At 66.4% G+C, this 57,002-nt stretch carries 52 protein-coding genes; 29 read left to right on the top strand and 23 right to left on the bottom strand.

Features of this window, described 5'->3' with window-relative positions; all coding sequences use genetic code 11:
• The first annotated feature begins 98 nt into the window (after positions 1–98).
• From RSO01_RS23625 to RSO01_RS23595, 7 genes are all read left to right on the top strand, one after another.
• Positions 99–1,328 carry a metal-dependent hydrolase family protein gene (locus RSO01_RS23625; protein WP_147151984.1) on the top strand — a complete coding sequence of 410 codons (1,230 nt, stop codon included), beginning with the start codon at positions 99–101 and terminating at the stop codon, positions 1,326–1,328.
• Between the two features lie 97 nt (positions 1,329–1,425).
• Positions 1,426–2,244, top strand: coding sequence for an ABC transporter permease (locus RSO01_RS23620; protein WP_170303303.1), 819 nt, complete (start codon positions 1,426–1,428; stop codon positions 2,242–2,244).
• Positions 2,244–3,308, top strand: coding sequence for an ABC transporter ATP-binding protein (locus RSO01_RS23615; protein WP_147151983.1), 1,065 nt, complete (start codon positions 2,244–2,246; stop codon positions 3,306–3,308). Before RSO01_RS23620 ends, RSO01_RS23615 begins: the two co-directional genes overlap by 1 nt.
• A 36-nt stretch (positions 3,309–3,344) precedes the next feature.
• Entirely contained in the window at positions 3,345–4,385 is a 1,041-nt protein-coding gene (locus tag RSO01_RS23610) for an extracellular solute-binding protein (RefSeq protein WP_147151981.1), read from the top strand.
• A gap of 12 nt (positions 4,386–4,397) precedes the next feature.
• The gene (locus RSO01_RS23605) at positions 4,398–5,291 is read left to right on the top strand and encodes an ABC transporter permease (RefSeq protein ID WP_147151979.1); all 894 of its coding nucleotides are present in this window, start codon (positions 4,398–4,400) and stop codon (positions 5,289–5,291) included.
• Between the two features lie 93 nt (positions 5,292–5,384).
• A complete protein-coding gene (locus RSO01_RS23600) occupies positions 5,385–6,416 on the top strand; it encodes a fatty acid desaturase (RefSeq protein WP_147151977.1) in 1,032 nt (343 codons plus the stop codon).
• Positions 6,417–6,437: 21 nt separating this feature from the next.
• Positions 6,438–7,106, top strand: coding sequence for an aspartate/glutamate racemase family protein (locus tag RSO01_RS23595; RefSeq protein ID WP_147151975.1), 669 nt, complete (start codon positions 6,438–6,440; stop codon positions 7,104–7,106).
• 132 nt (positions 7,107–7,238) lie between these two features.
• Here RSO01_RS23595 and RSO01_RS23590 read toward each other — a convergent pair whose 3' ends face one another.
• From RSO01_RS23590 to RSO01_RS23565, 6 genes are all read right to left on the bottom strand, one after another.
• A complete protein-coding gene (locus tag RSO01_RS23590; protein ID WP_147151973.1) occupies positions 7,239–9,194 on the bottom strand; it encodes an adenylate/guanylate cyclase domain-containing protein in 1,956 nt (651 codons plus the stop codon).
• Positions 9,195–9,209: 15 nt separating this feature from the next.
• A complete protein-coding gene (locus RSO01_RS23585) occupies positions 9,210–10,313 on the bottom strand; it encodes a 5-methyltetrahydropteroyltriglutamate--homocysteine S-methyltransferase (RefSeq protein ID WP_147151971.1) in 1,104 nt (367 codons plus the stop codon).
• Positions 10,314–10,320: 7 nt separating this feature from the next.
• The gene (locus tag RSO01_RS23580) at positions 10,321–10,944 is read right to left on the bottom strand and encodes an MSMEG_1061 family FMN-dependent PPOX-type flavoprotein (RefSeq protein WP_147151969.1); all 624 of its coding nucleotides are present in this window, start codon (positions 10,942–10,944) and stop codon (positions 10,321–10,323) included.
• Between the two features lie 99 nt (positions 10,945–11,043).
• Positions 11,044–11,478, bottom strand: coding sequence for a MarR family winged helix-turn-helix transcriptional regulator (locus RSO01_RS23575; protein WP_147151967.1), 435 nt, complete (start codon positions 11,476–11,478; stop codon positions 11,044–11,046).
• A 16-nt stretch (positions 11,479–11,494) separates the two neighbouring features.
• A complete protein-coding gene (locus RSO01_RS23570) occupies positions 11,495–12,577 on the bottom strand; it encodes an LLM class flavin-dependent oxidoreductase (protein WP_147151965.1) in 1,083 nt (360 codons plus the stop codon).
• 218 nt (positions 12,578–12,795) lie between these two features.
• Positions 12,796–13,716, bottom strand: coding sequence for a transcriptional regulator GcvA (locus tag RSO01_RS23565; RefSeq protein WP_147151963.1), 921 nt, complete (start codon positions 13,714–13,716; stop codon positions 12,796–12,798).
• Between the two features lie 120 nt (positions 13,717–13,836).
• On the opposite strand from RSO01_RS23565, the gene RSO01_RS23560 reads away from it, so the two are divergent.
• The 3 genes from RSO01_RS23560 to RSO01_RS23550 all read left to right on the top strand — a co-directional run bounded on the left by RSO01_RS23560 (position 13,837) and on the right by RSO01_RS23550 (position 15,616).
• Positions 13,837–14,040 (top strand): DUF1127 domain-containing protein, encoded by a 204-nt coding sequence (locus RSO01_RS23560; RefSeq protein WP_147151961.1) that lies wholly within the window; start codon positions 13,837–13,839, stop codon positions 14,038–14,040.
• Between the two features lie 175 nt (positions 14,041–14,215).
• Positions 14,216–14,374, top strand: coding sequence for a DUF1127 domain-containing protein (locus tag RSO01_RS23555; RefSeq protein ID WP_147151959.1), 159 nt, complete (start codon positions 14,216–14,218; stop codon positions 14,372–14,374).
• A gap of 24 nt (positions 14,375–14,398) precedes the next feature.
• Positions 14,399–15,616 carry a tetratricopeptide repeat protein gene (locus tag RSO01_RS23550; protein WP_147151957.1) on the top strand — a complete coding sequence of 406 codons (1,218 nt, stop codon included), beginning with the start codon at positions 14,399–14,401 and terminating at the stop codon, positions 15,614–15,616.
• Here RSO01_RS23550 and RSO01_RS23545 read toward each other — a convergent pair.
• The 6 genes from RSO01_RS23545 to RSO01_RS23520 all read right to left on the bottom strand — a co-directional run bounded on the left by RSO01_RS23545 (position 15,550) and on the right by RSO01_RS23520 (position 24,186).
• Positions 15,550–18,729 (bottom strand): efflux RND transporter permease subunit, encoded by a 3,180-nt coding sequence (locus RSO01_RS23545; protein WP_147151955.1) that lies wholly within the window; start codon positions 18,727–18,729, stop codon positions 15,550–15,552. The genes RSO01_RS23550 and RSO01_RS23545 overlap by 67 nt on opposite strands.
• Before the next feature lie 24 nt (positions 18,730–18,753).
• On the bottom strand, positions 18,754–19,944 hold the full coding sequence (locus RSO01_RS23540; protein ID WP_147151952.1) for an efflux RND transporter periplasmic adaptor subunit: 1,191 nt from the start codon (positions 19,942–19,944) through the stop codon (positions 18,754–18,756).
• Positions 19,945–20,062: 118 nt separating this feature from the next.
• Complete coding sequence (locus RSO01_RS23535; RefSeq protein ID WP_147151950.1) at positions 20,063–22,201, bottom strand: xanthine dehydrogenase family protein molybdopterin-binding subunit; 2,139 nt, start codon at positions 22,199–22,201, stop codon at positions 20,063–20,065.
• A 1-nt stretch (position 22,202) separates the two neighbouring features.
• Positions 22,203–22,679, bottom strand: coding sequence for a (2Fe-2S)-binding protein (locus tag RSO01_RS23530; RefSeq protein ID WP_147151948.1), 477 nt, complete (start codon positions 22,677–22,679; stop codon positions 22,203–22,205).
• Between the two features lie 3 nt (positions 22,680–22,682).
• A complete protein-coding gene (locus RSO01_RS23525) occupies positions 22,683–23,219 on the bottom strand; it encodes a cytochrome P460 family protein (RefSeq protein WP_147151946.1) in 537 nt (178 codons plus the stop codon).
• A gap of 163 nt (positions 23,220–23,382) precedes the next feature.
• Entirely contained in the window at positions 23,383–24,186 is an 804-nt protein-coding gene (locus RSO01_RS23520; protein ID WP_147151944.1) for an SDR family oxidoreductase, read from the bottom strand.
• Between the two features lie 153 nt (positions 24,187–24,339).
• Between RSO01_RS23520 and RSO01_RS23515 the strand changes: the two genes are divergently transcribed.
• The 7 genes from RSO01_RS23515 (at position 24,340) to RSO01_RS23485 (ending at position 31,880) form a co-directional block, all read left to right on the top strand.
• Complete coding sequence (locus RSO01_RS23515) at positions 24,340–27,219, top strand: ATP-binding protein (protein WP_147151942.1); 2,880 nt, start codon at positions 24,340–24,342, stop codon at positions 27,217–27,219.
• A gap of 110 nt (positions 27,220–27,329) precedes the next feature.
• On the top strand, positions 27,330–27,947 hold the full coding sequence (locus RSO01_RS23510; RefSeq protein ID WP_147151939.1) for a VOC family protein: 618 nt from the start codon (positions 27,330–27,332) through the stop codon (positions 27,945–27,947).
• 10 nt (positions 27,948–27,957) lie between these two features.
• On the top strand, positions 27,958–28,410 hold the full coding sequence (locus RSO01_RS23505) for a MaoC family dehydratase (RefSeq protein ID WP_246158718.1): 453 nt from the start codon (positions 27,958–27,960) through the stop codon (positions 28,408–28,410).
• A 71-nt stretch (positions 28,411–28,481) separates the two neighbouring features.
• The gene (gene leuC, locus RSO01_RS23500) at positions 28,482–29,876 is read left to right on the top strand and encodes a 3-isopropylmalate dehydratase large subunit (RefSeq protein ID WP_147151934.1); all 1,395 of its coding nucleotides are present in this window, start codon (positions 28,482–28,484) and stop codon (positions 29,874–29,876) included.
• A 60-nt stretch (positions 29,877–29,936) separates the two neighbouring features.
• The gene (gene leuD, locus RSO01_RS23495; RefSeq protein WP_147151932.1) at positions 29,937–30,554 is read left to right on the top strand and encodes a 3-isopropylmalate dehydratase small subunit; all 618 of its coding nucleotides are present in this window, start codon (positions 29,937–29,939) and stop codon (positions 30,552–30,554) included.
• 4 nt (positions 30,555–30,558) lie between these two features.
• Positions 30,559–31,422 (top strand): EamA family transporter, encoded by an 864-nt coding sequence (locus tag RSO01_RS23490; protein ID WP_147151930.1) that lies wholly within the window; start codon positions 30,559–30,561, stop codon positions 31,420–31,422.
• Positions 31,423–31,496: 74 nt separating this feature from the next.
• Complete coding sequence (locus RSO01_RS23485; RefSeq protein ID WP_147151928.1) at positions 31,497–31,880, top strand: cupin domain-containing protein; 384 nt, start codon at positions 31,497–31,499, stop codon at positions 31,878–31,880.
• On the opposite strand, the gene RSO01_RS23480 is transcribed toward RSO01_RS23485, so the two are convergent.
• Positions 31,877–32,794, bottom strand: a complete 918-nt coding sequence (locus RSO01_RS23480; RefSeq protein ID WP_147151926.1) for a dihydrodipicolinate synthase family protein — start codon at positions 32,792–32,794, stop codon at positions 31,877–31,879. The genes RSO01_RS23485 and RSO01_RS23480 overlap by 4 nt on opposite strands.
• Before the next feature lie 22 nt (positions 32,795–32,816).
• Positions 32,817–34,097 (bottom strand): ArgE/DapE family deacylase, encoded by a 1,281-nt coding sequence (locus RSO01_RS23475; RefSeq protein ID WP_147151925.1) that lies wholly within the window; start codon positions 34,095–34,097, stop codon positions 32,817–32,819.
• 144 nt (positions 34,098–34,241) lie between these two features.
• On the opposite strand from RSO01_RS23475, the gene RSO01_RS23470 reads away from it, so the two are divergent.
• Positions 34,242–35,123 carry a DUF2167 domain-containing protein gene (locus RSO01_RS23470; RefSeq protein WP_170303302.1) on the top strand — a complete coding sequence of 294 codons (882 nt, stop codon included), beginning with the start codon at positions 34,242–34,244 and terminating at the stop codon, positions 35,121–35,123.
• Positions 35,124–35,689: 566 nt separating this feature from the next.
• On the opposite strand, the gene RSO01_RS23465 is transcribed toward RSO01_RS23470, so the two are convergent.
• A complete protein-coding gene (locus RSO01_RS23465) occupies positions 35,690–36,304 on the bottom strand; it encodes a peroxiredoxin-like family protein (RefSeq protein WP_147151920.1) in 615 nt (204 codons plus the stop codon).
• A gap of 89 nt (positions 36,305–36,393) precedes the next feature.
• Between RSO01_RS23465 and RSO01_RS23460 the strand changes: the two genes are divergently transcribed.
• A complete protein-coding gene (locus tag RSO01_RS23460; RefSeq protein ID WP_147151918.1) occupies positions 36,394–37,020 on the top strand; it encodes a TetR/AcrR family transcriptional regulator in 627 nt (208 codons plus the stop codon).
• A 6-nt stretch (positions 37,021–37,026) separates the two neighbouring features.
• Here the strand turns inward: RSO01_RS23460 and RSO01_RS23455 are convergent, their stop codons facing one another.
• The 5 genes from RSO01_RS23455 to RSO01_RS23435 form a co-directional block, all read right to left on the bottom strand.
• Complete coding sequence (locus RSO01_RS23455; protein WP_147151915.1) at positions 37,027–38,244, bottom strand: alpha/beta hydrolase family protein; 1,218 nt, start codon at positions 38,242–38,244, stop codon at positions 37,027–37,029.
• A gap of 123 nt (positions 38,245–38,367) precedes the next feature.
• Positions 38,368–38,769: a lipocalin-like domain-containing protein gene (locus tag RSO01_RS23450; RefSeq protein WP_147151913.1), complete on the bottom strand. Its 402-nt coding sequence runs from the start codon at positions 38,767–38,769 to the stop codon at positions 38,368–38,370.
• A 7-nt stretch (positions 38,770–38,776) separates the two neighbouring features.
• Entirely contained in the window at positions 38,777–39,457 is a 681-nt protein-coding gene (locus RSO01_RS23445; RefSeq protein ID WP_147151911.1) for an adenosylcobinamide amidohydrolase, read from the bottom strand.
• Between the two features lie 2 nt (positions 39,458–39,459).
• Positions 39,460–41,040: a DHA2 family efflux MFS transporter permease subunit gene (locus RSO01_RS23440; RefSeq protein ID WP_170303301.1), complete on the bottom strand. Its 1,581-nt coding sequence runs from the start codon at positions 41,038–41,040 to the stop codon at positions 39,460–39,462.
• An 80-nt stretch (positions 41,041–41,120) separates the two neighbouring features.
• Positions 41,121–42,155, bottom strand: a complete 1,035-nt coding sequence (locus RSO01_RS23435) for an HlyD family secretion protein (protein ID WP_170303300.1) — start codon at positions 42,153–42,155, stop codon at positions 41,121–41,123.
• Between the two features lie 394 nt (positions 42,156–42,549).
• Between RSO01_RS23435 and RSO01_RS23430 the strand changes: the two genes are divergently transcribed.
• From RSO01_RS23430 to RSO01_RS23415, 4 genes are all read left to right on the top strand, one after another.
• On the top strand, positions 42,550–44,193 hold the full coding sequence (locus tag RSO01_RS23430; protein ID WP_147151905.1) for a flavin-containing monooxygenase: 1,644 nt from the start codon (positions 42,550–42,552) through the stop codon (positions 44,191–44,193).
• 48 nt (positions 44,194–44,241) lie between these two features.
• Positions 44,242–45,408, top strand: coding sequence for an MFS transporter (locus RSO01_RS23425; RefSeq protein ID WP_147151902.1), 1,167 nt, complete (start codon positions 44,242–44,244; stop codon positions 45,406–45,408).
• Positions 45,409–45,573: 165 nt separating this feature from the next.
• Positions 45,574–46,677: a helix-turn-helix transcriptional regulator gene (locus RSO01_RS23420; protein WP_246158715.1), complete on the top strand. Its 1,104-nt coding sequence runs from the start codon at positions 45,574–45,576 to the stop codon at positions 46,675–46,677.
• Between the two features lie 143 nt (positions 46,678–46,820).
• Positions 46,821–47,243 carry a hypothetical protein gene (locus RSO01_RS23415; RefSeq protein ID WP_147151900.1) on the top strand — a complete coding sequence of 141 codons (423 nt, stop codon included), beginning with the start codon at positions 46,821–46,823 and terminating at the stop codon, positions 47,241–47,243.
• A gap of 1 nt (position 47,244) precedes the next feature.
• Here RSO01_RS23415 and RSO01_RS23410 read toward each other — a convergent pair whose 3' ends face one another.
• Positions 47,245–48,579: an MFS transporter gene (locus tag RSO01_RS23410; RefSeq protein WP_170303299.1), complete on the bottom strand. Its 1,335-nt coding sequence runs from the start codon at positions 48,577–48,579 to the stop codon at positions 47,245–47,247.
• 82 nt (positions 48,580–48,661) lie between these two features.
• On the opposite strand from RSO01_RS23410, the gene RSO01_RS23405 reads away from it, so the two are divergent.
• A complete protein-coding gene (locus tag RSO01_RS23405; RefSeq protein WP_147151896.1) occupies positions 48,662–49,588 on the top strand; it encodes a LysR substrate-binding domain-containing protein in 927 nt (308 codons plus the stop codon).
• Positions 49,589–49,668: 80 nt separating this feature from the next.
• On the opposite strand, the gene pdxR is transcribed toward RSO01_RS23405, so the two are convergent.
• Positions 49,669–51,165 carry a MocR-like pyridoxine biosynthesis transcription factor PdxR gene (gene pdxR / locus RSO01_RS23400; protein WP_246158713.1) on the bottom strand — a complete coding sequence of 499 codons (1,497 nt, stop codon included), beginning with the start codon at positions 51,163–51,165 and terminating at the stop codon, positions 49,669–49,671.
• An 81-nt stretch (positions 51,166–51,246) separates the two neighbouring features.
• Here pdxR and RSO01_RS23395 point away from each other — a divergent pair, with 81 nt between their 5' ends.
• The 5 genes from RSO01_RS23395 to RSO01_RS23375 all read left to right on the top strand — a co-directional run bounded on the left by RSO01_RS23395 (position 51,247) and on the right by RSO01_RS23375 (position 55,968).
• The gene (locus RSO01_RS23395; RefSeq protein ID WP_147151892.1) at positions 51,247–53,286 is read left to right on the top strand and encodes a molybdopterin-dependent oxidoreductase; all 2,040 of its coding nucleotides are present in this window, start codon (positions 51,247–51,249) and stop codon (positions 53,284–53,286) included.
• 189 nt (positions 53,287–53,475) lie between these two features.
• The gene (locus RSO01_RS23390; RefSeq protein ID WP_246158710.1) at positions 53,476–53,790 is read left to right on the top strand and encodes a PadR family transcriptional regulator; all 315 of its coding nucleotides are present in this window, start codon (positions 53,476–53,478) and stop codon (positions 53,788–53,790) included.
• Entirely contained in the window at positions 53,787–55,010 is a 1,224-nt protein-coding gene (gene chrA / locus RSO01_RS23385; protein ID WP_147151890.1) for a chromate efflux transporter, read from the top strand. Before RSO01_RS23390 ends, chrA begins: the two co-directional genes overlap by 4 nt.
• Positions 55,011–55,041: 31 nt before the next feature.
• Complete coding sequence (locus tag RSO01_RS23380; RefSeq protein ID WP_147151888.1) at positions 55,042–55,539, top strand: cytochrome family protein; 498 nt, start codon at positions 55,042–55,044, stop codon at positions 55,537–55,539.
• 33 nt (positions 55,540–55,572) lie between these two features.
• Complete coding sequence (locus tag RSO01_RS23375; protein ID WP_147151886.1) at positions 55,573–55,968, top strand: VOC family protein; 396 nt, start codon at positions 55,573–55,575, stop codon at positions 55,966–55,968.
• Between the two features lie 45 nt (positions 55,969–56,013).
• On the opposite strand, the gene RSO01_RS23370 is transcribed toward RSO01_RS23375, so the two are convergent.
• Positions 56,014–56,835: an LLM class flavin-dependent oxidoreductase gene (locus tag RSO01_RS23370; protein ID WP_246158708.1), complete on the bottom strand. Its 822-nt coding sequence runs from the start codon at positions 56,833–56,835 to the stop codon at positions 56,014–56,016.
• Positions 56,836–57,002: the final 167 nt, after the last annotated feature.

Here is a 57,002-nt window from a genome sequence, read left to right as displayed (position 1 = left end):
CGCCACCACTGTCATCCCGAGCGCAGCGAGGGACCTTTGGTGATCAGTAAAGGTCCCTCGGGCTACGCCCTCGGGATGACAGTCTTCGGAGATCGGTAATGTCGTTCCTGTTCAAGAACCTGCGCCTGCTCGACCCCCGCTGGAAGGAAGCGCGCGCCGGCTACGAAGTGCTGGTCGAAGGCGACGTCATCAAGGAAGTGTCGGCCAAGCCGATCAAGGCGTCGGATGCCAGCGTGATCGATTGCGGCAAGCGCACCTTGATGCCGGGCCTGATCGACTGCCACGTGCACACGCACCACAGCGAGGTCTACATCAACCGCATGGAGGCGGTGCCGCTGACCCTGATGATGGCGCGCTCGACCGGTCGCCTGAAGCGCATGCTCGATCGCGGCTTCACCACCGTGCGCGACGCCGGCGGCGCCGACTGGGGCACCAAGACTGCGGTCGATTCCGGCCTGATCCCAGGCCCGCGCATGTTCATCTCCTGCCGCTCGATCGGCCCGACCGGCGGCCACAACGACCGCAATCGGCGCACCGACATCGGCCCGCCGTGCCTGTGCTGCAACGGCATGGTGTTCATCCGCTGCATCGCCGACGGCCCCGACGAGGTGCGCAAGGCGACGCGCGAACAGATGCGCCAGGGCGCGGACCAGGTGAAGCTGATGGTGTCGGGCGGCGTCGCCTCGCCCTACGACCCGCTGGAATCGCTGCAGTTCACCGAGGAGGAGATCACCGCCGCAGTCGAGGAGGCGCACGCCTTCGGCCGCTACGTGCTGACCCACGCCTACACGCCCGAAGCGATCACCCGCGCCGTGAAGTGCGGCGTGCGCACCATCGAGCACGGCAACTTGGTCGACGCACCGACGGCCAAGCTGATGGCGCAGAAGGGTGTCTACATGGTGCCCAACCTGATCGCCTACGATGCCATGAAGCGGCGCGCCGCCGAGCTCGGCATGCCCAAGGAGATGCTCGACAAGAACGACGAGGTCCTGAAGTACGGCTTCAAGGAGCTGGAGCTCTGCCGCAAGGCCGGCGTGCGCATGGCCTACGGCTCCGACCTTCTGGGCGCGCTCGAGGACGAGCAGACCGTCGAGTTCCAGATCCGCGGCCGCGTCATGCCGGCGATCGAGGTCATCCGCTCGGCCACCCTGATCGGCGCCGAGGTCGTGCGCCAGGAAGGCAAGCTCGGCGTGGTCGAGCCCGGCGCCTTCGCCGACCTGCTGGTGGTCGACGGCGATCCGCTGAAGAATCTCGGCCTGTTCAAGGATGGCGGCCCGCATCTCTCCGCCATCATGAAGGGCGGCCGCTTCCACAAGAACGCGCTGTGAGCGTCGAGACGCTCTTGGCTGGGGGCGCGCCACTCCAGCGGCGCGATCTTCGTCGGTTGAAACAAAGACGCGCCACTGGAGTGGCGCGCCCCCAGCCATGATCGCCGTCATCCGACGCCGCGCGCGGCGCTGGGCCCTGAACGGCGCGGCGGCGATCACGCTGGGCTACATCCTGACGCCGCTCGTCTTCGTCACCTGGCTCGCCTTCTTCCGGCAGGAGATTCCCTCCTTCCCGCCCGAGGGTTACAGCATGCGCTGGTTCGCGGCCATCCTCGACCAGCCGAAGTTCGTCGAAGGCTTCCGCATGAGCTTCCAGGTCGGCGTGCTGGCGACCTTCTTCGGCCTGTCGCTGGGCGTGCCGGCGGCGCTGGCGGTGGTGCGCCACCGCTTCGCTTTCCGCGTGCCGTTGTCGCAGCTTCTGCTGATGCCGCTGATCGTGCCCGGCGTCGTGCTGGGCACCGCGATGTACGTCTTCCAGGTCGAGGCCGAGAAAGGCCTCGATGTCGACGTGCTCGGCACCTTCTACGCCTTGGTGGCGGGCCATACCGTAATCATCATCCCCTGGGTGGTGCGGCTGGTCACCGCGAGCCTTGTCGGCGTCGACCGCAGCATCGAGGAAGCCGCCCAGAATCTCGGCGCCAACGCCTTCGTCACCTTCTGGCGCATCACGCTGCCCGCCATCCGGCCGGGCATCGTCGCCGGCGCCCTGTTCGGCTTCGTGACCTCCTTCGGCAATCTCGAGATGAGCCTGTTCCTGGTCGGTCCGGGCCGCACCACCCTGCCCATCGTCGTCCTCCAGTACCTGGAATGGAAAATCGACCCGACGATCGCGGCGGTCTCGGTGGTGCAGATCTTGCTGATCGGTATCGCAATGCTGATCACCGATCGATACGTCAAGCTGGCGCGCGTGGTCTGATGGCCCAGCTCGACATCATTGGCCTCGCCAAGCGCTACGGCGATTTCCACGCCGTGCGCGACGTCTCGCTCAGCATCAAGGACGGCGAGTTTCTGGTCCTGCTGGGCCCCTCGGGCTGCGGCAAGACCACCACCCTGCGCATGGTCGCGGGCTTCATCGAGCCGACCGCCGGCCACGTGACGATCGGCGGCACCGACGTGACGGTACTGCCGCCCTGGAAGCGCAATGCCGGCATGGTGTTCCAGAACTACGCGCTGTTCCCGCACCTCACCGTGAACGAGAACGTGGCGTTTGGCCTGCAGATGCGCAAGCTGCCGAAAGCCGACATCGCGAAACGCGTCGAGGAGACCCTGGCGCTGGTACGGCTCAGCGGCTACGGCGGCCGCCTGCCGCGTCAGCTCTCGGGTGGCCAGCAGCAGCGCGTGGCGCTGGCCCGTGCGCTTGCCATCCATCCCGACGTGCTGCTGCTCGACGAGCCGCTGTCCAACCTCGACGCCAAGCTGCGCCAGGAGGTCCGGGTCGAGATCCGCGAACTGCAGCGCAAGATGGGTCTCACCACCGTGATGGTGACCCACGACCAGGAAGAGGCGCTGACCATGGCCGACCGGCTGGTGGTCATGAGCGAGGGCTTGGTGCGTCAGGTCGGCAGCCAGCGCGACCTCTACGAGCGGCCAGCCGACCGCTTCGTCGCGGGCTTCGTCGGCCGCAGCACCTTTCTCGAGGGCACGCTCGAGGCGCCGGGCCGCTTCCGCACGGACGGCGGGCTTGCGGTTGCCTGTGCGGGCGACGGCGCTGGCCGCGCCGTGCTGTCGGTCCGGCCCGAGCGGGTGGCCGTCGGCCCGAGCAGCGTAGGGGGCCCCAACACCGGACTCGACAACAGCCTGCCCGGCACGGTGGAATTCGTCTCCTATCTCGGCGCGCTGATCGACATCCATGTGCGCCTGTCGCCGAGCGACCGGATGGTCGCCCAGATCGCCAATCGCGACGGCGCCTTCGTGCCGGAGGTCGGCCAGCCCATCCATGTCGGCTGGCCGGCGTCGGCCAGTCAGGTTTTCAAGGAGTAGTTCCGGGGGGAACGGAGCCAACAACAGGAGGCAACAATGTCGAAGAGATTCATGATCAACCGCCGCACCGCGCTTGGCGGCGCGGCCGCTTTGGCGGCGGGCGCGGCCCTGCCGGCCGGCGCGCAGGACAACAAGCGCATCGTCATCGGCACCTGGGGCGGCGACTATTCGCGCCTGCTCACCAAGAACATCAACACGCCGCTGCTGGCGCCCGCCAAGTGGGAATGCGTGAACGCCGAGGAGAACGCCGACCCGCGCAAGGCCAAGATGATGGCCGAGCGGACGCTGCGCCGCGGCACGTCGGATGTCCAGGGCCTGTCGGCCAACGACATGTACGACATGAACGAGCAGGGGCTGGCCGAGCAGCTCGACTACTCGAAGATGCCCAATGCCAAGAACCTGATCCCGGCGATGAAGTATCCCTACGGCATCGGCCACATCTATTCGGGCAAGGTCGTGCTCTACAATCCCGACGTGATGGAAGCGCCATCCGGCTTCGCCGACACGCTCGATCCAAAGCACGGCAACAAGCTCGGCATCATCGACATCCAGCGCCAGTACAACATGGTGGCCGCGGCGCTCGCCTCGGGCGGCTCGGTGAGCAACTTCGAGCCTGGCAAGGAACGCTTGATGGCCTGCCGCAAGGCCGGCGCGCGCATCTATCCCTCCAACGAGGCCTTCGCCCAGGCGCTCAAGACCGGCGAGATCACCTGCGGCATCATGTGGAAGGCGCGCGCCGTGCAGTGGCAGAACGCCGGCATCAAGGTCGAGACAGTAGCGCCCAAGGAAGGCGTGCCGATGTACGTCTCGGGCTTCGTGATGCCGAAGAACGCGCCCAACAAGGAAGGCGCCTATGCCTGGCTCGACGCCATGATGGCACCCTCGGCGCAGGAGCTCTTCGCCGTCGACATGGGCTACAACCCGACGGTCACCAACGCCAAGGTGCCCGACGACGTGCAGAAGCGCATCGGCTTCACGCCCGAGGAGCAGAAGCGGCTGGTCGATCTCGACTACGCCTACATGTCCAAGAACGACGTCGCGTTCCAGGACTGGTGGAACAAGTCCTTCAAGGGCTGACGGCCACACCGCATGACCGACACCGCGATCGCACATGGCCCCGTCGTCGAGAAGCGACGGGGCGAGGGCCTCACCGCCGCCGCGTTGCTGACGCCGGCGACGGTGTTCGTCGCGATCGCGCTGCTGGCGCCGCTCGTCATCCTGTTCCGCTACAGCCTGAACGAGTTCGTTCCAGCCCGGAAGATGATGGTCGAGGCGGTCACGATCGCCAACTACATCAAGTTCTTCACCGACCCCTACTACACGACGATCCTCTGGACGACGGTGCGTATCGCCGTGCTGGTGACCGCGGTCTGCCTGGTGCTGGGCTTTCCGTTGGCCTACGTCGTGGCGCGCACGCAGAGCCGCTTCAAGAACCTGCTGATCATCTCGATCGTCCTGCCGCTGTTCGTCGGCAATTCAGTGCGCGCGGCCGGCTGGATGGTCGTGTTCGGCAACAAGGGCTTCGTCAATGCGAGCCTCATGGGCCTTGGCCTGATCGACAAGCCGTTCGAGATCATGTTCACCGAGAAGGCGGTGATCATCGGCATCATCGCCGTCAACCTGCCGTTCATGGTGCTCAGCCTGCAGAGCGTGATCGAGGGCATCGACCGCTCGGTCGAGGAGGCGGCCTTCAGCCTGGGCGCCCCGCCCGCCACCATGTTCTGGCGCGTGCTCTGGCCGTTGGCGTTGCCCGGCATCCTGGCCGGCACCATCCTGACCTTTATCCTGGCGATGAACGCCTACGCCACGCCCTTCCTGCTGGGCGGGCCGCTGTTCAAGATGATGGCGCCCCTGATCTACAATCAGTTCACTCAGCAGACCAACTGGCCGTTCGGCGGCGCCATCGCCTTCATTCTGATGACAGTGACCCTGCTACTGACGGTCGCCGCCAACCTGATCATCCAGCGCCGCGCGGCGCGCTGAGTCGTCTCGTTGCTTTTGCCACTGTTCGCGTCTAGGCCTGGACAATCGGCGCGGCTCGAGGCCTGTGCCATTTTGCACAGGAAAGCGCGCCCCTTGAAAAGCAGACAGGATCCCGCAGCCAGCGCCGCGACACCGAGGGATGCGCGCGCCTGGACGCAAATCCTCGCACGCTACCGGCAGCCGAGCACCGGCCGCAGCATCGTCGAGATCATCATCACGGTCGTGCCGTTGGCCGCACTTTGGGTGCTCGCCTGGGCAACGCTCGACATCGGCTATTGGCTGGCCTTGCCGCTCGCCATCGCCGCCGCCGGCTTCCTCGTGCGGCTGTTCGCCATCCAGCACGATTGCAGCCACGGCGCCTTTTTCCGCCATCGCCTAGCCAACGACTGGTTCGGCCGGGTCGCCGGCGTGCTGACCTTCACGCCGTACGGCGTGTGGCGCCAGGCCCATGCCACGCACCATGCGAGCACCGGCAATCTCGATCGCCGCGGCCTTGGCGATGTCGAGACGCTCACCGTCGAGGAGTACCGCGCCTGCTCGTTCTGGGGCCGGCTGCGCTATCGCCTGTACCGGCATCCTCTGGTGATGTTCGGCCTCGGCCCGGCCTATCTCTTCATCCTGCAGTACCGCGTGCCGGTCGGCTTGATGCGCGGCTGGCGGCCGTGGGCCAGCAGCATGACCACCAATCTCGCGATCGCCTCGATCGTCGGCCTGCTGATCTGGCTCATCGGCCTCAAGGCGTTCCTGCTGGTGCACCTGCCGAGCCTGCTGCTCGCCGCTTCAGTCGGGGTCTGGATGTTCTATGTCCAGCATCAGTTCGAGCGGACGAGCTGGGCGAACGACCGGGAGTGGAACCTGCACGACGCGGCCCTGCACGGCAGCTCGCATTACGACCTGCCGGCGTTCCTGCACTGGTTCACCGGCAACATCGGCGTACACCACGTGCATCACCTCAACAGCCGCATTCCCTACTACCGCCTGCCGCGCGTGCTGCGCGATCATCCGGAACTGCGCCAGGTCGGCCGGCTGACCCTGCTCGAGAGCTTCCGCTGCGTGCGCCTGGTGCTGTGGGACGAGACACAGCGTCGCCTGGTATCGTTTCGCGAGGCCCGGTTGGCGGCCTGAGGCGCGTCGAGGGAGTTGGCGATGCATATCGGATTGATCGGCGGCATCGGCCCGGCTGCCACGGACTTCTACCACCGCGGCCTGATCGAGCGGCACCACGCCTCGAACATCCCGCTCGACCTCACCATCGCCTACGCCAACGTGCGCGACATGAGCCGCAACATGGGCGATCAGCGGCCCGACCGACAGGCGGAGATCTTTGCCCGGCTGATCGGCCATCTGAAGGGCGCCGGCGCCCAGGCCGCGGCCGTCACCTCGATGGGTGGGCACTTCTGCATCAAGGAGCTGGAGGCGATCTCGCCCCTGCCATTGATCAACGGCCTCGATCCGGTCGACGCCGCCATCAACCAGCGGGGGCTGAAGCGCGTCGGCATCATCGGCACGCGCGTGGTCATGGCAAGCAAGCTCTACGGCAAGATCACCAAGGCCGAGGTCATCGCCCCCGAAGGTGACGAGTTCGAGCGCGTCCAGCAGTGCTACGTCGACATGGCGAGCATCGGCCGCGTCGTCGACCAGCAGCGCCAGACCTTCTTCGCGGCCGGCCGTCGCCTGGCCGATCGTGGCGCCGAGGCCGTGCTGCTGGGCGGCACCGACCTGTTCCTGGCCTTCGCCGGCCACGATTGCGGCTTCCCCGTCATCGACTGCGCCGACGTCCACGTCGACGCGATCTACGAGAAATCGTCGGCCTAGCTTCCGTCATCCCGACCGGAGCCGAGCGCAGCGAGGCGCAGTGGAGGGACCTATTCTGTTGTCGCATCGGCAAGAACAGGTCCCTCGACTACGCCGCCCTTCAGGCGGCTCCGCTCGGGATGACGGGAAAAATCAGGCGCACTTCTTCAGCAGATTGCTGGCCGCCATGTCGCCGGGCAGCTTTTCCAGCGATTCCTCGAAGAACCGGCGGGCGCAGACCAGGTCATGGCGTGCCAGGGCCTCGGCGCCCGACTGCAGCAGGTCGCGCGTGCCGGCCTTGGCGGCGCGCTGCTCGGCCGGGTCGTGCTGGAACACCTCGCTGATCATGACCGGATGGGTCTTGCCCTTGACCACGACGACGTCGATCGGGCGGATGTCGTAGGCCTTGGGATCGGCCAAGCTCTCCACGGTGTACTGCGAGACCAGCATCTTGACGCCATAGGTCTTGGTCAGGCTCTCGACGCGCGAGGCGAGGTTGACGGCGTCGGAGATGACGGTGCCGTCCATGCGGTGCTTCTCGCCGATCGTGCCCATCATCAGGGTGCCGGTGTTGATTCCGACGCCGATGGCGATCGGACGCCGGCCCGCGGCGCGGCGCTCGGCATTGAAGGTATCGAGCGTCTCGAGCAGGGCGATCCCGGCGCGCACCGCATCGTCGGCCGATTCGAACAGCGCCATGATGGCATCGCCGATGTACTTGTCGATGAAGCCGTTGTGGGCGCGGATCACCGGGCCCGTGTGCTCGAGATAGGCGTTGATGAAGGCGAAGTTCTCGTCCGGCGTCATGGCTTCCGACAGCGTCGTGAAGTTCCGGATGTCGGAGAACAGGATCGTCATGTCCTTGCGCTTGTTGTCGCCCAGCTCGACCTCGACAATCGACGGCTTGCCGACGATCGCCAGGAAGGCCTGCGGCACGAAGCGCTCGATCGAGATGTTGGTCTTCTTGAGGTCGGTGATGGTCTTGCGCACCGCATCGCGCATTGACGCGAAGCTGAGTGCCAGCTGGCCGATCTCGTCGCGCCGGTCGGTGTTGGCGATCGCCTGGTTGAGATCGCCCTCGGCGATCGCGCCGGCCTCGCCGCGCAGGTTGAACAGCGGCTCGAGCAGCTGCTTCTGCAGCTGCCGGGAAGCGATCCAGAACACGATCGGCATCAGGATCGCCAAAACGAGCAACGAGCTCAGCAGGACTTGTATAACCGCCTCGCGTGCCAGCCCGACGTCGTAGGTGATCTTCCGAATCACGTGCTTGGCGGTCACCGCATGGCCGGGCTTGGTTGCCGACGAGGTTTCTTCGGCGCTGTAGACGGTGAGATAGCGGCCATCGCCGCTGCTGATCTCCTCGCGGCGGTCCTTGACGATGCGTTCGGCCAGCGCCGGATCGAGCTTTTGGCCGGGATGGATCAGCGACCAGGTGCCGGACTGGTTGATCAGATAGATGTCGAGCTCCTTGATCGAGGGATTGGAGCGCACCGGATCGGTCAGCAACTCGTCGAAAAAGTACTTCGCCATCCAGCCATAGCCCGTCGCATCGAGGCTGCTGCGGACGTCGGTCGAGATCTCGATGATGTAGTCTTTGTCCTTTGGTCCCAGGTAGCTGTAGGTCCTGAGTGTCCCCGTGAGCTGGCTGAGGTCGATGCCGTCGCTCATCACCCGGTTGCCCCCGAACACCGAATCGAGGAACTCGGTGAACGGCCCCTTGGGGAAGGCGAGGTTCATGTCGGGCGGATAGTTGGTCTGGAAGACGACGTGATCGCGATTGATGAAATAGATGTGCTGAACGCCGTAGCGCTTCGCCAGCGCCGTCATCTCCTCGCTCGACAGCGCGCTCGGTGGCCGACCGCTCGCCTCCAGCTCCTGCGCGATCGACGGCATCACCTTATCCATGTGCGACGTGATGCGCTCATGCTCATCGCTCAGCATGGTCTCGAAGACGGCAAAACGATCGCTGAGGCCCGCCTCGATCTTGCGGATCTCGTCGGCGTAGCGCTGCGAGGTCAGGCGGTACATGGCAAGCGACGTCACAATGATGGCGCCGAGACTGACCGACAGCATCACCGCCAGCAGGAACAAGGCCGCCTGGCGCTTCACCGCCAGCGCTCCATTCTAGGCCGTGCCCCAGACCGCGCGGGCGGTATCGACGATCAGGCCGAGCTTGGCCCATTGCGTGTCCTCGTCGATCGAGTTGCCACCGGCGACGCTGGCGAAACCGCATTGCGAGGAGAGCGACAGGCGCTCGAGGTCGACGAACGTCGCCGCCTCGTCGATGCGCCGCCTGAGGTCGTCGCGGCTTTCCAGGACCGGCGTCTTGGACGAGACCAGCCCCAGCACGACATGACGATCCTTCGGGACGTGGCGCAGCGGCGAGAAATCGCCGGCGCGCTGGCTGTCGTACTCCAGGAAATAGACGTCGACCGGGAAGTCGTTGAACAGCCGCGCCGCCACCGGCTCGTAGCCGCCCGACGCCATCCAGCGGCTGCGGAAGTTGCCGCGACAGAGATGCATGCCGACGGTCACGCCGGCCGGGCGCTCGCTCAGGATGCGACGCATCACGTCGACGTAGAGATCGAGCAGCTTGTCGGAATCGCCGCCCTCGGCCTTGGCCTGCTCGCGCACCAGGGGATCGCACAGCATCGCCACCGGTACCTCGTCCATCTGCACGTAGGTGCAACCCGCTTGGGCGAGCTCGGCGAGCTCCGTGCGGTAGACCGCCACAAGGTCGTCGAAGTAACGCTGCTGGTCGTAGACCGCGGGATCGAACGGCTGGGTGAAGCGGAAAAAATGGAAGGCGCTGGGTGTCGGCAGGGTCGCCTTGGGCAGCGCAGACCTGGTGAACCTCTTCACCCGCCGGTATTCGGCGAGCGTGATCGGCGCGCGGCGGCGGATCGGCGCCGTGGCGACGCAGGTCGGCCATTCGAAGCTGCCGCCTTCGGTGTCGCGGAAGCGGAACAGCGACGGTTGCAGGCGAAAGCCGTCGAGGCCTTCGAAGAAGAAGCCGAACCAGGAGGTGCGGCCGAACTCACCGTCGGTGGCGACCCTGAGGCCAAGTTCCTCCTGCTGGGCGACGACGCGGCCGATCTCGCGTTCCAGCACCGACTGGTAGTCGGCCGCCGCGGCCTTGCCGTTGGCGATCGCGGTCGCGGTATCCTTGAGGATGCGCGGCCGCAGCAGGCTGCCAATAACTTCAGCGCGAAACGGCGGGTCGGCCATTTATCCGTCAGCTGTTGGTCCAGAGCCTCGTAGTGTAGGCGCCTTCGACACCGGCGTCGATCTGGGCGGCGACGCTGGCATCGGCGCCGATGCGCGGGGCGATGATCTTGCCGAACGAGATTCGGCTTGCCGCCGGCCACGACTTGGGATCCCACAGCTTGGCGCGCACGACCGAGCGGGCGCAGTGAAAATAGCAGTGCTTGATATGCACGCGCGTCGCCAGCAGGGCGGGCTTGCCCAGCGAACTCAGCGAGCCAACCAAGTCGGCATCATCGAAGATCTCGGCGGTGCCCGACACGCGCAGCGTCTCGCCCGTCGCCGGCACCAAGGCGATCAGGCCGATCTTGCCCGTCGCCAGGATGTTGCTGAGGCCGAAGGCCAGGTTGTTGCCGACACGCTCGGGGATCAGCAGGGTCTTGGGATCCTCGACCCGGATGAAGCCTGGCTCGTCGCCCTTGGGCGAGACTTCGATGGTGCCGTCGGCGGCGGTCGTGCCGACCAGGGCGAAGGGACAGCGCTTGAGGAAATCGATCGACTGCTCGTCGAGGGCATCGAGGATCTTGGTCTTCGTCGCCGGACGTGGCTCGGCGATGATGCGGCGCAGGTCGTCGGTCGAAGTCAGGCGGGCCATGAGTCTGTTCCTTGCGAATCGTTCGCAGGAACCTTCAACCAATTGGCGCTCCGATTCAACTCTTCCGGACTGCCGGCCTCCGGCCGGCAGTCCGGAAGATCATGATTCGAGGCCATCCATGTTCGCATACAGGCGACGCAGGGCTGCCTTCAGGACTTCCGCCTCGCCGGCCGTGAAGCCCGCCAGCGCCACCTCCTCGTAGCGCTCGGCGATCGGCAGGATGCGCTGGGTGAGGCGCCGGCCGGCGGGCGCGACGTGGAGCAGGATGGCGCGCGCATCGTTGGCGTCGCGACGGCGGGCGACCAGACCCTTCTGCTCCATGCTGTCGACCAGGCGGGTCAGCGTGGAGACCTCGATCGAGGTGGTGTTGGAGAGATCGCCCATGCGCCGGCCGTCCTGCTCGCGCAGGGCGGCCAGCACGCGCCAGATCTGCAGGGTGGCGCCGAGCGGTCGCACCTCGTCGTTGAACGCCGTGGCGATGCGCGCACCGGCGCGGTTCAGGAGATACGGGAGATAGGAATCGAGCGGGCCCATGGCGCCCGCATGCCTATCACGCGGCGGCGATCATGACATCCCGCGTGTCGAAGTGCGGCGCCACCTCGCGCATGAAGCGGTCCATCTGCGCCTTGACCTCGGCATGCGGCTTCTGGCCGTAGTTGAAATAGAGGATGACCTCGGCGATGCCGGCCTTCTCGACCTGCTTCAGCGTGTCGACGATGTGCTGCGGGGTTCCGCACAGGATCGACTTGTCGGTCAGCTTCTCCGGCCGCATATCGCGCAGGATGTTCACGATGTCGACGAAATATTTGTAGGTCGGCGGCACCTTCTCGCCCGACGACGAGGGGAAGGCCGCGATCAGCGCGTCCTGGAAGTAGCGCACCAGCGCTTCCTTGCCGTACTGCTCCTCGGCCGGCGTCGAGGCGATGTGCACGAAGTACGAGCACATGGCGCGCCGCATCAGCCGCTTGTGGGCGCTCTCGCAGGTCTCCTTGTAAACGCGCACCGCGTCGCCGAGCGAGCCGTAGACCATGGCGGCGGCGAACGGCGCGTAGATCACATTCCAGTCGTGCCTGGCGGCAAGCTCCATCGACGGGCGCGAGAAGCAGGCGACGTAGGGGCGCAACGGCTTCTGCGCCGGACGCGGCCGGATCTCGACGTCCTTGAACTCGTAGAACTTGCCCTTGTGCGACCACTTGCCGGGCTCGGTCCAGGCGCGCCACACGATCTCGAGGCCCTCGGCGAACAGCTCGGCCGAATCCTCGAACGAGGCCTGGAACGGCTCGTATTCCTTGCGGTCGTAGCCGCGACCGGCGGCGAAGTCGACGCGGCCACCCGACAGCAAATCGAGCGTCGCCCATTCCTCGGCGACATGCAGCGGATGATGCACCGGCAGGAGCGTCACAGCGGGCGCCAGCCGGAGACGAGTCGTCGCGCCGGCGAGCTGTGCCAGGATCGCCAGCGGCGAGGCGTTGACGCCGAGAAGGTTGAAATGGTGCTCGCCGATCCAGGCCGAGTTCAGGCCGATCTTCTCGGCGTACAGGGCCTCGGCGTAGATGTCCTTGATGAAGTCCTCGGCCTGCCGCGGATTGTTGGGATAGCGGTTGTCGCTCAGCGTGAAGTAGCCGAATTGCATGTTGTTTCCTCCATCCTTGGCTGAAGGATGATCGATCGGTATTTATTTGTAAATGCAAATAATAGTTCAAGGTTGTGGCCTATCATCGCGTCATCCCGACCGAAGCCGAGCGCAGCGAGGCGCAGTGGAGGGACCTCCTCTTCAGCGGCGGCCAGATGAACAGGTCCCTCGACTGCGCCGCCCTTTGCACGGCTCCGCTCGGGATGACGGAGGAGCTGCTAAGCCGCGCGCGGTTGCTGCGGCTGTTCCTGCTGCACCTCGGAGAGCGAGACGATCCAGTCGCGGAACGCCTTGATCTTTCGCCGGCGGATCGCCTCGGGCGGATAGACCAGGTAGTAGGCGGCGTCGGACGACATCTTGAAGTCGAAGGGCACGACCAGGCGGCCGGCCTTGAGATCGGGCGCCACGAGGGCATGGCGGCCGAGCGCCACGCCGAGCCCATCCATCGCCGCCTGGTAGGCCGCGAGAGAAAAGTCGAACGAGGTGCCGCGCGTGGAATCGACGCCCTTCACGCCGGCGGCCGTCAGCCAGATCTGCCAGTCATCGGGAAACGGCCCGATATGCAGCAGCGTGAAGCGCTTGAGATCGGCCGGCTTCTTCAAGCCGTTCGGTCCCTTGACCAGCGACGGCGCACACACCGGCATGATGTCCTCGCTCATCAAGCGTTCGGCGGTGAGCGACGGCCAATGGCCGCGGCCGTAGCGGATGCCGATGTCGACATCCTCGCGGCTGAAATCGACCAGGCCGGTGCCGGTGCTGACACGCACATCGATCTCGGGATTGGCGCGCTGGAAGCCGCCCAGCCGCGGCACCAGCCATTTCACTGCGAACGACGACGTCGTCGTCACCGTGAGATGCCCGCCTCGATCCTTCTGCAGCAGCTTCTCGGTCGCTTCGTTCAGCTGATCGAACGCGGCGCGCACCGCCGGCAGATAGGCCTGGCCCGCTTCCGACAGCAGCAGCGAGCGATTGCGGCGCACGAACAATTTTAATCCGAGTCGTTGTTCGAGCCCACGCACCTGGTGGCTGATCGCGGCCTGAGTGACTGAAAGCTCGTCGGCGGCGTCGGTAAAGCTCATATGGCGAGCGGCGGCTTCGAAAGCACGCAATCCATTGAGCGGCGGCAGGGTTCGCTTCATCGCTGTCCCATCACATGAGGTATTCTTATCAAAACAGGACAAACGGTTGTTTGTAAAGCGGCCCCTCCAGGACCAAATCCCCGATCATCAAGGTATTCACTTTATTCGGGGAGTAATCCCATGGCTGACCTCTCGCTTCATTACAGTTCCAAGGCGCCGCTGGCCGGCACCTTCGCCGTTTTCGGCCAGATCTTCGCCACCTGGCGCCAGCGCGCCAAGGAGCGCAAGGAGCTTTCGACCCTCGATGCCCGCACCCTGCGCGACCTGGGTCTGAGCGCCAGCGACGTGAACTTCGAGGTCAACAAGCCCTTCTGGCGTAGCTAACGCACCCGAATCCGGAGCCGGCCCGTATTGTTACCCTGCGCGGGCCTTACCCTCTCCGGACACTGGCCGGCGGTCGATCCTCAGCCTCCCTGTCGACCGCCGGCTTTTTCTTTTTCGCGAATTGCCCGTCACGGGCCGGATAGAAACCACACCGGCCGTGCTGCTTTGGTGCGGCATGGTCCGGAATTCGATCCGAAGAATTTTCACGGAATGGCGCCGTCGCGCGCGTAGCCGCCGCGACATCGGCAGCATCGACTACTGCACCCTGCACGATCTCGGTCTCAGTCCCGGCCAGATGCAATTCGAGGCACAAAAGCCGTTCTGGCGCGCCTGACCATCTGTGCTAGAGGCTCGGCGGATGCCTCTTTCCGATCTCCAGATCCAAACATTGGCGCGCGACGCCGTACAGCGCGCGGCCGCCGGCGACTTCGCCGGCGCCGAGCCGTTGCTGGCGCAAGTGGTCGACGCGCGGCCCAACTCCGGGCAGGCGCTGCACCTGCTCGGCCAGGCCCGCTTGAAGCTCGGCCGCTTCGCCGAGGCGCGCGAGTCGCTGGAGCGCGCCGCCAAGTTCCTGCCCAAGGAGGTCGCGGCCCATGTCAACCTGGCTGGCTGCCTGTCGGTGCTGGGCGAGCACACTGCGGCGCTCGCAGCCCTCGATCGCGCCCAGCGCCTGAAACCCGGCGATGCCGCCATTGCCCATAACAAAGGTCGCGCATTCGAGGCGCTGGGTCGCCTCGACGAGGCCGAGCAGGCCTACAACGAGGCCTTGTCGATCGACCATCGCCTGATGCCGTCCCTGTCGGCGCGCGCCAATCTGCTGGCCGCGCGTGGCGACTGGATCGGCGCCCTGGCCGATCTCGAGACGGCGCTGACCAGCCGACCCAACGACCCGCATCTGCGCCTGCGCCGCGGCGACTTGCTGTTGCGTCAGGGCGACTGGCTGCGCGGACTCTCGGACTACGAAGCGCGCCTGGAGCTACCGGGCGAACGCTACACGCCCGACCTGCCGCGCTGGCAGGGCGAGCCTCTGACCGGCCGCCTGCTGATCTATCCGGAACAGGCCGACATCGAGAGCGACGCGGCGCTGCGTGACACGCTGATGCTGGCGCGCGGCGTCGATGCAACGGTGCAGTGTGCGCCGCGTCTCGCCGAATGGCTCGACATGCCGACGCTCCAACGTGGTACCGCTCTCGAAGGATTTGCCGCCGCGGCACCCTTGCGCAGCCTGCCGCATCTCCTGGGTTGGACGCTCGATGCCCTGCCCTCGCCCGGTGCATTGCGAACGACAGCGCAAGCGTCGACACGTGTCGGCTGGTTCACGGACAGTTCACCGCCCGCCGGTGTCGATGTCGAACGCCGACCCGAGCTCGCCGCGGCGTGCCGCATGGTCGTCGGCGACGACGTTTGGCCTGTTCACCTCGCCGCGCGGCTTGGCCTTCCGACCATCGTCCTGTTGCCTTCCGGCACCGACTGGCTGTGGGGACCGCAGCCCGGACCCTCTCCTTGGTATTACTCCGCCGAGGTTGTGCCGGCTGGCGATGCAGCGGCGTTGGAGTCGCGTTTCGCTTTCTCCTGAGCCGTCCACTCCCGCATGCGCTGGAAGACCACGTACAGCATCGGGATGATGAAGATGCCGAATATGGCGGCCGCGAGCATGCCACCGAACACGGGCGTGCCGACGGCGCGGCGGCTGGCGGCGCCGGCGCCTTCGGCGATCACGAGCGGCAGCAGGCCGAGGATGAAGGCGAAGCTGGTCATGATCACCGGCCGGAAGCGCAGCCGCGCGCCCTCGACCGCCGAGTCCAAGAGCTCGCGGCCATGCCGTCGCTGCTCGACGGCGAACTCGACGATCAGGATGCCGTTCTTGGCGGCGAGCGCGACCAGCACGACCAGGCCGATCTGGGCATAGACGTCGAAGGCGAGGCCCAGCCACCACACGAAGGCGATGGCGCCCAAGACGCCGACCGTGACCGACAGCAGCACGGGCAACGGGATGTTCCAGCTCTCGTACAGCGCCACCAGGAAGAGATAGGCGAACAGCACGGCGAGCCCCAGCACGATGCCGGTCTGGCCGGCCGCCAGCTTCTCCTGCAGCGCAACCGCCGTCCATTCGAAGCCGTAGCCCGGCGGCAACGTCGTCGCTGACAAGCGCTCCATCGCCGCCAGCGCCTGGCCCGAGCTGAAGCCGGGCTTGGGTGCACCGTTGATGACGGCGGCGCGGAAGCCGTTGTAGCGGATGACCACCTGCGGGCCGAGCACTAGCTTGGCCGTGGCCAGCGAGCGCACCGGCACCATGGCGCCCGCGGCGTTGCGCACATAGACGCGGTAGATGTCGTCGATGGTGTCGCGGAAGCGATCCTCCGATTCGATATTCACCTGCCAGGTGCGGCCGAACAGGTTGAAGTCGTTGACGTAGTAGCCGCCCAGGCTCGCCTGCAGGGCGACGAACACGTCGCTCACCTTGACGCCCAGCACCTGCGCCTTGTCGCGGTCGATGTCGAGATAGACCTGCGGGGTGTCGGCGGCGAAGGTGGTGAAGACGCCGGCGAGCTCGGGCTGCTGGTTGGCCGCCACGATCATGGCGCGCGTGACGGCGGCGAGGTCGGTCGGCGACTGGCCCTGCAGGGCCTGCAGCACGTACTGGAAGCCGCCGGTGCTGCCCAGGCCCAGGATCGGCGGCAGGTTGAAGGGGAAGGCAATGGCGCCCTGGATGGCGGCGAGCTTGGGCCTGAGGCTGGCTATGATGGCATCGGCCGACTGGCTGCGGTCGGTGCGCTCCTCGTAAGGTTTCAGGCGCACCACGAAGAAGGCGCTGTTGGACGACACGACGTAGTCGATGAAGTTCAGGCCGACGACCGACACGACGCCCTGCACGCCGGGGATCGGCCGCATGATGTCCTCGACCTGCTTCACCAGGTCGGCGGTGCGGTTGAGCGAGGCGCCCTCGGGCAGGCGCATGGCAACGAAGAACGCACCCTGGTCCTCCGTCGGCAGGAAGCCCTGCGGTGTGATCCTGAGCACGCCATAGGCGGCGGCGCCGCACACCGCGGCTGCCACGATGCCGAAGACCGCGAGCCGCACCAGGCGGCGCACGATGGCGACGTAGCCGTCGCGCACCCAGTCAATGGCGCCCAGGACCCGCTGCATCACCCTTTGAAGGGGGCCGCGCCGCTGGTGGTCGCCGCGCTTCAGCAGCACTGCGCACAGCGCCGGGCTCAGGGTGAGCGCATTGAGCGCCGAGATCAGCATGGAGATCGACACGGCAACGGCGAACTGGCGGAACAGCTGGCCGCTGATGCCGGGGATGAAGGCCACCGGCACGAACACCGACAACAGCACCAGGGTGATGGCGATGATGGGGGCGGTGATCTCACCCATTGCCTTCTTGGTCGCCTCGGCAATGGTGAGGTCGGGATTCTCCTCGATCACGCGCTCGACGTTCTCGATGACCACGATGGCGTCGTCGACGACGATGCCGATGGCCAGCACCAGGGCGAGCAGCGAAACCGTGTTGGCCGAATAGCCGATCAGCAACAGGACCGCGAAGGTGCCGATGATCGACACCGGCACGGCGACCAGCGGGATGAGGGTGGTTCGCAGTTTGCCCAGGAACAGGAAGACGACGATCGCCACCAGTACGAAGGCGATGACCAGCGTATGGACGACCTCGTCGATGGTCGAGGTCACGAACACCGTCGAATCCCAGAACACCCGGTATTCGAGATCGTCGGGGAAGCGCTGCTTCAGCTCGTCCAGCACCTTGCGGACGTTGGCCGCCACCTCGACCGCGTTGGCGCCGGGCGACTGGAAGATGCCGATCGTCGCCGAGGGCGCGCCGTCGAAGCGGCTGTAGCGCTCCTGGCTCTTGGCGCCGAGATCGGCCCGCGCGACGTCCTTGACGCGCACCACCGAACCGTCGGGATTGGCGCGGATCACGATGTTGTCGAACTGGTCGGTCCGCGTCAGACGCCCCTGGGTCTTGATGGTGAGCTGGTACTGCTGGGCCTGCGGCGCCGGTGCGGCGCCGATGCGGCCGAGCGCCGCCTGGATGTTCTGGCTCTGGACCGCGGTCACCACGTCGGTCGGGGTGAGGCCGAAGGCGGTCAGCCGGTCGGTGTCGAGCCATAGTCTCAGCGAATAGTCGAGGGCGCCGAACAGGCTCGCCTGGCCGACGCCGCGCACCTTCGCCAACTGGTCGACGACGTTGATGGTGGCGTAGTTGTTGAGATAGAGCGCGTCGTAGGTGTTCTTGGGCGAATAGATGGTGATGACCTGCAGCAGCGCCGCCGACTTCTTGCGGATGACCAGGCCCTGGCGCTGCACCTCCTGGGGCAGGAGCGGCACGGCAAGCTGAGCGCGGTTCTGGACGTTCACCGTGTTGATGTCGGGGTCGGTGCCGAGCGCGAAGGTGACGGTCAGCGAGTAGCTGCCGTCGGCGGCGCTAGCCGACTGGTAGTAGAGCGCGTTGTCGACACCGACGATCTGCTGCTCGATGGGCTGCGCCACGGTGGTCTCGACCACCTCGGCATCGGCGCCGGGATAGGCGGCGGTGAGCGAGACCTGCGGCGGCACGATCTCGGGGAACTGCGCCACCGGGATCTGGAAGATCGCGATCAGGCCGGCCAGCGTGATGACGATCGAGATGACGAAGGCCAGACGCGGGCGGTCGATGAAGATGCCGGAGATCATGGCTGTCCTCCGTTATGACGAGGATCAACCATCCGACGCTGCCTGCAGCACCGTCGCCTGCACGACCTGGCCCGGCCGCACCTTCTGGATGCCGTCGACGATCACCTTCTCGCCTTCCTTCACGCCAGAAGTGACGACGACATCGGTGCCGCGTTGGGGACCGGTCTGCACGCGCCGCTGCTCGACCTTGTTCTGGTCGGTGACGACCAGAACATAGTAGCCCGACTGGTCGACCTGCAATGCCGCCTGCGGCACCACCAGCCTTGGTTCTTCCTGGCGCTCACGGATGATCGCCGTCACGAACTGGCCGTCAGTCAGGGTGCGGTCGGGATTGGGCATTGTCGCCCGCATGATCAGCGTGTCGGTCTGCGGGTCGACCTGCGGGTCGGTGAGATTCCACACGCCGCGCTGAGTGTATTCCTGGCCACTGGGCAGTCGCACGCGGATGTCGATCTTGGCCATGCCGCCATCCTCCTTGCGGCGCGCCTCGCGGATCGCCTCGAGGTCGCGCACGCTCACCGGAAACAGCACATAGACCGGATCCTGGCTGACGATGGTCGCGAGCACGCCGCTCGCCGGATTGACGAGATTGCCGACCGTGTAGGCGGTTCGCCCGATGCGCCCGTCGATCGGCGCGCGGATGTCGGTGTAGTCGAGATTGACCTGGGCCTGAGTCAGCGCGGCCTTGGCCTGCATCACCCGGCCGGCGGCGCTGTCCATCGCCGCCTTCTTTTGATCGACATCGCTCTGCGGGCTGAAGTTGCGCTTGGACAGTTCGAGGCTGCGCTCGTACTCGAGCTTGGCGTTGGTCAACGTCGCCTCGGCAACGGCAAGATTGGCCTTGGCCTGGTCGAGCGCCGCCTGGAACTGTACTTTCTCGATCTGAAAGAGCAGCTCGCCCGCCTTGACGTCCTTGCCCTCATGGGCGTCGCCCTCGCGGAATAGGACCTTCTCGAGAAATCCTTCCACGCGGGCGCGCAGTTCGACCTTTTCGATGGCCTTGATGCGGCCGACGAACTCGAAGGACTGGCTGACGCCTTTCATGACGGCCGGCCGCACGCCGACCGCCGGAGCCGGCGTTTGCGCCGCAGCAGCCGGCGGCGCCTTGCTCTGATGGCTGAACAGGAACCAGCCCGCACCAGCCGCGATGACCAGGACGATCACACCGGCGATGGCGATCCATCGCGATTTCGGAACAGCGTGGGAAGTCGCCATCACACGGCCTCACGTTCCGCAGCGCCGATGGCGCGCGCCTGGTTCCCCGCCACTGCGAGCCTCATCCGACGCAGCGGCGCGCGGAAGCGAGATTTTCTCGGCCATGGCCTGGGCGCCGTCATGCTGGTCGCTTCAGCAGCTCTGAATCGATCGGCATCTTGCGCAGCCGCTTGCCGGTCGCGGCGAATATCGCGTTGGCAATGGCCGGCACGATCGCCGACGTGCCCGGCTCGCCCATGCCGCCCGGCGCATCGCCGCTCTGCACGATATGCACCTCGATCTTGGGCGCTTCGTCCAGCCTGAGGACGCGATAGGTGTCGAAGTTCGACTGCTCGACGCGGCCGTCCTTCACCGTGATCTCACCGTAGAGCGCGGCGCTGATGCCGAAGATCGTCGCGCTCTCGATCTGCGCCCGCACCGTATCGGGGTTGATCACGATGCCGCAGTCGATCGCCGCCACCACGCGGCGCACGCGGACCGTCCCGTCTTTCGCCACCTCGACCTCGGCGACCTGCGCGAGATGGCTGCCGAAGACGTTCTGCACCGATACGCCGCGACCGATGCCAGCCGGCAGCGCCTGGCCCCAGCCGGCCTTTTCCGCCGCCAGCGTCAGCACCGCTTTGGTGCGCGGCGTCTTGTCGAGCAGCGCCAGCCGGTAGGCGACGGGATCCTGCTTCGCCGCGGCCGCCAGCTCGTCCATGAAGCTTTCGACCACGAAGATGGTGTGCGACGGGCCGACGCTGCGCCAGAAGGCGGTCGGAACGCCGGGCGGCTCGACCCGCAGGTATTCGACGTGCTTGTTGGGCAGGCCGTAGATGAACTTGGCGGCGCCCTCGATGCTGTCGGGATCGAGACCGTTGTTGAAGCCCGGCGGCAGCCAGCGCGCCACCACCGAGGAACCGGCGAAGCGATGGTTCCAGGCGACCGGCTTGCCGGTCTCGTCCAGCCCGGCCGACAGGCGGTCGAACCAGTAGGGCCGGTACATGTCGTGCTGGATGTCTTCCTCGCGCGTCCACACGACCTTGACCGGACCGTCGACCTTTTGCGCGATCTGCACGGCGCGGGTGACGCCATCGACCTCCAGCCGGCGACCGAAGCCGCCGCCAATCAAGTGATTGTGCAGCACGACCTTTTCCAGCGGCAGGCCGGTGACCTTGGCGGCGGCCGCCTGGGCACGCGCCGCGACCTGCGTGCCGACCCAGACCTCGCAGCGGTCCTTGGCGACATGCACGGTGCAGTTCATCGGCTCCATCGTGGCGTGCGCCAGGAACGGCACCTGATATGTCGCGTCGACCTTCGTCGCCGCGCTTTCCAGCGCCTTGGCCGCGTCACCGATGTTCTCGGCGACCGGGCCGGCGTTCAATGTCGCCTGCTCGAGGTCGCGCGCCACATCTGCCGTCGTGAGCCTGGCGTGCGGGCCCTCGTCCCATTCGATCTTCAGTGCCGCCAATCCCTTCTTGGCCGCGCCCATGTGGTCGGCCACGACAGCCACGCAATCGTCGAGCCGCACGATCTGGCGCACGCCCTTGACGGCCTTGGCTGCCGTGTCGTCGACACTCTTGAGCTTGCCGCCGAAGACCGGCGACTGCGTCAGCGTGGCAATCTTCACGCCGTGCGGACGCACATCGATGCCGTAGACCGCCGTACCGTTGACCTTGGCCGGTGCGTCGAGCCGCTTGGCGGGCGTGCCGATCAGCTTGAAGTCCTTCGGATCCTTGAGCGGCACGTCCTTGGGGACGGGCATGCGCGCGGCGTCCGCCGCGACGGCGCCGTACTTGAGGCGACGCCCGGTCGGCGGATGCACGACCTCGCCCTTCTCCGCGCGACACGATGCCGGCTCGACGTTCCAGCGCTTGGCCGCCGCCGCCACGAGCAGCGTGCGCGCCACGGCGCCGGCCTGCCGCAACGGCTGCCACGACGCCATGATCGCCGTTGAACCACCGGTCGCCTGCACGCCCGCCAGCAAGGGATTGCCATATGTCTTCTCGTCGGGCGGCGCATGCTCCAGCTGCACCTGGCCGAGCCCGACCTCGAGCTCCTCGGCGATCAGCATGGGAATGGCGGTGTACGTGCCCTGGCCCATCTCGACATAGGGCATGGTGAGCACGATCGAGCCGTCCTCGCCGACGCGCACGTAGGCGTTGGGCGCGAAAGCCGTGGCGGCCTGCGATCCGAAAGGCAGACTGAAGCTCAGCAACAGGCCGCCGCCGGCCGCCGCACCGGCGCGCAGGAGATGGCGCCGCGACAAGTCGGTCATGTCAGCCTCCCTTACTCTGCGTTGCGGGCTGTGCGGCCTGCTTGATGGCCTCGCGGATGCGGCCGTAGGTGCCGCAGCGGCAAATGTTGCCGGACATCGCGTCGTCGATGTCGCTGTCGGTGGGCTTGGGATTGGCAGCCAGCAGCGCCGCTGCGGCCATGATCTGGCCGGACTGGCAATAGCCGCACTGCACGACCTCGCGGTCGAGCCAAGCCTTCTGCACCTTGGCGCCGGCTGCTGTCGCGCCGATCGCCTCGATGGTGGTGATCGCCGAGCCGTTCAGGCTCTCGACCGGCGTGACGCAGGAGCGGGTCGCCGCGCCATCGACATGCACGGTGCAGGCGCCGCATTGGGCGATGCCGCAGCCGAACTTCGTGCCGATCATGCCCAGCACGTCGCGCAGCACCCACAACAGCGGCGTGTCCCCGTCGACATCGACGTTGTACGTCTTTCCGTTGATCTTTACTGAGTAGGCCATGGCTCACCTCTTTCCGTAGGCGGTGAAGATGTAGTCCTTTGCCTTCACGATCGTGTGGCAGGCGAACCCGCAGTCGGTGCCGCGACCCTCGGGCTTGTAGGTGTCGGTGGCGGAGTCGTATGTGAAACGGGCGTAGCCCCAGCCGCCGCTGCTCGCGAAGCGCTTGCTGTCCTTGGTGATGAACAGCACCTCGTTCAGTGTGGACGAGATGCGCACGTCGAAGGGAGCCTCGGTGCTCTTCACCGGCTTCCACTGGATCTTGGCGATCGTCGAACCCTCGGGAAACGGCTGGCCGTTGAGCGGAATGCCGGCCTGGTATGCCGCGATCATCGTCGGATTGGCGACCATGACCTTGAGATCGTGCTCGGTCTGGCTGGCGCCCACGGTGGCCCAGGTCTCGTAGCCCCTGAACTCCGACAGAGCGAGACCATCGGGCACGGCCACGGTGTACTTGTCGGCCGCGACGAGCGTGTGGGCACCCAGCACGGCGGCGGCGACCCCTGCTGTCAGCGCGAGCAAGGCGGGAAGTCTCTTCGTCATCGCTCTCCCCAGTTGAGGCGTTCGTTGTCCAACCACCGAACAGTTACGCCGCACCGCGCGCGAATGCTCGTTATCGTCTGTTAAGAGTTGTAAGAGCTGCATCGGCCCTGCGCCTATTGAACGATGGTATAGGTGGCGCTGATCGTGGCCCGTCACCAGTAACTTAAATCTTGCGGTGCCACGCCTCGGCCTGTGACTCCCTAACAACCTCCTCGACGAAGTCCGGCACGACGTTGCGAAACTTGCCGTCATCGGCAGGGATGATCTCGACCAGCCGGGCGATCATCTCGGCCGGATCGAGGCGGACTTCGTCGTTCCAGAGCATGCTGTCGATGAGGTCGCGCATCGCCGCCCGCTTGGTGAAGTTCCTGCCGTCGTCGAGCCAGCGGAAGGGCGTGTCCGCCATCGTCTCGGTGAAACCGGTCGAATACGGGCCGGGGTTCACGACCTGCACCTTGATGCCGAACGGCGCCAGCTCCTGCTGCATGGCTTCGGCCATCGCTTCCAGCGCATGCTTGGTCGCGGCGTAGACACCGAAACCCGCCGGTGTGAACAGGCCGCCGATCGACGAACAGAACACGATCTTGCCGGGCCGTTTCTCGGCCACCCACCTCGCGATGAAGCCCTGGGTGAGCACGAGCGGCGCGAACAGGTTGGTCTCGAAGTTGCGCCGCACCAGGTCGATGGGCATCTCGCTCACCGGACCCGCCTCGCCGATGCCGGCGTTGTTGAACAGCACGTCGATATCGCACTTCAAGGCCTGGGCGACATCGTAGGGGTCGAGCAGGTCGAGCTTCTCGACCTCGATCGTGGTCAGGCCAAGCTCCTCGACCTTGCGCCGGAGCGCCGTGACCTGCGGCGCAATCTGAACTGTCGCAATGACGCGATGGCCCGCGCGCGCCAGCCCCAAAGCGGCGCCTTCGCCCAGTCCGGAGCCAGCACCGGTGACAAGGATCGTCTTACCCATGCCTGGCTTATGGATTCTAGCCGGCCAGCCGACGAGTTTAGTTTCGCGAAGAATTGCAAATCCATCCTGGAGATTGGCCGCCTTGGCGGGCGTTAGGGCACCCTGTATGCAGGGCATGGCGAAGCGACCAGTCCGCTTCGCCAGGGGCGCGTCATGGATCGTGGTGCTGCCGGCTCGCGCGGGAGCGTCGCTTTCGGCCCTTTCCGCCTACATGCCGACAAACGGCTTCTGGAGAAGAATGGCGTTCCGGTCGCCGTCGGCAGCCGGGCGCTGGACCTCCTGATCGCGCTGGTCGAGCACGCGGGCGAGGTCGTCAGCAAGCAGGACCTGATGGCCCGCGTCTGGCCGAAGATCACGGTCGATGAAAGCAGCCTCCGGGTCCATGTCGCCATGCTGCGCAAGGCGCTGGGCGATGGCCGCGACGGCGCGCGCTACGTGACCAACGTCTCCGGCCGCGGCTACTGCCTGGTTGCGCCGGTCACCGCCGTCGTCGAGACGCCCGCCGTCACGGCAGCACCGCCCGCTGCCGCCAAGCCCGCTATTTCATCGGTATCCGCCACCTCACCCGACCCGCCGCCAGGCTTGCCGCGACCGCTTGGCCACATGGTCGGGCGCGAGGCAACGGTGGCCGATGTCTCGGCCCTGCTCGCCACACAGCGCTTCGTCACGCTGCATGGGCCGGGCGGCATCGGCAAGACGACCGTCGCTATTGCGGTGGCTCATGCCGGGCTGGCGGCCTTCGCCAATGCCGTGACCTTTGTCGATCTCGGGGCGATCAGCGATGCCAGCCTGCTGCCGAGCGCGGTGGCGTCGGCGCTTGGCGTTGCCGTCCAGTCCGGCGATGCGATGCCGACCGTGCTGAATTTCCTGCGCCGTCGCCGGTTGCTGCTGGTGCTGGACAATTGCGAGCACGTCATCGACCAGGCCGCCCGCCTGGCTGAGCCGGTCTTTCGTGACTGCCCCGAGGTCGGCCTGCTGGCGACCAGCCGGGAAGCGTTGCGCGTCGAGGGCGAGCACGTCTTCCCCTTGCCCGCCCTGGAGACTCCGGATCGCGACAAGCTCGGCGCCTCCGAGGTCATGGCCTTTGCCGCGGCGAATCTCTTCGTCGAACGCGCGGCCGCCAGCGGCCACCCCGTCGAGCTCAGCGACGCCGACGCCGCGATCGTCGCCGAGATCTGCCGCAAGCTCGACGGCAACGCGCTGGCGATCGAGCTGGCCGCCGGCCGTGTCGGCACGCACGGCCTGCAGGGGCTCGCGACGCTGCTCGACAGCCGGCTGCGGCTCTCGTGGCAGGGGCGGCGCACCGCGTTGCCGCGGCACCAGACGCTGAGCGCCACGCTCGACTGGAGCTACAACCTCATTCCCGAGACCGAGCGCGCGGTCCTGCGACGCCTCTCGATCCTGCTCGGCGGCTTCACCCTGCGGGCGGCCGAGGCGGTGGCGTCCGACGCCTCGTTCGATCCGGCTGCTGTGGTGGAGGCGCTCGAGCAGTTGGTCGCCAAGTCGCTGGTCCAGGCCGACGCCAGCGGAACGCCGCGCTACCGGTTGCTCGACACCATGCGCGCCTACGCCCGGTCCAAGCTGGCCGAGAGCGGAGAAGAACGAACTGCAGCGCGCCGCCACGCCGACTACTTCCGCACCTTCCTCGAGCAGACCCGCGCAGAGAGGACGCAGGCCTTGACGCCCAGCGACGGCAACCGGCGCCTCGAACGCGCGTCACTGCTGGGAAATGTGCGCGCCGCCCTCGACTGGTGCTTCGCCGGGACCGGCGAGCGCGCGCTCGGCGTGCAGCTCGCTGCAGCGGCGGCGCCGCTGTTCATCGAAGTCTCGCTGCTCGACGAATGCCGGCGCTGGAGTGAGCGCGCGCTCGGCGTGCTCGAGGAGACCGAGCGCGGCACGCGCTTCGAGATGGAGCTGCAGGCGGGCCTCGGCCACTCGCTGATGCTGACCAGCCGCAACAGTGAGGAGGCGGGAGCGGCGCTGGAGCGTGGCCTGGAGATCGCGACCGCACTGGGTGATCGCTTCAACCAGGTCCGGCTGCTGAACCGGCTGCATCTTTACTATCGTCGCATCGGCGAGGTCGCGCGCACCCTCGCGGCGGCCGAGCGCATGGAAAAGGTGGCCGGCGAGATCGGCGACCCGGTCGGCCGGGCCGCCGCGCATATCCTGCTCGGCGTTTCGCATCACTTGGGCGGTGATCAGGCCAGGGCGCGCTTCCACCTCGACACATGCCTGGCAGAGGCAGCGGGCGTGCGGCCGACGGACCCCGGACACTTCGCCTTCTACAGGCCGCCACGCATTCCTCTGACCCGCATTCTGTGGCTGCAGGGTCATCTCGACCAGGCGCTCGAGATGGCGGGGCAGATCGCGCGGACGCCGCTGGCCGACGACGATCCCGTCACCTCCTGCATCGGATTGATCTGGGGCGCTTCGGTCCATGGCTGGGCGGGTGACTGGGCCTTGGTCGAGCAACAGGCGGAGCGCCTGATTGCGCATGCCACGGCGCATTTCCTGGAGCCCTATCGCAATGTCGGCCAGGGCATGCGAGGCGAAGCCCTGGTCCACGGCGGCGACGTAGAGGAAGGGACCACCCTGTTGCGCCGCTCGATCGCCAGCCTCGAGGCCGATCGCTACTGGCTGTACACGCCAGGCTTCAGCGCCACGCTGGCGACGGCCCTGGTCTCGACCGGCCAGGTGGAGCAGGCGGTGCGGGTGATCGATGGGGTGATCGACGCGACGGAGACCCTGGGCGGTCTGCTCATCCTTCCCGAGCTGCTGCGCATCAAGGGCGAGATCTGCGCAGGCCAGGGCGATGAGCGTCAGGCCCGGTCGTTGTTCCGGCGCGCGCTGGTGCTGGCCGAGCAGCAGTCGGCCCTGTTCTGGCAGCTCCGGGTCGCGATGAGCCTGATGCGGCTTGCCGGGACGCGCAGCCAGCGCGATGCTGCGCGAGAGCTGCTGGCCGATACCTACGGCCGTTTCACTGAGGGCTTTGCTACTGCCGACCTGAAGGCTGCAAAGGCGCTGCTAAACTGACGTTCCGGCAACTCTTAACGGCGTTTCACAAGGCTTAACGGGCGCTTTCTCCTGCGCGGCGGTAGTTCTCTGCCAGCACCGATCGGTGCCAGAACCAAGGAGGAAATGTCATGACCCAGCAGAACGCGATGCCCGACATGAAGCTCGAAGTCATCGTCATCCCCGTTTCCGATGTCGACCGCGCCAAGCGCTTCTACGACAGCCTGGGCTGGCGGCTCGACGCCGACTTCGACATCAGCGACGCCTTCCATGTCGTGCAGTTCACGCCGCCGGGCTCGGACTGCTCGGTGCATTTCGGTACGGGGCTCACGGACGCCACACCGGGTTCGGCGCGCGGGCTCTTCCTCGTGGTGTCCGACATCGTGGCGACGCACGACGTGCTTGCCGCGCGCGGCGTCGCGGTGAGCGACGTGTTCCATCGCGGAGTCGGCGAGCCGCCGCAGCCGGGCCCCGACCCCGAGCGACGCAGCTACTTCTCCTATGCCACGTTCCGCGATCCCGACGGCAACGAGTGGCTCCTGCAGGAAGTCACCGCACGCCTGCCAGGACGCGTGGACGGTACCGACACGACCTTCACCTCCGCGGCCGATCTGGCCCGCGCGCTGCGCCGCGCCGAAGCGGCACACGGTCAGTACGAGAAGCAGCTGGGACGGCGCGACGACGCCTGGGCCGATTGGTATGCCGACTACCTCGTGCGCGAGCAGACCGGAAAGGCGTTGGCATCGTGAGGGTGTTTCGGTGACGAACTACCTCGAGGACTACGCGATCGGCCAGACATTCGGCTCGGGCACAGCACGGGTCGAGGCCGATCGCATGACCTCGTTCGCCACCGAGTTCGATCCTCAGCCCTTTCACCTCAGCGACCAGGGGGCCAGGAACACGATCTTCGGCGCCTTGGCCGCAAGCGGCTGGCATACGGCGGCGATCACCATGAGGCTGCTGGTCGATGGCGAACTCAAACCCGCCGGCGGAGTCGTGGGCCTGGGATTCGACGAGCTTCGCTGGCCGAAGCCGGTTCGGCCCGGCGACGAGCTCCGCGTGCAGAGCGAGATACTGGAAGTGCGGCCGTCGAAGTCACGCGCCGATCAAGGGCTGATCAAGGTGCGATCAACGACGCTGAATCAGGCGGGAGAGGCCGTGCAGATCACGGTCGGCAACCTCCTGGTCCGCCGGCGGGGGACTCCCGCCTGACGGTCAGCCTTGCGTAAACCGTCTTCCTTCCGGCGATGGCGGATGCTGTTATCCGCCACCGGAGGAACCTCATGGGCAAGACCCTATTCGACAAGATCTGGGACAGCCACGTCATTACCGATCTCGGCAACGGCTTCATGCTGCTGCATATCGATCGGCTGCTGCTGCACGACCTGTCCGGTGCACGCGCGCTGCATGAGGTGATGGAGAAGGGCTATGTGCCGCCGCAGCCGCGGCTGATCTACGCCACGCCCGATCATGCGATCTCGACCCAGCCGGGCCGCACCGAGGAGACCTTCCCGCCCGGTGCGCCGCTGTTGCGCGGCCTGCGCGCCAACGCCGCAAAGTTCGGCATCCGGCTGTTCGATATCGGCCAGGACGGCAACGGCATCGTCCATGTCATGGGTCCCGAGCAGGGCCTGACCCTGCCGGGCACGACGCTGGTCTGCGGCGACAGCCATACCTCGACCCATGGCGGCATGGGCTCGCTGGCCTTCGGCATCGGCTCGTCGGAGCTGGAGCACGTGCTCGCGACCCAGACCATGGTGCAGCGCAAGCCCAAGCGCTTCCGCGTCCAGTTCGAGGGCAAGGTGCCCGAGGGCGTCACCGCCAAAGACATGATCCTGCACCTGATCGGCGACCTCGGCACCGCCGCCGGCACCGGCTACGCGGTCGAGTATGCCGGCCCGGCGATCCGTGGCCTGTCTGCCGAAGGACGCCTCACCCTCTGCAATCTCACGATCGAGATGGGGGCGCGCACCGGCATGGTGGCGCCCGACGACACGACCTACGAATACCTTGCTGGCCGCGACTACGCGCCCAAGGGGGCGATGTGGGACCGCGCGGTCGCGCACTGGCGCACGCTGCCGACCGATCCAGACGCCGACTTCGACCGCGAGCACACGATCGACATGGCGAAAGTGGCGCCGCAGATCACCTGGGGCACCAGCCCCGAGCATGTGATCGCCGTCGACCGGGCGATCCCCGATCCCGACAAGGGGCCGGAGGACAAGCGCGCCGCCTGGACGGCGGCGCTGCAGTACCAGGGGCTGGAACCCGGCAAGCCGATCGAAGGCACCAAGGTCGACTGGGTGTTCATCGGCTCGTGCACCAACAGTCGCCTCTCCGACCTGCGCGCTGCTGCCGCCATCGCCAAGGGCCGGCAGAAGGCGGCACATGTGAACGCCTGGATCGTGCCGGGCTCGGAGCGCGTGAAGCGCGAGGCCGAGGCTGAGGGACTTGACCGTATCTTCAAGGAGGCCGGCTTCGAATGGCGCGAGCCCGGCTGCTCGATGTGCATCGCCTCGAACGGCGAGCGCGTGCCGCCGGGGCAGCGCAGCGTGTCGACCTCGAACCGCAACTTCGTCGGCCGCCAGGGCCCCGGCGCCCGCACCCACCTCGCCAGCCCGGCCATGGCCGCGGCCGCGGCGATCAAGGGTGCGATTGCTGATGTTAGGAAGCTCTAAATACCTTCCGGACCGCGCGCATCCTGCGCGCTGTCCGGAAGAGCATGAGAGGAAAATTGAATGGAAAAATTCACCAAGGTCACCGGCGTTGCCGCCCCGCTGATGCGCCAGAACGTCGACACCGACCTCGTCATCCGCATCGAGCGGCTGGTCAACAACACCGGACGCCAGGGGCTCGGTCCCTACTGCTTCGAGCAGATCCGCTTCAAGCCGGACGGCAGCGAAAACCCCGACTGTGTGTTCAATCAGGAGCCCTATCGCGGCGCGCCCATCATCCTGTCGAAGGAGAATTTCGGCTGCGGCTCGTCGCGTGAAGGCGCGGTGTGGGCGCTGGCTGGCATGGGCGTGAAGGTGGTGATCGCGCCCTCCTACGGCGACATCTTTTACAGCAACTGCTTCCAGAACGGCCTTCTGCCGGTGGCGCTGCCCATCGAAGAGGTCGAGCAGCTCGCCGACGAGATGCGCGCCTCGCCAGGCAATGCGCGCGTTACGGTCGATCTCGAGAACTGCCAGGTCGTGTCGCCAACCGGCCGCGTCATCCCCTTCAAGATCGACGCGCGCCGCCAGCACGCCCTGCTGAATGGCCTGGACGACATCGCCCAGACCATGACGCACAAGGACAAGGTCGAGGCCTGGCAAGCGACCGACAAGAACGCCCGGCCGTGGGTCTGGCTGTGACGGCTTGACGCCCCTTCACACGCTCGCTGCGCTGCTGATCGTGGCGATGTGGGGGCTGAACTTCACGGTCATACGGTTCGGCCTCGACGAGTACGCCCCCTTCACGTTCGCCACCTGGCGCTTTCTCCTGTGCGCGTTGCCGGTCGCCTTCGTCGCCAGGCCGGCAATCCCCTGGCGCACGCTGGCCGGCATCGGCGGCTTCATGTTCGGCGGCCAGTTCGTCTTCTTGTTCTTCGCCATGCAGGCGGGACTGCCGCCCGGCCTGACCTCCGTGCTGGTCCAGCTGCAGGGCCCACTGACCGTCGTGCTGGCCGCGCTCTTCCTGCGCGAGCACGCCACGCGCGGCCAGTGGCTCGGCCTCGCGATCGCGACCGTCGGCGTCGTGCTGATCTCGCGCACCGTCGACGGCACGGCGAACATCATCGCCATCGGCCTGGCGCTGATGTCGGCACTCACCTGGGCGGTCGGCAATCTCTTCTTCCGCTCGGCGCGCGGCGTGTCGATGTTCGCGGTGACGGCCTGGGCCTGCGTGCTGCCGCCGCTGCCGCTCGCGCTGGCCGCGCTGATCCTCGAAGGCCCCAACCAACTTCTGGCGCCGATCCTGGCGCCGACCTGGAAGGGCTGGCTAGCCCTGCTCTACACAGTCATCCCGGTGATGTGGCTGGGTTACCTGATCTGGGGCACGCTGCTGCGCACCTATCCCGCAGCCAAGGTCGGACCGATCTCGCTGCTGGTGCCGTGCGTCGCACTGGGCTTCGCCGGCTGGCTGGTCGGCGAGCCGATCGGAGGCCTTCGACTGGTCGGCGTGATCGTCGTGCTGGGCGGCGTTGCGCTCGGGCTCTTCGCCTCGGTTCGAAGGCTGCGGTAGGTGCACAATCATTCAAGACGACGCCTCCTGGCCGTCGGCATCATGCGATCCGGCCCATCACAGGGAGCAGCCGCATGCCATCCGATATCGCGAAGCGCCGCGAGGTGATCAATTTTGCCGAGAAGTTCGCGCTTTTCTCGGAGCAATGGCAGCCAAAAGTCGTCGCCGAGCTGAACGACTATCAGTTCAAGATCGTGCGCATCACCGGTGACTTCGTCTGGCATGACCATCCGGAGACCGACGAGGCTTTCATCGTTCTCGACGGCGAACTGCGCATCGATCTCAGGGATCGGTCCGTCGTGCTGGGTCCGGGCGAGATGTTCGTCGTCCCCAAGGGCACCGAGCACAAGCCGTTCGCCCGGCAGGAGGTCAAGATGCTGCTGATCGAACCGCGCGGCACTTTGAATACCGGTCACGAAGGCGGCGAGCGCACGGCCAAGAACGACGTCTGGATCTAGTCCGCCCAGCGCAGCACCAGCGGATCGGTGCGGCGCGCGACCTCGATCAATCCGGCGCGGGTTGCCGGATGCAGGGGAAGCACCGGATGGCGCGTCATCTCAGAGCGGATGACGCCACCTTCCTGCATGAGCACCTTGGCGGCGATCAGCCCGCATTGCCGATTCTCGTAGTTGATCAGCGGCAGCCAGCGCTGGTAGGCCGCCACCGCCGCTTCGCGATCGCCCGCGGCGAACGGATCCATGATCTGTCGGATGCCGTCGGGATAGCCCGCTCCGGTCATCGCCCCGGTGCAGCCCGCATCGAGATCCGCCATCAGGGTGATGCCCTCTTCTCCGTTCCATGGACCGACGATCGCGTCGCCGCCTTCGGCGATCAGAGCGCGCAGCTTGTTCGCGACCTGCGCCACCTCGACCTTGAAGTAGGAGACGTTGGCGATCTCCCGCGCCATGCGAGCCAACAGAGGCACCGAGAGCGGCGTCCCCGCGACCGGCGCGTCCTGGATCATGATCGGGATGTTGATGGCATCGGAGACGCGGCGGAAGAAGTCGTAGATGCCCTGCTCGGAGGCCCGGATGGTGGCGCCGTGATAGGGCGGCATCACCATCACCATGGCGGCACCCGCCGCCTCGGCCCGGCGGCTGCGCGCGGCACAGACCTGCGAGCCGAAATGCGTCGTCGTGACGATCACCGGCACGCGGCCGGCGACGTGGGCCAGCACGCAGTCCATCACCCGCTCGCGCTCGTCGTCGGTCAGCACGAACTGCTCGGACCAGTTGGCCAGGATGCAGATGCCTTGCGAGCCGGCATCGATCATGAAGTCCGTGCAGCGCTTCTGGCCCTCGAGATCGAGGTCGCCGTTCCCGTCGAACACCGTGGGCGCCACAGGAAAGACGCCGCGATAGACCGTTTTCATGGCCGGGGCCCTCCGGACAGACCTACGCCTGCTGCAGTCCGCACCATTCGGCGACGAACAGCGCCGTCGCCTGGGTGATCTTGCGGATCGATTCCAGGTTCACGCGCTCGTCGAAGCCGTGGATGTCGTCGGACTGCGGCCCATAGACCAGGGCGGGAATGCCGGCATAGAGGCCGAAGAAGCGGTTGTCGGCCGTGCCGGTCGAGGTCTTGTCCAAGAGCTCCTGGCCCCACACCGTCCTATGCGCTTCGGCCAGCACGACCCGCACCTGCTCGTGGTTCTTGAGCACGAACGGCTCGGCCTGGAAGCCCTCCCAGGTCACGGTCGGCGGGTTGTTGCCCAGGAACGGATCGTTGGCCGCTGCGGTGCGGATAACGTGCTCAATTTCCTGGCGGCACTCCTTCAGCGTCTGCGACGGCAGCACGCCGACGCGCATGTCGAAGGTGCACCATGACGGCACCGAGCTCGCCCAGTCGCCGCCGGCGATCTTGCCGACATTGAAGTTCACCGGGTGATGGTGGTCGCAGAAATGCTTGTCGTGCGCCTTTTTCTCGTTCCACTTCTTCTCCAGCTCGCGCAGCTGTTGGATCAGGCGGTAGGCCGATTCGATGGCATTCGAGCCGGCATCGGCCTTGTAGACGTGCACCGGATGGCCGGTGACCTTGACCTGGAACCACATGACGCCGACCTGCGCCACGGTCAGCACACCGGACGACGGCTCGGGGATCAGGGCGGCATCGGCGCGATAGCCGCGCTGCAGACAGGCGAGCGCGCCGTTGCCGGTACACTCCTCCTCGACCACCGACTGCTGGTAGACGTCGGCTGCGGGCTGATAGCCCAGCGCACGCAACGCGCGCAGCGCGAAGAGGTTGAGGATGATGCCGGCCTTCATGTCGCCGGCGCCGCGGCCGTACATCCAGCCGTCCTTGACGGCGGGCTCGAAGGGCGGGCGGCTCCACATGTCGTGCGGTCCCTCGGGCACGACGTCGATATGGCCGTTCAGGATCAGCGAGCGGCCCTTCGGGCTGTTGGGCCGCCAGGCGCCGACGACGTTCCAGGCATCGTCATAGTCCTGGCTGTGCGGCGAGTAGCCCGGCAAGTGCTTCAGGTCGTCGATCTTGATCTGCCAGCGGTCGACCGAGAGGCTGTCCTCCTTGAACAGGCGGGCCATCATGTCCTGCGCCGGCGCTTCGCGGAAACGGGTCGACGGGATCTTCACCAGGTCGGCCAGCACTTTGGTCTGGTCGTCGAACTGACGATCGACCTCGTTCATGATCTTGGTCTTCAACGCAGCATCAAGCATCCACTACTCCCGTCGCCTTGACATCCACTGCCCGCACTATGACCGTCGAACGGTGGAACGGACATGAGTTCTTTTGCCGTAGCGTGGCTGCTGGAGGGCTCGCAGCGACGGCCGCGGACTTGCAGCGTCGCTCGAGGAGGCTCCATGAGAAGTTTGCTGATTGCATGCCTCAGCCTGTTGGCATTCGGTTTCGCAGCAAACGCCAAAGTACCTCAAAATGACGAGGAACGCTCGGCGGCCATCAAAGCGCTGACATGGAAGGATGGCCAGAAACTCACGCTGCCCGTCTCGCGAGGCACGCTGCAGGCACCCGACGAGATCCGTCAACTTCAAGGAGCCGATGCCGTATCGCTTTGGGAGATTCTCAATGGCGATACCGCACCTCACGGAACGGAAGCGGCGCTCTACGATCCTGCAACCAAAGGCGTCGTCTTCTATCAGAAGCTTGGCGACGGCTACGTGCGGCTCGATGACTGGCACGACATCGATGCCGACGCGATGCTCAAGTCGGTCGCCGAAGACACGGACACCGGAAATGCCAAGCGGCGAGCGGCCGGCATCCCGACACTTCGCGTTGTCGGCTGGCTGCAGCGCCCGCATCTCGATCGGGCAACGAATACCGTGCGATGGTCCATCGACGCGATGGATGAACGGCATGGGCCGTTGGTCAACAGTGTCGCCCTCGCGCTCGGGCGCGACGGCTTCGAGCAACTGACGTGGATCGGCAAGAAAGACGATGCAGGCAAAGGTCTGCTCGACGTCGCCCTGTCGAGTTTCAGTTTCCCCGCCGGCGGCCTCTACACCGACTTCCAGCCAGGCGACAAAGTTGCCGAATATGGCATCGCCAGCCTGGTCGCGGCCGTTCTGGGAGCAAAAGTCGCGACCAAGCTCGGCGTGCTCGCCGCACTTGTCGTCTTTGCAAAGAAGTTCGGGATTTTTGTTCTCGTCCCGGTCGCCGCCGTTGGCGTCTGGCTGAAGCGGATATTTTCCCGGCAGAAGCCGCCGCCGGCATCGCCTCCCGCTTAGACGTGATTTGTGCCTCCAGGAAGCGTAAGCCCCTACCCGTAGGAATTCGGACATTTCCGCTATTTCCGCTACCGGTTTTCAGACTCGGGGAAGGCTGCTGGCCAAACTGGGGCAACAAGACGAGCCGGTTCGTCTAGGTCCGCGGCATGGCCGCCGATGCATGCACTGCAGTCATTGTTACATTTCCGTGAACATTTGCGGAGTTTCGAGGTTTCCGACAGAGAGCCTGGTAGCTCTTCGGAACCCGAACCCCAAGCAGTTGGGGGTCACGTTGCTTCAGGAGAAGGGCACACATTGCCTCCTATGGCGAACGACATCGCCCGCGCGGCATGACATCGGACAAACGATGCAAAGAGCGAGCGCTCCGGCGAATCGTGCCAGTGGCCGATCGCCTGAAGCGTGGGGTATTATAACTTCAGTGCGGTGATCTGGCAAGCACCACAGTCACGGCGCCGCAATTTCGTTTTAGCGACTTTTGGCGCTCCAGGAGGTACCACGTGTCGGCAGTGTCGAGGCCAGCCAGACTAGGCCTTGTCCGCGGTCCGGACGTCCAGCACTGCCGTCAGTCAGACGCCGACCAGTTCTCGGGACCGTTCTCCCCGCCAAGCCCGCGCCTGCGCGAGAACGTCGTCCATCGACCAGTGATCGTCGACGTGCGCGCCGTACTTGCAGGCAACCACCCGCCCATCCGGCGCAATCAGGAAGTCGGCCGGCAGCCCGAGGCGCCCGCCCTGCGGTTTCGCGGCGGGCGGACGGACCGTGCCCGTCAGGATCCCGGTCGTAGCAAAGGCGATCGCGCGCAGGATGGGTACCCAGGCGCGCGGGTCGAGCAGCGCGCGCGGCGACGACTCGACGCCGAACTCGGCATAGAGCCGCTTGTCGGGGTCGGCGACGACGGCGAAGGGCAGGTCCGCCGTGTGCGGCCGCAGCTCGTCGGCGGGCGAATGGAACAGGACGACCTCGCGCACCCCGGCCGTGTCGAGTTCGCGATGACGGCGGGCGAAGGAGCGCAGGTGCAGATTGCACACCGGACATCCGGCGAAGCGGCGGAACTGCAGATGCACCAGAGCATCCTCTCCCTGTCCTGCGGCCGGCGGGATAGAGACGGAGCGGCCGGACACGTCCCGCAGGACGCGCGGCCGAAGGATCGTGCCAGGAGAGATGAGGTGGTCTTCAGGCATTCCGGCCCTCCAAGATTAAGAGTACAATGTACTCTTATTTTCTATTTAGAGCGTATGACGTACGCTGTCAATCATGCACACTATCCGCCATGCCTAGGCCGCGTTCCCTCACCCCCACCCTTCTGGCCAAAGCCGCTCTCGCAGTGATCGGGCGCGAAGGCCCGGACGGCCTGTCGATGCGGGCGGTCGCAGACGAGCTCGGCATGGGCACCATGTCGCTCTACCGCTATGTGCAGGGCCGCGAGCAGCTCGAAGCGCTGGTGGTCGATCTCGTGCTCGATCCCGCCCAGGGTGGTCCCGATCTCGATGTCGGCCGTCGCAAGAACTGGGTCGACAAGGCGACCGAGCTCGCGGTGCGTGCGCATGCCGTCGCGACGACGCATCCGGCGGTGACGCCGCTGCTTCTCGCGCGCCGCCATGCCTCGATCCATTCGCTGCGCTGGGGCGAAGCGCTGCTTAGTGTTCTGGCCGAAGCGGGCTTCGCGGGCGAGCGCCGGGCCATCGCGTTCCGGACGATTGTCGCTTATGTCTTCGGCGCCGTGCAGCTCCAGCACCTCGGCCCACTCGGCGGAGAAGGCACGGCGGCGATCGCGGCGCTGCCTCCGGACGATTTCCCGCTTCTTGCCGACACCGCCCGGAGCGCGCGCAAGATTTCGCCCGACGCCGAATTCCTGAGCGGGCTCAGGCTCGTGCTGCGTGGTATCGCCGTGAAGTAGGCGCGCTCACGACCGCCACAGATCCCCCAGCCATCCGTACAGATCAGAGAAATACGGCGCAGGCCCCATGCCCTCGCAGTGTCCGCCGCTACCGGTCGCATCGCGGTAGACGACCAGCCGCTTGTTGGCGTTGGGCAGGCGCTGGAAGAAGGCCTCGGTCGTCGCCTGAGCGAAGTCGCCCTCGCCGTAGGAGACGAAGGCCGGGCAGCGGATGGCCTCGACATCGACGGTCCAGCGCCGCATCTCCTGGCAGTATTCGAGCGGCGTGTTGAGGCCGTGGGCGCGCAGGCGCGCGAGCCAGAATTCCTGGCCGCGGATGCCGGGGAAGGCTGCCCAGATCTTCTCGTTCAGCGCAGGATCACCGCGCTCCAGGAGCTCGAGCCAGTCAGGCGGGAGGCGCTGGGCGAGAACGGCGCCCATGTCGGTCTGCGCTGGATCGGCGGCGAGGGCGCCAATGCGTGGCTCGTGCGCCGCCGCGCGCGGTGCCAGATAGCCGCCGAAGCTGCGGCCGACGATCGCGATGCGCGTGGCGTCGAGGCGGCCATCGTTCTGCGCCGCGCGCTCGACGAAGTCGATCACCGGGCCGACCACCGCCTCGAAGTCGGGACGGAACGGGATGCCGCGTTCGTGGAGCATCTCGGCCTGGCCCGGCCCGGAGAAGGCGACGACGTTGAAGCCACGCAGCGCCGCCTCGTGGCCGCCAAGTGTGTAGAATTCCTCGACCGGCGAATCGTAACCGCAGGGCATCAGCACGGTCGGAGCGGTCGTGCCGCCTGCCCTGAGCGCAGCCGAAGGGCCTGCGTGCAGCACGTAGCCTTCAAGGGGGATATCGTGCCGCCAGGGAATCTGCACCGGCTCGATCGCGAACGGCAGAGCGGGGATTGCCGCGCGGAAGGCCTCGCGGCAGCGGCGCCAGGCCGCCACCAGGGCGGCGCCCTGCGGATAGCGCCGGGAAAAGAAATAGGCGCAGCGGAAATACTCGCTGGCGCGCAGCCAGGCCTCGCCGGCGTTGTGATGGTGGCCGTACGCGCTTTCGCGACGACCCAGCTCGGCCTCCTTGCGGCCCTCGGCAAACCATTGGGCGTACCAGCTGGCATAGTCACCCGGCGTGATGCGGTGCGCCACGCTCAGGACCTGACCGAGATCGGCGGCGCGGCAGGCAACCTTGGCGGTCGTGCGCTGCAATTGCGCGTCGAACTCGGCATCGTCGAAGAAAAGTTTCATGGATGACGCGCCGCCTCTCCTGTGCCGAGCCCGAGGACGAGGAACACCAGCATGATCGCAGGCGCAATAAAGAAAGGGACGCGGCCGATGGTCGCCGCAGCGGAAATCGAATCGGCTGAAGACCTAGAGTGACGTCTCGGTGATGCGCTCCCACGTAAGCTCGCGCGTCACCTTCACGCCATCGATCTCCGACGTCGGTGGCGTCAGGATCATGCGCCCGCCCTCGAAGCGCACCTTGCGCACCTGCGGCGCGGTGAAGCGCACGGGATCGCAGTTGGCGTCGACGACAGTGGTGAGCGTGCTGCCGTCGAACGTGTAGTTGCCGCAGTAGGATGAATATTGCCGCGGCGTGCCCTCGGGCAGGCTGGCGCGTCCGTCGACCAGGACGGACATCATTCGCCCGTCCGAGGTGAAGGTGACCAGGCCCATGCCGCGCGGCCCGAACGGCACGCCCACCTGCTCGCCGTCGGGATTGGTCGCCCGTGTCGATGCCAGACGCCACACGCCCACGATGTTCCGTTCCATGGTGACCTCAGGTGAAAGCAGGTGTCGGGGAAAGACCGAGGTGCCGAATGTCCCGGTCCCATTGTTCGGCGCCGGTCCGCGTGGCGTCGTAGACGGCGCCGCCGATCGCCTCGCCGACCGCGGTATGAAGACCGGCGCAGTCGAGGGGTGCGTCGCCGCACGCCGAGGCCACGACGATGCAGTCCGTCCCGGTGCCGGTGATGGCCGCTCCTTGCTCCACGCGCCGAGAGTCGACGATGGCGGCCGTTCTCGCTTCGGCGACTATGGAGATCGCTTCGACCATGGCGCCGTCGGTCAGCGGCACGGAGACATGCACCAGCGTGTTGATCGTGCCGACATGTGATGCGCACATCTTGCGCGAGCCTACCCGCTCACCGTTCGATAGCCCGACCGTGGTCAGGCAGGCCGCCTCGACAGCGTCGACGCGTCGCCGACAAGAAAGATGCCGGCGGATGTCGCGAGACGTCATGAAGCCGAGTGCATCCGGCAGGTCGGCCTCCCTCAGCCGGGCTCGCAGAAAGGCTTTCGGATCGGTCGAGGGCCCGAGGTCGCTGTTGCGGACCTCGACCCAGACGATGTCGGAAACGACCGCAAAGCCGGGATGAAGCAACGACCAACCCAGCGTGCGTTGCGGCTCGGCAAAACGCACTTTCAGGAACGGCGGCGCACAATCGATGGCGAAAGGCATTCTCAGCTGAAGGCGAGGCGGCGCGAGCGGCGCTGCGAGCGCGACAGCATGGCGGCAGGGAACAGCGCCAGCAAGGCCACGACACCGACGACGATGAAGGTGTCGGAGAAGGCCATCATCTGGGCGTTGATGTTCAGGATGGTGCCGAGATACTCCAGCGCGCCGGCCTTCTGCTGCTGGAACGGCAGGCCGGAGCGCTGGTAGAGCTGGTAGAGCTGGTGGAGCATGCGCTCGGTCGTGTTGTTGTCGTAGCCCTGGGTGGCGGTGAGCGCATCGGCATGGAAGCGCGTGCGCACCTCGAAGAAGGCCACCATCAGGTTGATGCCGAAGGCGCCGCCGAGCTGGCGCATGAAGTTCGCGACACCAGAGCCCTGGCGCACCTTGTCGGCCGGCAGGGCCTTCAGCGAGGAGGCGTTGAGGCTGGGGTTGATCAGGCCCAGGCCCAGCCGCGAGACCATGATCATCGCCACCAGGGTCCAGAAGGTCGTGTCGACGTCGGCCACCGTCATCCAGGCGAAGCCTGCCGCGAACAGCAGCAGGCCGATGATGATCATGACCGAGGCCGGCATGGCGTCCGACATGCGGCCGGCCAGCGGGAAGATGAAGGCGAGCATGATGCCGGCCGGCATCATCATCAGCCCGGCGAGCAGCGGCGTGAAGCCGATGATGGTCTGCACGAACACCGGGATGACGTAGGTCGAGCCCATCATGCCGGCGCCGAAGATGAAGGCGATCATGGCGGCGGCGGAGAACTCGATGTTGGTGAAGATGCGCACATCGAGCAGCGCGCGCGGCGTGTGCAGCTCCCACAGGATGAAGCCGATGCCGGCCAGCGCCCCCACCGCGAGGCGCAGCACGATGATGTCGGAGCTCCAGCCCTCGCGCTGGCCGTCGGCGATGCCGGTCATCAGGCCGAACAGGCTGATGCAGAGCAGGGCGAAGCCCAGCCAGTCGAACGGCGGGATCTCGCGCGGGATGCGCCGCGTCGGCATGAACAACAGGCCCATGCCGGCGGCGATGACGCAGAACGGCAACGAGATGAAGAAGACGTAGCGCCAGGAGAAGTACTCGATCATCAGCCCGCCCAGGGTCGGGCCGATGGCGGGCGCGAACACGACGCCCAGGCCGAACACGCCCATCGCCATGCCGCGGCGGTCGGGTGGGAAGACGGTGAAGATGGTGGCCATCACCAGCGGCTGGGAGACGCCGGCGCTGAAGCCCTGCAGGACGCGGGCGAAGATCAGCCAGTGCTCGGTCGGCGCCGTGCCGCCCAGGAGGGCGCCCAAGGAGAAAAAGAGCAGCGCGCCGACGAAGATGCGCCGCTCGCCGAAGATGCCGGTCAGCCAGGCGTTGATGAGCATGCCCGCGGTCATGGTCGCCATGTAGGCCGACGACATCCATTGCGCCTGGTCCTGGCCGATGCCGAAGGCGCCCATGACGTCGGGCACGGCCACGTTCACCGTGGTCATGGCCAGCACCATGGAGACCACGCCGACCATGCCGGAAATGGTGACCAGCCAGCGATAGGAGGGCCCGTAGCGCTCGCGAAGGACCTGGGCGGTCTGGACGACGTTTTCAGTCATACGCGGACCGCGGGCGTCTCGCCCGCTCATAAGTCATGAGGCGGGCGGGACGCCCGCGGTCCGCGTATGACTGAAATGAATTAACGCACGTCAATTTCGACTTCGACCATCATGCCCGGCGTCAGCGGCTTGGGCATCTCGACCATGTCGATCTTCACCGGCACGCGCTGGGTGATCTTGGTGAAGTTGCCGGACGGGTTGGGGGTGGGCAGCAGGGCGAAGCGCGCCGTGGTGGCGCTGCCGATGCGCGTGACCTTGCCGACGAAACGGTCGTTGGGATAGGCGTCGACCGACACGACCACCATCTGACCGAGTTTCAGGCGGCCGACCTGGGTCTCCTTGATGTTGGCCTCGACCCAGACTTCTTCGGGATTGTGCAGCAGCAGGATGCGCTGGCCCGACTGCACATACTCGCCCTGCAAGGTGAAGGTGCGGTCGATCACGGCCGGGATCGGGCTTCTGATGGTCCGATCCTCGACGTCGACATTCTGCTGGTGCATTTGCGCCGCAAGATTGGCGACCTGGTGATCGAGCGCGGCGATCTGCGCATCGATCACGACAAGCTTCTCCTGCTCGACCTTGGCTTCCTCAAGACTGTTCAGCGCCTGGTCGAGCTCGGCGCGTGCCTGCTGGAGCTGGCTGTCGAGCTTCTCGACGGCGGACTGGGCGACCTGCAGCGCGCGTTCGTTGGAGACCCGGCGCTCGAACAGTGACCATTGCCGCTCGAGCTCGTTCTTGGCGAAGTCCAGGTCGGATTTCGTCGCCGCCACTGCCCGGTCGCGCGCCTGTACGGTCGAGGTGCGCGTCTTGGCGAGCGCATCGGCCTGGTTCAGGACGAGACGCCGCTCGGCCCGGAGCCGCGTGCGCTCGGCCCGCACGCCTTCGATCTGGGCCTTCAGCGCATCGCTGCGCAGCTTGGCGGCGCGGTCGTCGATCTTGGCCACGACCTGGCCCGCCTCGACCCGCATGCCCTCGCGCACCGGCATGTCGACGACCCAGCCGTCGGCGCGGCTGGAGATGGTGACGATGTCGGCGGTGACGCGCGCATCGTACTCGTAGATGTGGGTGAACCTGAGATAGAGCTCGCGGCCGCCGTAGGTGAGCGCGGCCAGCACCACGGCGACGATGGCGAGCGTCCGCGGGCCGATCGGCAGCCGGCCGCGGCTAAACCTCCAGATGGACGGGCGCGATGGGATGGCGATGCGCGGCGGAGAGGCGGCGGGGGCCGGAGAAGCCGGTGTCGAAACCGTCCTGGCGACAGGTGATGAAACCGACTGATCCACGAGAAGGTTACCGGGCTCCCGGCCGACAGCTTGTCATCCAAAAAGCATAAGCCTGAAACATTCGTCCGACCATCGGTTCGACCGGCTTGCTGCACCGCATCCAGCGCATGCCGGCCCCTGCAATGTGTCCGGCGGCGAGGCTTGCCAAGCCGGCCGAGGCAGGAGACCGTTGGAAAGACGCCGATTTCCTCTCGCACAGCAAAAACAATACGGGAACGCTAGAAAGATGCCTGACGCTTCGCATGGCCCCGCTCCTCGGCAATTGGATGTCGCCATCGTCGGCGGCGGCCTGGCCGGCCTCTATTCGATCCATCGCCTGCGCGGCATGGGCCTGAAGGTCCGGGCCTACGAAGCCGGCTCCGGCGTCGGCGGGACGTGGTTCTGGAACCGCTATCCCGGCGCACGCTGCGACGTGGAAAGCCTGGAATACTCTTACAGCTTCTCCAACGAGCTGCAGCAGGAGTGGAAGTGGCCGGAGCGTTACGGCACGCAGCCCGAGATCCTGAAATACATCAACCACGTCGCCGACCGTTTCGACCTGCGCCGCGACGTGCAGCTCAATACGCGCATCGTCTCCGCCCACTTCGACAGCAAGGCGGGCGAATGGATCCTGAAGACCGACGGCGGCGAGGAGATCCGCGCGCGCTACTGCGTCATGGCCGCGGGCAACCTCTCGACGCCGCGCGTGCCCGACTTCAAGGGCCTGCAGAGCTTCAAGGGCAAGTGGTACCACTCCGGCCTGTGGCCGCATGAAGGTGTCGACTTCACCGGCCTGCGCGTCGGCGTGATCGGCACGGGCTCGTCGGGCGTGCAGATGATCCCGATCATCGCCCAGCAGGCGAAGCATCTGACGGTGTTCCAGCGCACCGCCAACTTCAGCCTGCCGGCGCGCAACGGGCCGATGGAGCCCGAGCGTGAGCGCAGCCACAAGGCGGAGTATCCCGCGCGCCGCGCCGCGGCGGCCGACACGCCGTTCGCCATCGCAGGCCATGCCAAGCCGACCAAGTCGGCGCTCGACGTTTCCGACGACGAGCGCAACCAATCCTACGAGGCAAAGTGGCAGGAAGGCGGCAGCATCAGCTACCTCTATGCCTACACCGACCTCCTGGTGAACAAGCAGTCGAACGACACCGCCTCGGAGTTCGTGCGCAACAAGATCCGTTCAATGGTGAAGGACAAGCGCACCGGCGAGCTTCTGGCCCCCAAGGACCATCCGATCGGCACCAAGCGGCTCTGCCTCGATACGAACTACTACGAGACCTATAACCGGCCCAACGTCGGCCTGGTCGACGTGCGTTCCGATCCGATCGCGCAGATCACCGAGGCCGGCCTCAGGACCGAGGGCGGCCAGACCTTCGAGCTCGATGCCATCGTGTTCGCCACGGGCTTCGACGCCATGACCGGCGCGCTACGCGAGATCGACGTGCGCACGAGCGACGGCGCCATCCTGCGCGATCATTGGGAGGGCGGTCCCCTCACCTATCTCGGCCTGATGATGTCGGGCTTCCCCAACATGTTCGTGGTCACCGGCCCCGGCAGCCCGGGCGTGAAGACGCAGATGATCGCCTCGATCGAGCAGCACGTCGACTGGATCGCCGACTGCATCGGCCACATGCGCAAGGAAGGTTTTAGCCGCATCGAGCCTTCCCCGCAGGCCGAGATGGACTGGGTCCATCACGTCAACAAGGTGGCCGACAGCACGCTCTATCCGCTGGCCAACAGCTGGTACATGGGCGCCAACATACCGGGCAAGCCGCGCGTGTTCATGCCCTATGTTGGCGGCTTCGACCGCTACAAGCGGCATTGCGATGCCGTCGCGGCCAAGGGATATGAGGGGTTCGAGCTCAGTAGGCAGAAGGTCATCGCCTGATGGGAACAAGGACATGAGAGTGTCGCACTTCGGACCTACCAGTGGACGATGCGACGTCATTTCCCTGTCCTGCTTGTTCTCGCACTGACCCAGATCACCGGCTGGGGCGCGGTCGGCGTCTTGCCGGTGATTGCGCCGTCGGTAGCGGCAGAATTCGGAAGCGCTCTGCCGTTGGTCTTTGTCGGCACGTCAGTGATGTTTGTCGGGATGGGGCTCGCGGCACCTTGGGCCGGCCGCGCCTTCCGCCGGTTCGGAACGCACCAGGTGATGACTGCGGGAGCAGGCACGATCGGGCTCGGGCTGTGCCTCGTCGCGCTTTCTCCGACTCTGCCGGTCTTCTGGGTTGCCTGGGCGCTGACCGGCCTGGCTGGCGCGATGTTCCTGACGACCGCGGCCTACGTCTATATCGCAGAATATGCAGAGGATCGGGCGCGAAGCCTGATTGGAACACTGATGCTGGTGACGGGCCTCGCCGGCAGTGTTTTCTGGCCCATAACCGCCTTTCTCCATCACCTGGTCGGTTGGCATGGGGCTGTCCTCGTCTATGCCGGGATCATGGCTTTGGCGATCTGTCCGCTGGTCTGGTTTGGCCTGCCCGCGACTGAAGTCGCGACACAAAGGGCCACTCATGCGGGACGCGGGCGCAAGGGGTCTGTCTTCGTCCTGCTGGTCGCCGCTATCGCCTTGAACAGCTTCGTCACCTTCGGCATCGATGCGGTGGGCATTCAACTTTTGCAATCCATGGGAATGGACCTTGCCGGCGCGGTCGCGGTTGCCTCGCTCCTTGGGGCGTTCAAGGTCGGTGGGCGTGTGATCGATCTTCTGGGCGGGCGGAGATGGGATGGGCTCTCCACCGCGATTGTCGCGGGCGCGATGATCCCGTTGGGGCTGGTCGCGATCTGGATCGGCGGTGCAGGAATTGTCTCCGTAGCTGGTTATCTCGCGCTGTTCGGCCTGGGGAGCGGCGCCTTCGCCGTAGCACGAGCCACGTTGCCGCTCGTCTTCTTCGAGAAAGCCGACTATGCGGCGGCGATGGCGACCATCGCCTTGCCCATGAACCTGATCAACGCACTGGCCGCACCGGCCCTGGCGGCATTGATGGGCAGTATCGGGGCGCAAGTGACTTTCGCGATTCTGGGCGGGCTGAGCATGGCGGCTTTCGCGGCTCTATTGCAGTTGAAAGCCATGAGGGTGAAGCCAGCGCTCGCCAAATGACTGCGACGGGCGCAAATCCAAGGCCATGCGTTGGCCAGCCGCCGTGCAACCAGATACAAGGGTTTTTATTGAGTTCTGCGCGTTTGGGTACCAACGGTCCTTGGGGGAGAGCCGTAACCATGTGCACGCAGCCCGGTAATCGATCGCCGGCCAGCACTCGAGACGTTGGCGAATGGCATGGTTGATCGCGAAACACTGATCCAAGACATCTATGAAGCCGCAGTGCTGCCTGAGCAGTGGCCGAAAGTCCTCGAGCAAATCGGTGGCATTGTCGGCACAGCGCACGCTGTCATGCTCACACGGCGCAGCGACGCCTGGATCGGCTGGACGGCGTCGAAGCCGTTCCAGCCGGTCGTCGCCGCCTACATGAATAGCGACATACCCCTCACGTCCCAGATCACGCCGCGCCTCCTGGCGGCCGATCACGGCGGGTTCCTGCGCCAGATGGATGTGCTCAGCCACGAAGAATGGGAAGCCGATCCGTTTCGCCGTGACTTGTCTCGGCACCATGGCCTCAATCACGCCGCGGCGACGGCGATCCAGGTGCCGTCGGCCGACTTTCTGGTGGTTCACGTCCAGCGCCCTGAGGGCCAGCCGGGCCTGAGCGAGCGCGAGCTCGCCACGCTCGATTCCTTCCGGCCGCACATCGCGCGGGCGGGCCTGCTGGCGGCGCGCTGGCGCCTGCAGCGTCTGAATGCGGCAACCGAGGCGCTTGCACTCGTGGGATTGCCCGCCGCCGTTCTTGACCGAAACGGCAAGGTGCTGGCGGCCAACCGCCTTATCGAGGCGATGACGCATGTTCGCTGGCTGGCGCGCGACCGTCTCGGACTCGTCGATAGGCATGCCCAGAGTCTCCTGCAGGATGCGCTATCCGGTCTTTTCGAGCCGTCGAAGGTGGCTGTGCAATCCTTCGCATCGCGCGTCAGCGCATCGGACGCTGCGGTTATTCATGTCGTGCCGACCTCGGGACAGTCGCGTGAGCTCTTCGGCGGCGGCCTCGCTGTGCTGGTCGTCACGCCGGTTACCGCGCCTGAGGCGCCTGACGCCCAGGTGATTCGCGCTCTGTTCGATCTGTCACCCGCGGAGGCGCGTGTGGCGCGCAGCCTCACGCGCGGCCAGACTGTCGAACAGATCTCCGATAGTTCGGGCGTCACCCGCGAGACAGTCCGTACGCAGGTCAAGGCCGTACTGGCCAAGACCGGCACGACGCGGCAGGCCGAAGTCGCCGCGCTGCTGGCCGGCCTGCCGAGGCTGCCTGCCGACCGCTGAGCCCGCATCCGAAACAGGAAAATCGATCCCCTGTCCCCCAAACAGGTGATGCGGTCCTGATCGCTATTCGCAACATCATGTCATGCGCAGGACGAGCCGTGCCACGACGCTCATGTTGCGAATTTCGACGATGGACGTGCGGCATGTTCACGATTGAATTTGATCGGCAGCACCGGGTGGCGTTGCTTCGCTTCTGGAACACATTCAACAGCGACGACATTCAGGCTATTGACGAAGCCAGCGCTGCGTTGGTCGCCGCTGAAGGCCCGGCCCATTTTCTGTTCGATTTCACCTCAGTCAGTGGGATCGCCATGCCCGACAGGGCGATCAGGGAACGCGGGCGGCGTCGGCAGTTGTGTCCAGGCTACCAACGAGTCGTCGTGGCACGCCATCCGGAGATTGTCGGCTTGTATCGGCTCTTCGGCGCTGTCCAATCGCGGATTGGATCGGTGCCGCCTGTGGTCGTCCCTACGGTGGCCGACGCCCTGGATCGTCTGGACGTGCGGAATCCCGACTTTCGCCTCTTCAGGAGGGAAGGACACAAAGGGGCGAAAAGCAGCTTTTGACTCAGCGCCCGCTTCGAGGGCCGAGCAAAGCTGTCGACGCGGCGCCGACAACGGCCGCGGCCATGGCCGCGAGGAACAAGACGGCGTATCCGCTGCTCACTGTTGCGCCGAGTCCGGCGATGCCCACGGCAAATCCGCCCTGACGCATGACGATGGTCAGGGCCGACGCCATGCCGGCCTGCGCTGGCGGAGCGAGCGCCACCACCGCGCCGGAGAGCTGGGCCTGTACCAGCGCGGCGCCGATCGCGATGACGGCCATACCCGAGAGAACGGGCCAGAGCGGATCGATCGCGAGCGCGTCGAGAAAAGTGGCGGCCAGCACGGCGTCGCCAAGAGCGATGACGACGAGGCCTGTTGCGAATAGTCGTCGCCAGCCCCAGCGCGGTGCGAGTGCGCCCGCATAAGGCGGCAGCACGACCATGGGAAACGTGGCGGCGAGCATGACCAGGCCCGTCCACTCGATGGTGAAGCCGAAACGGGCCTGCAGGAAGAGCGGCAGGTAGACCAGCACCGCCCAGTAAGCCACCGAGACCGTGATCAGGAGCAGGGAGACGGCGATCATCGCCTTCTGACGGAGGAGAGCGGGATCGAGCACGGGCACGGCGCGATGTTGCTGCTGCCAGACGAACAGCGCCAGGAACACGCCGCCGGCGCCGCTGCCCGCCAGCAGCCGCGTCGGCGACTGGTGCGCACTCAGCAGGCTCTCTATGACGAGGCCGAGGGCGAGGGTCAGCAAGGCGATCCCGAGGGGATCGATGGGCCGGCCCGCGTCGTCTCGCGATTCGCCGACAAGCTTCGGCACGATCCAGATCGTGGCGGCACAGACCGGCAGGTTCGCAAGAAAGATCCAGCGCCAACCCGGCCAGGTGGCGAGAACGCCGCCGAGCGTGGGGCCTATCGCCATGGCGACACCCGAGACAATGCCGGCCAGCCCGAAGGCGCGCGCGCGAGCCCCGGGCTCCGGACAGATGCCGGCAATGAGGGCGAACGAGCCGGTGATGACGAATGCCGCGCCAATGCCTTGGAGACCTCGAGCAAGCCACAGCGAGGGCCCGTCCCACGATACCGCGCAAAGCAGCGAAGCCGCAGCGAACACTACGTTGCCGGCCAGCAGCGCCAGGCGGCGGCCGAAGCGGTCGGCCAAGGCGCCGGAGGCAAGCAGCGCGGCAGTGAAAGCAAGGCTGTAGGCATCCATCACCCAGGCGTAGCCCGAGATGCCGAAGCCGAGTTCCTTGCCGATCGACGGCAGGATGACGACGACGGCCGTGACGTCGAACTGGGTCAGGAAGCCCGCGAGGGCCAGAGCGAGAACGGGCGTGCGGCGGAAGTCCGACATGGCCCTGTGAATGGGCCAAGGGGCGGCCGGGCCCCAGCGCCAACCTTTCACTTCTTCATGAATATCGTTCATACTGGCGAAAATGCGCACCTTGCCGCCGTTCGACGCTCTCGTCGCCTTCGACACCGCCTTGCGTCATCGCTCGATGACGCGGGCGGCGGCCGAGCTCGGCATGACCCAAAGCGCGGTCAGTCATCGCCTGCGCCGATTGGAGGCCTTCGTCGGAACCCCGCTGCTCAGCCGCTCGAGCGACGGGCTCCGCGCCACGCCGGCCGGAGCCGAGCTGGCGAGCGGCCTGGGTGAGCTGCTCGACGGCCTCGCCGATCTGCGCGGCCGCTGTCGCGCCCTGGTGACGCCGGCGGGGTTGCGCGTCGCCGTCGGTTCGGCCCTGGCCGACTATTGGCTGGTGCGCCGGCTGCCGCGCTTCACGCGCGCCCATCGAAAGCTCGAGGTCGAGCTCGGCATTGTCGAGAACGAGCTGCAGGCCCGCGCGGCGGATGCCGACGTCCAGATCCTGTGGCAGCCGATCGAGGCCGCGCGATCGACCTCGACCCAGCAGCTGCTGTTCCACGAGCAAGTGTTCCCGGTGTGCTGTCCGCAACTCTTGCCGGGTGGTCGCATGCTGCGCGATCCCAGGGCGCTGGCCGAGCTGCCCCTGGTGCACAAGGGTCCGCCCGGCGGTCGAGGCCAGGGCGCCGAATGGTCGTGGCCGGTATGGTTCGAACGACTGGGCATCGAGCGTCGTCCGCCCACGGGCCTCCGCTTCGCGGCCTTGGGGACTGCGATCGCCGCGGCCCTGGAAGGCGCCGGCGTGGTGATGGCGCGCTCGCTGCTGGTGCACGATGCCCTGACGGACGGCCGGTTGGTGCGCGTGTTGCCGGCCAAATGGGACATGCCGTCGAGCAAGGCCCATGTCGTACGATGGCCAGCGGCGTTGGGAAGCGATCAACGCGTGCGATCGTTCGTCGATTGGCTGGCCGCAGAGGCCAAGTCGACAACGAAAGCCTGATAGGGCCCGCTGTCATCCCGAGCGTAGCGAGGGACCTTTCCTGCGGCTTCAATGGCCCCTCGCTTCGCTCGGGGTGACAGTTACGACCCGCGCCGCAGCGTTTCGGCCAGCACGCGCACGGAACGCCTCAACTCATCCTCGCCGAAGCCCGCAAACCCCAGCAGCAGGGCCGAACGGTCCGGTTGTCCGGCGAAGAAATCCGCCAAGGGCCTGACGACCACGCCGGCTTCCGCGGCAAGGCGCGTGGCAGCCCTGTCCGTCATCTGCTTGCGCAGCCGAGGCACAAGGTCGGCGACCAGATGCATGCCGGCCGTGCTCGGCACGATCTCGAGCAGGCCGTCCAGCACGCTGGCCGACGAGACCAGCGCTTCCTGCCGTTGCGCGTAGAGACGCCGCGTCCGACGGATATGGACGGCGAGATCGCCTGACAGCATGAATTCGGCGAGCGCCGGCTGCGCGACCAATGATGCCGCAACGCCGCGCAGGCGCAGGTAGGCCCGCACCTCGTCCAGGAACAGTGCGGGCAGGACCATGAAGCCGATCCTGAGCGTCGGTGACAGGATCTTCGAGAAGCTGCCGAGATAGATCACGCGCTCATGACGGTCGAGGCTCATGAGGGCCGGCAGCGGCGCGCCGCGATAGCGGTACTCGCTGTCGAAGTCGTCCTCGATGAGATAGCCGCCTGTCCTGGCCACCCAGTCGAGCAGCTTCAGGCGACGGGTGAGCGTCAGGGTGGCGCCGAGAGGAAACTGGCGCGATGGCGTGAGCACGGCGCCCTTCGCCTTGAGGCGAGGTCCGACCGCATCGAGGTCGAAGCCCTCGTCGTCGACGCGAACGGGCAGAACGCCGATGCCGTTCTTTTCCAGGCCGAAACGCATGGGCGCGTAACCCGGGTCCTCGACCAGGACGGTGTCGCCGCGGGCAAAGACGCAACGGCCGATGATGTCGAGCGCATCGGCGGTGCCGCTGGTGACGACGATCTGCGCGCTGTCGCAGTCGATGTCGCGCCATTCGGCGAGGTGGCGCGCGATGGCGTTCCTGAGCGGCCGCCATCCGAAGCTGTCGGGAGCGCCGGTCAAGGCCGGCACAGGGTTACGCCACGCCCGGGCGAGCAGGCGCGACCAGGTCGCGTGCGGGAACAGCTCGGGGTCGAGTGCGCCCACCTGGAAAGGACGATGCGCCCGAGGCTCAAATCTGGGCTCGACCCCCTCGTCGCTCGCGAGAAACGGACGCAGTCGTTTTCGGCTGCGGTCCTCCTTTGTCACCTTCAGGACGTCGTCGGGCAGCGTCGAGCAGACGTACATGCCCGATCCGCGCCGCGCTTCCATGTAGCCCTCGCTCGCGAGCTGGTCGTAGGCCAAGGCGACGGTGATCCGCGAGACGCCGAGTTCCTGCGCCAGGCCGCGGGTCGACGGCATGCGCGCTCCCTGGTGGAGCCGGCCGGACAATATGAACTGCCGGATCTGCCGGACGAGCTGATGCTGCAACGACTGCTCAAGCAGCCGATCGACGCTCAGGGCGGCGATAGCGGCACTGGCGCTCTTTGCATTGCGAAGTGGCTCTATCTTAATCGTCATAACTGGCCATAGGCGTATGTCCACTTGCATGATACCCGATGTGGGACGCTCGTCACCAAGCGTGACGGCGCGGAGGGTCCAATGGCGAGCCACGAACATGCCAGCGTCTGCACGCTGGATTGCCCCGATACCTGCAGCCTGGAAGTGACGGTCGAGGCGGGACGTATCACCAAGGTGCGCGGCTCGAAGGCGCTGCCGCTGACGGCCGGCGCGATCTGCAACAAGGTGGCGCACCATACGGCCGACTTCGTTCACGGCCCGCGCCGTCTCACGCATCCCCTGCGGCGCGTCGGGCCGAAGGGCTCCGGCGCCTTCGAGCGCATCACCTGGGACGAAGCGCTCGATCTCGTTCATGAGCGGGTCTCCGCCGTCATCGCGCGTCATGGCCGCGAGGCGGTGGCGCCGCTCAACTATTCCGGCCCGCACGGCCTGATCGCCGTGGACAGCATGTCCCTGCGCTTCTTCCATCGGCTGGGCGCCAGCCAGCTCTATCGACGCTCCCTCTGCGGGGCCGTCCGCAGCGAGGCGTGGGCCGGCACCTATGGCGCCGTGGCCGGCATCGGGCCCGAGGCGGCGACGGACGCCAAGCTCAACATCGTCTGGGGCAACAACGCCACGGTCGCCAACCTGCATCTGGTGCGTAACGTGCGGCAGGCGCTGCGCAAGGGCGGTCGCCTGGTCGTGGTCGACCCGCTGCGGACCAAGATCGCCGAGCAGGCCGATCTGCATCTCGCCCTGCTGCCGGGCACGGATGTCGTGCTGAGCTTCGCGCTGGCCAACGAACTCGAGAGGCTAGGCGCCCATGACCGTGCCTTCATCGCCGCCAACGTGCACGGTTATGACGAGTTCATGGGCGCGGCGCGCGCCTGGACGGTCGAACGGGCGGCCGAGGTCTGCGGTCTCGACGCCAACGACATCCGCACCCTGGCCGCCTGGATGAGCGAGAGCGACCCCATGGTCATGGCGCTCGGCAACGGCCAGGAGCGCGGGCGCAACGGCGGCAGCGGCATCCGCGCAGCCATTGCGCTGCCCGCGCTCATGGGCAAGCTCGACGCCCGCAACGGCATCGTGCTCGGCGCCGGCAACGCCTTCCCCAAGACGCCGGCGAAGCTCACGCGGCCCGACCTGCTGCCCGGCCCGACGCGCACGCTCGACATCGTGGACATGGGCCGGCATCTCGCCGAGGACGACATCGACCCGCCGCTGCGCGCCCTCTTCATCTACAATCACAACCCGCTGGTCGTGCATCCCGACCAGAATCGCATCCGCCGCGGCCTCATGCGCGAGGACGTCTTCATGGTGGGGATCGAGATCGCCATGACGGAAAGCATGGCGCTGTGCGATGTGATCCTGCCGGCGGCGACTCATTTCGAGCAGGGTGACCTCTACGCCGCCTATGGCCACCACTGGCTGCAGCGCGCCGAACCCGTCATTGCACCGGTCGCCGAGACCTTGCCCAACACGGAGATCTTCCGCCGCCTCGCCGCGCGATTCGGCTTCAACGATCCCGCCCTGCAGGCCTCCGATCGCGACCTGATGAACGACGCGCTCGACGCCTCGCACCCTGCCTTCAACGGCATCCAGCCGAGCGACCTGCCGATACGAACGGCGCTCAGGATGAGCGCGGATGGCGGTCCGCTCGCGTTGTTCGCGACACACCGGCCGGCGACGCCCTCGGGCAAGGTCGAGCTCGTCTCGGACGTGCTCGCCGAACGGTGGGGACCGGACGCCCGCGTGCCTGCGTTCCGGCCGCGCGACGAGCGGTACAAGCTGATGCTGATCTCGCCGGCGTCGGACGCGCGCATTTCCTCGACACTGTTGGGTGTCGGCGGTGCGGCCGGCGAGACGCCACCGCTGCTGATGCATCCTGAGGACGCCGCGGCCCGCAAGCTCGAGGGCTGCGCGCACGCACGGGTCTACAATGAGCTTGGCGAGGTGATCCTGCCGCTGGTCGTCACCGATGCCGTGCCACCGGGCGTCGTCGCGTCGGAGAAGGGTGCCTGGGTCGCCACGAGCCCGACCGGCCAGACCATCAGCGCGCTGGTGCCTACCGACCGGCGCGCCGACCTCGGCAAGGGCGCCTGCTATAACGATGTCGGCGTCGAGGTGGCGATGGCGTGACGGCCCGCGCTGCATAGGAGGTCGCGGTTCCCGCTGAGGCCCTCCTGCGCCAGGCGCCTTTGACGCTGACTTCTTCACGACAGCACGATTCAGATCGCAAATGCACACCGTGCGAAAACGGCCGAAGGGTTGCCCCCGTTTTCTCGATGAGTATTATCGAATTTCGATAAGCACCTTCGATCGGTTCGTGTGAAAACCGCAAGACACCAAGAGTTCTTCGGCGGCCTGATTCGCCTGCACATCCTCCATCATGCGGTGGAAGGCAAATTCTTTGGCAACTGGATGCTCGAGGAACTGCGTCGGCACGGTTACAGGATCGGCCCCGGCACACTCTATCCAATGCTTCATGTGCTCGAGCGCAAAGGCTACCTCAAATCGCGCACCGAAGGCCCTGGGCGTCGAGCCCGCCGCCACTACCGCGCGACCGCGAAGGGCCGCAGCGCGCTCATTGCAGCGCGGGGAAAGGTCGAAGAACTCTTCAACGAACTGGTGGAGCGACAATGAACCGACCCGGGGATAGCGCACCGCAAGGTGACGCCTCGTCCGGGTCGTGGCCGGAGGTGCTGGCCGTCTTCCTGCGGCTCGGCCTGACCTCGTTCGGCGGCCCGATCGCGCATCTCGGGTACTTTCGCGAGGAGTTCGTTGCCAAACGGCGATGGCTCGACGATCGGGCCTATGCCGACCTGGTCGCGCTTTGCCAGTTCCTGCCGGGCCCAGCATCGAGCCAGGTCGGCATCGCCATCGGCCTGTCGCGCGCCGGATACGCCGGAGCGCTGGCGGCGTGGACGGGCTTCACCCTACCCTCCGCCGTCATCCTCGTCGTCTTCGCCTATGGCGTGGATGCGCTAGGCGGCGCCGGTGGCACGGGCTGGCTGCACGGCTTGAAAGTTGCTGCGGTCGCGGTGGTTGCCCAGGCGCTCTGGGGCATGATGCGGTCCCTCACGCCGGACCGCGAGCGCGCGACGATCGCCGTGAGCGCTGCCGGCCTTGTTCTCGCCCTGCCATCCGCATGGTCGCAGGTCGGTGTGATCGCGCTGGGCGGCATCGTGGGTGCCGTCTTCTTGCGCGTCGCGGCGCCGACCGACCACGTCTCTCTTCCCTTGAAGGTCGGCCGCCGCACAGGCGCCACCCTGCTCGCGATCTTCTTCATACTGCTGGCGGGCCTGCCGCTGTTTGCATCCGGGAGTGCTTCGCAGGGCCTCAAGCTCGTCGATGCTTTCTATCGCACCGGCTCGCTGGTATTTGGCGGCGGCCACGTCGTGTTGCCGCTCCTGAAAGAAGCAGTCGTTCCGACAGGCTGGGTCGGCGAGGATGCGTTCCTGGCGGGCTATGGCGCAGCCCAGGCTGTACCGGGCCCGCTGTTCACCTTCGCCGCCTACTTGGGCGCCGTCATGAAGGCGCCACCGAACGGCGCCGCGGGCGCCGCGCTCTGCCTGGTGGCAGTTTTCCTTCCATCGTTCCTCCTGGTCATTGGCGCTCTGCCCTTCTGGGAGGAGCTGCGCAACAGGGCATCCACCCAGTCAGCATTGCGCGGCATCAATGCCGCTGTCGTCGGCCTCCTGCTTGCGGCCCTCTACGACCCGGTGTGGACGGCAGGTATCACGAAACCCGGTGACTTCGCCCTCGGCGTTGCAGCGTTCCTGTTGCTTGCGATGTGGAAGACGCCACCTTGGCTGGTTGTCGTCCTGTGCGCATTCGGTGGAGCGTTCGTCGCGGCCTTTTGAAGGGTTCGTCAGTCGGTCAAAGGAGACAGTCATGTCGATCAAGCTCCTGTCTTTCGTGCTCTCGACCAGCGTAGTCGTTCTCTCGATACTCAGTGCGGCCAACGCCCAGACGCCGGCGCCAGCGAACGCCGCGCCGCAATCCTATCGGCCCGGCCTTGGCGACCTGATGACCATGACCGTGCAGCCGCGTCACACCAAGTTGGGCCTGGCCGGTCAGGAGAAGAACTGGGCCTATGCGGCCTACGAGCTCCATGAGCTCGAAGAGGCTTTCGAGCGGGCGGCTCGCGTCTGGCCGACGTACAGGACAGTGAGCATCGCCGACCTGATTGTCGCTACAACAAAAGAGCCGATGGAGGCTGTGTCAGAGGCGATCAAGAGCGCGGATGCGGCAAGGTTCGCCGCCGCCTACGGGCGCCTTACGGAAACATGCAACGCCTGCCACCAGGCCACAGGCCGAGGCGTTGTGGTCATACAGGTGCCGAAGGCATCGCCCTTCCCCGATCAGGACTTTCGGCCCGTAAAGCAATAGTTGCAGCCGTGGCCGGATGCACAGGAGGTCGAGATGGCGGATGCAGTGGTCAATGTCCGTTACATGGTCCATGACGTTGATGAGGCTGTCGCATGGTACACGACGTACCTTGGCTTCGAGTGCCTATCGAGCGCCGCCCCTGCTTTTGCCGACGTAAAGCGGGGACCGTTGCGCTTGCTGTTGAGCGGCAAAACCAGCTCGGCCGGACGACCGATGCCCGATGGCCAGCAACCGAGCGCCGGCGGGTGGAACCGCATTCAGTTGGTGTTCGATGACTTGGCCGCCGAAGTCGATCGACTGCGCGCCGCCGGAGTCGCGTTCCGGAACGATGTGGTGAAGGGCCCAGGCGGATCGCAGATCCTGCTGCAGGACCCATCCGGAAACCTGATCGAGCTGTTTCAACCCGCGGCACGCGGCGCTCGTGCATAGGAGCGATTTGGTGCCTTGGCGAGGTCTCGGACCGCGGCGGACCACTCAGGGCAGCAGGTCGCGGATTTCATCCAGCATTTCCGGCGCGCCGAACGGCACGACCATCAGCGCGTCGTCGAAGCCGAGGTCGGCAATGCGGCGCAGACGATCGCGGGCCTCGGACTTGCTGCAGACCAGTGTCGTCTTGGCGTGTGCGATCAGCGGATGCGCGGGCGGATCGGGACGCAGGTCGGTGAAGATGTTGGCGAGGATGGCGCGCTTGCCGCCGGCCTTGCGGAACATGTCCAGGCCGATCGGCAGGTCGTCCAGGGACGCGTATATCCCTGACGCGATCCAGCCATGGCAGTGCTTGGCCGCGAGGTTGATCCAGCGAGGGCTTCGCCAGGCGCCGAGATAGACCGGCGGGCCGCCCTCCGTGCCCGGCCAAACGGAAAGGGCGGGGCCGTAGACCGGTTCGCCCGCCCACACTTTGCGCATCACCGCGAGATGGTCCGGCAGCAACGTGAAGCGGCGCTCATAGTCGATCTGCACGGCGTCGAAATCGTGCTTGGTCGACCCACTGCCGACGCCGAAGCGGAAGCGACCGCGCGACAACAGGTTGACGGTCTGCGCGCGATGCGCCAGCTCGACCGGATGGCGTAGCGGGACCTGCATCACGCAGGTGCCCAGCTCGATGCGCTCGGTTGCCTGGCAGAGCGCGCTGAGGAAGAGCAGAGGATCAAGCGTGGCGCTGCCACGTGCAAAGGCATCGGTGGTCCATAGCCCGGCAAAGCCCAGCGCTTCGACGCGCGCGGCGAAGCCGATGGCGCGCTCGAAAAGTCCGCCGGCTTCATGGACGGTGGGAATGGCGACGATGCCGAATCGCATGGCAGCTCCTCAATGGTCTTGGCACTTCCCCCTCCGGGGCAGGGTTGGATGCCTTACTCGATCGGTCGACCGGCGTATCCGGAGTGCTTTGGTTAGTACTTGGTATCGCAGATACCTGATAGAGGCACGCTGTCATCCCGAGCGCAGCGAGGGACCTTTCCTGCGGC

Source organism: Reyranella soli, from assembly GCF_007992495.1.
GTDB classification, from domain to species: domain Bacteria; phylum Pseudomonadota; class Alphaproteobacteria; order Reyranellales; family Reyranellaceae; genus Reyranella; species Reyranella soli.
This window is presented reverse-complemented; position numbering and strand designations above follow the sequence as displayed.

Coding starts and splice junctions, on each gene's coding strand:
- leuC (WP_147151934.1), top strand. CDS start 28,482: ATGGGCAAGACCCTATTCGACAAGATCTGGGACAGCCACGTCATTACC.
- RSO01_RS23380 (WP_147151888.1), top strand. CDS start 55,042: ATGTCGATCAAGCTCCTGTCTTTCGTGCTCTCGACCAGCGTAGTCGTT.
- RSO01_RS23440 (WP_170303301.1), bottom strand. CDS start 41,040: ATGACTGAAAACGTCGTCCAGACCGCCCAGGTCCTTCGCGAGCGCTAC.
- RSO01_RS23455 (WP_147151915.1), bottom strand. CDS start 38,244: ATGAAACTTTTCTTCGACGATGCCGAGTTCGACGCGCAATTGCAGCGC.
- RSO01_RS23445 (WP_147151911.1), bottom strand. CDS start 39,457: ATGCCTTTCGCCATCGATTGTGCGCCGCCGTTCCTGAAAGTGCGTTTT.
- RSO01_RS23510 (WP_147151939.1), top strand. CDS start 27,330: ATGACCCAGCAGAACGCGATGCCCGACATGAAGCTCGAAGTCATCGTC.
- RSO01_RS23570 (WP_147151965.1), bottom strand. CDS start 12,577: ATGCAATTCGGCTACTTCACGCTGAGCGACAACCGCTATCCCAACAAT.
- RSO01_RS23520 (WP_147151944.1), bottom strand. CDS start 24,186: ATGGGTAAGACGATCCTTGTCACCGGTGCTGGCTCCGGACTGGGCGAA.
- RSO01_RS23605 (WP_147151979.1), top strand. CDS start 4,398: ATGACCGACACCGCGATCGCACATGGCCCCGTCGTCGAGAAGCGACGG.
- RSO01_RS23460 (WP_147151918.1), top strand. CDS start 36,394: ATGCCTAGGCCGCGTTCCCTCACCCCCACCCTTCTGGCCAAAGCCGCT.
- RSO01_RS23470 (WP_170303302.1), top strand. CDS start 34,242: ATGAGAAGTTTGCTGATTGCATGCCTCAGCCTGTTGGCATTCGGTTTC.
- RSO01_RS23480 (WP_147151926.1), bottom strand. CDS start 32,794: ATGAAAACGGTCTATCGCGGCGTCTTTCCTGTGGCGCCCACGGTGTTC.
- RSO01_RS23425 (WP_147151902.1), top strand. CDS start 44,242: ATGCGACGTCATTTCCCTGTCCTGCTTGTTCTCGCACTGACCCAGATC.
- leuD (WP_147151932.1), top strand. CDS start 29,937: ATGGAAAAATTCACCAAGGTCACCGGCGTTGCCGCCCCGCTGATGCGC.
- RSO01_RS23410 (WP_170303299.1), bottom strand. CDS start 48,579: ATGTCGGACTTCCGCCGCACGCCCGTTCTCGCTCTGGCCCTCGCGGGC.
- RSO01_RS23525 (WP_147151946.1), bottom strand. CDS start 23,219: ATGACGAAGAGACTTCCCGCCTTGCTCGCGCTGACAGCAGGGGTCGCC.
- RSO01_RS23535 (WP_147151950.1), bottom strand. CDS start 22,201: ATGACCGACTTGTCGCGGCGCCATCTCCTGCGCGCCGGTGCGGCGGCC.
- RSO01_RS23595 (WP_147151975.1), top strand. CDS start 6,438: ATGCATATCGGATTGATCGGCGGCATCGGCCCGGCTGCCACGGACTTC.
- chrA (WP_147151890.1), top strand. CDS start 53,787: ATGAACCGACCCGGGGATAGCGCACCGCAAGGTGACGCCTCGTCCGGG.
- RSO01_RS23370 (WP_246158708.1), bottom strand. CDS start 56,835: ATGCGATTCGGCATCGTCGCCATTCCCACCGTCCATGAAGCCGGCGGA.
- RSO01_RS23550 (WP_147151957.1), top strand. CDS start 14,399: ATGCCTCTTTCCGATCTCCAGATCCAAACATTGGCGCGCGACGCCGTA.
- RSO01_RS23610 (WP_147151981.1), top strand. CDS start 3,345: ATGTCGAAGAGATTCATGATCAACCGCCGCACCGCGCTTGGCGGCGCG.
- RSO01_RS23620 (WP_170303303.1), top strand. CDS start 1,426: ATGATCGCCGTCATCCGACGCCGCGCGCGGCGCTGGGCCCTGAACGGC.
- RSO01_RS23405 (WP_147151896.1), top strand. CDS start 48,662: ATGCGCACCTTGCCGCCGTTCGACGCTCTCGTCGCCTTCGACACCGCC.
- RSO01_RS23515 (WP_147151942.1), top strand. CDS start 24,340: ATGGATCGTGGTGCTGCCGGCTCGCGCGGGAGCGTCGCTTTCGGCCCT.
- RSO01_RS23395 (WP_147151892.1), top strand. CDS start 51,247: ATGGCGAGCCACGAACATGCCAGCGTCTGCACGCTGGATTGCCCCGAT.
- RSO01_RS23560 (WP_147151961.1), top strand. CDS start 13,837: ATGGCTGACCTCTCGCTTCATTACAGTTCCAAGGCGCCGCTGGCCGGC.
- RSO01_RS23375 (WP_147151886.1), top strand. CDS start 55,573: ATGGCGGATGCAGTGGTCAATGTCCGTTACATGGTCCATGACGTTGAT.
- RSO01_RS23615 (WP_147151983.1), top strand. CDS start 2,244: ATGGCCCAGCTCGACATCATTGGCCTCGCCAAGCGCTACGGCGATTTC.
- RSO01_RS23530 (WP_147151948.1), bottom strand. CDS start 22,679: ATGGCCTACTCAGTAAAGATCAACGGAAAGACGTACAACGTCGATGTC.
- RSO01_RS23565 (WP_147151963.1), bottom strand. CDS start 13,716: ATGAAGCGAACCCTGCCGCCGCTCAATGGATTGCGTGCTTTCGAAGCC.
- RSO01_RS23415 (WP_147151900.1), top strand. CDS start 46,821: ATGTTCACGATTGAATTTGATCGGCAGCACCGGGTGGCGTTGCTTCGC.
- RSO01_RS23585 (WP_147151971.1), bottom strand. CDS start 10,313: ATGGCCGACCCGCCGTTTCGCGCTGAAGTTATTGGCAGCCTGCTGCGG.
- RSO01_RS23545 (WP_147151955.1), bottom strand. CDS start 18,729: ATGATCTCCGGCATCTTCATCGACCGCCCGCGTCTGGCCTTCGTCATC.
- RSO01_RS23555 (WP_147151959.1), top strand. CDS start 14,216: ATGGTCCGGAATTCGATCCGAAGAATTTTCACGGAATGGCGCCGTCGC.
- RSO01_RS23465 (WP_147151920.1), bottom strand. CDS start 36,304: ATGCCTGAAGACCACCTCATCTCTCCTGGCACGATCCTTCGGCCGCGC.
- RSO01_RS23485 (WP_147151928.1), top strand. CDS start 31,497: ATGCCATCCGATATCGCGAAGCGCCGCGAGGTGATCAATTTTGCCGAG.
- RSO01_RS23625 (WP_147151984.1), top strand. CDS start 99: ATGTCGTTCCTGTTCAAGAACCTGCGCCTGCTCGACCCCCGCTGGAAG.
- RSO01_RS23475 (WP_147151925.1), bottom strand. CDS start 34,097: ATGCTTGATGCTGCGTTGAAGACCAAGATCATGAACGAGGTCGATCGT.
- RSO01_RS23540 (WP_147151952.1), bottom strand. CDS start 19,944: ATGGCGACTTCCCACGCTGTTCCGAAATCGCGATGGATCGCCATCGCC.
- RSO01_RS23580 (WP_147151969.1), bottom strand. CDS start 10,944: ATGGCCCGCCTGACTTCGACCGACGACCTGCGCCGCATCATCGCCGAG.
- RSO01_RS23575 (WP_147151967.1), bottom strand. CDS start 11,478: ATGGGCCCGCTCGATTCCTATCTCCCGTATCTCCTGAACCGCGCCGGT.
- pdxR (WP_246158713.1), bottom strand. CDS start 51,165: ATGACGATTAAGATAGAGCCACTTCGCAATGCAAAGAGCGCCAGTGCC.
- RSO01_RS23450 (WP_147151913.1), bottom strand. CDS start 38,769: ATGGAACGGAACATCGTGGGCGTGTGGCGTCTGGCATCGACACGGGCG.
- RSO01_RS23430 (WP_147151905.1), top strand. CDS start 42,550: ATGCCTGACGCTTCGCATGGCCCCGCTCCTCGGCAATTGGATGTCGCC.